The sequence below is a fragment of the Vibrio sp. 9-16B-A1 genome (assembly GCF_056726165.1).
The window spans coordinates 115,343-173,013 of sequence record NZ_JBSDZD010000004.1; the positions used below are offsets into that span (position 1 = coordinate 115,343).

Sequence of the window (57,671 nt, forward strand, 5' to 3'; positions counted from 1 at the left end):
AGAGATTTAAGTTCGATGTGACGGGCGACTGGAGCCAGAACTACGGCGATGATAACGCGGACGGCGTACTGGATGCCTCTGGCGATGATATCTACACCTCAGTCACCGGCAACTACCGGATCACAGTCAATGACCAGACCCTGGCCTACACGCTGGAAGCGCTGGACTCACCGTGTGAGACAGGCTGTACTGAGACGCTCGGCGCTGAGTATCAGAGTGACAAAACCACTTTCTCCATCTGGTCTCCGGACAGCAGTCAGGTCACTGTAACCGTAAATGGCCAGGAGTATCCGCTGAGCAAAGTCAGCGACTTTAACGGCTACACCGGTGTCTATCAGACCAGCGTCAGCGGTGACCTGCACCTTGCCGAGTACACCTTTAAAATCAACGGAGTTCAGGTCCGCGATCCTTACGGAAAAATGGCGAAGCCGGGCACCGGAGACCAGGAGGCGGTCAATATCGTCATGGATATGAGCCGTACAGCACCAGACGGTGGCTGGGCAGAGCGGCCACAGCTGTTAAACCGTGAAGACGCGGTGATCTACGAACTGCACGTGCGCGACTTCTCCATCCACCCGACATCAGGCGTGAGCAGCAACAAACAGGGTAAGTATATGGGGCTGGTCGAGCCTGGCACCCGTTACAACGGGGCTAAAACCGGCCTGGACCACCTGCTTGAGCTTGGCGTCACCCACGTACAGCTGCTGCCGGTCTATGACTATGCGACCTGCGACGGCCTGCCGGACAGCGATCCCTGTTACAACTGGGGTTACGACCCGCGTAACTACAATGTGCCGGAAGAGCGCTACTCTCAGGTGCCCACCGACTACCAGGCCCGCGCCAAAGAGTTTAAGACCATGGTGAACGAGTTCCACAAAGCGGGGATCCGGGTGATTATGGACGTGGTCTACAACCACACCTACTCAAAAGAGATGTTCGAAAACATCTCCCAGAGTTACTACACCCCAACCGACCTCTCCGGTACCGGCAACTCCATCGACGCAGACGTACCTATGGTCAGCAGGATGATCCAGGACTCGCTGGCCTACTGGGTGGATGAGTACGGCATCGACGGCTTCCGCTTTGACCTGATCGGCATCTTCTCTCACGCAGAGGTGGAGAAATGGGGCCGCCACCTGAACGAGCGCTTCCCGGGCCGTAACCTGCTGCTCTACGGCGAACCATGGAATGGCTACGCGTATGATGCCAAAGAGGGCGAGCGGGTGCGCTACGGCACTACACACAAGATGGTGGAAGAGCACGTAGGCGTGTTTAACGGTGCCTATCGTGAAGCGCTGAAAGGCTCTAACGACGATACCCGTACCGGATATATGTTTAATAACCTGTCCGGCGCAGATAACGGCTGGTCAATCTACGACGGCCTGCGCGGTTCGGCTTATGACCCGAACGATGGCCGCAACGGCACCTGGTTCCGCAACTACGCCGCCGATCCGGAGCAGAGCATCAACTACATCTCCGCTCACGATAACTTCGGCCTGTGGGACAAGGTTTACCTCAGCCTGTCCACCAACGTCAGCCAGAACGGTTCGCATCAGATCCTTTCCCTGACACCGCCAGCTGACCTGGGTTACGCCAAACGTATCGTTAACTTCGGTACCGGCATGATCCTGACCAGTCAGGGCATTCCGTTTATCCATGCCGGAGACGAATTCCTGCGCACCAAAACCCGCGATGAGCAGATGCATATCGCTGATGCCTGGAACTACGGTGAGCACGGTGGTACCCACAACACATACAACGCGCCGGACAGCTTCAACAGCATCAAATGGCAGCGTAAGGTGGATAATGCCGCCAGCTTTGGCTACTTCCGGGATCTGGTCGCGCTGCGCAAAGCCCACCCGGGCCTTCGTATGACCAGCAACCAGGACATCGCCAGCTATATGAGCGTGACACGCCCGGATGCCTTTGGCGGCCAGCTGGTTACCGGACACATCCGGTATCCGGCAGACAGCCACAACCTGTTTGTGGTCTACAACAGCGGCAACAACCAGACCATCAGCCTGCCGTCAGGCAGCTGGACCAAAATCGCCGATGCCAGTGGTACCACCAGCGTCAGCGGCCTCTCAGGTCAGACTCTGGTTGAAGGCACCGCTGTGACTGTGTTCAGCCAGCCCCGCTAAAAACAGTCTGTCACAAGCAGACCAACCAAAAACAGGCCGGGCAGCACTCGCTGTCCGGCCTGATTTCTTACTCCAGAGGCAGATACCCCGAATAGGCCACCCCGGAGAGCATCGCCATCTCCCGGTGCCAGGTCGCCAGATCATCGCGGTTGAACTTGCTCAGATGGTCGTGACCGCAGGCTCTGGCCATCACCTGCATCAGTGAGACTGACGCTTCAAAGAAATTAGCCAGTTGACGTGCTGACTTGTCCACATTAAGCCGCTGGCGAAGGTCCGCTTTCTGGGTCGCGATCCCCGCCGGGCAGTTGTTGGTATTACACATTCTCGCCGCAACGCAGCCAATGGACTGCATCGCACTGTTGGATACCGCCACGCCGTCGGCGCCGAGCGCCATGGCTTTAACAAAGTCCATCGGCACCCTCAGCCCACCGGTAATGATCAGGGTCACCCGCCCGCTGGCTCCCTGCCGGTCCAGGCAGCGCCTCGCCCGGGCCAGTGCCGGAATGGTCGGTACGCTGATATGGTCCCGGAACATCTCCGGGGCGGCTCCGGTGCCGCCGCCCCGTCCGTCAAGAATGATATAGTCCGCGCCCGCATCCAGAGCGAACTGAATATCACGCTCGATATGGTTGGCACTGAGCTTGAATCCGACCGGAATGCCACCGGAGACTTCCCGTACCCGGTCTGCAAAGCGGGCAAAGTCTTTGACCGTGTGGAGATCTTTAAACGTTGGAGGGGAGATGGCTGGCGTGCCCGCTTCAATCCCGCGCACCTGGGCTATCTTACCGATATTTTTCGCTCCGGGAAGGTGTCCGCCGGTACCGGTTTTGGCACCCTGCCCACCTTTGAAGTGAAACGCCTGTACCCTGCTGAGCAGTGACTCCTGGTAACCGAATCCGGCACTGGCGTATTCGTAGAAATAACGCGAGTTCGCAGCCTGTTCCTCAGGCAGCATGCCACCCTCGCCGGAACAAATCCCGGTTCCGGCCAGCTCAGCTCCTTTTGCGAGCGCCGTCTTGGCTTCTTCAGACAAGGCGCCAAAGCTCATATCCGACACAAACAGCGGGATAGTCAGCTTAAGCGGTTTTTTCGCCTCCGGGCCGATCACCAGCTCAGTGTCGACCGGCACGTCTTCCATCAGAGGCCTGGTCGCCATCTGGGCCACCATAATCTGAAGGTCATCCCAGTGCGGCAACTGGTGTCTCGGCACACCCATCGACGTCATGGGGCCATGATGGCCCATGCTGCTCAACCCTTCCCGGGCAAGCTGATGGATAAAAGTAACCGTCGGCTCCTCTTTGGTCGCGACGGCCTGAGGCGCGCCCTCACCGGTGCTGACGCCCGGGCCTTCTTTCCCCACCTGACCGGCATCGAACTGTTTATGGCTGCCGTCACAGTAGGGCAGATTGCGGCTGTGTTTACACTGACACAGATAAGCATCACCGCTTTCGTCTGCTGCAAAACGCTTTGGCTTAAACTCAGTTCCGGCGTGGGAGCCGTCGCAGAACGGCTGTTTCTGAGAACGTCCGCAAACACAGAAATAGTTCTCTTCTCCCGCTTTCAGGCTGACTTTAGCCGGCCGGACAGCGGCGATTATGGGTTTACTCATGTTGCCTTCCTTTTGCTTTGACTGACCGGAAGTTATGGTCTCCCGTAGTCAAAAGCATAGGTGCAATCAGCCAAACCGGCGCAGTTTTACTCCAGCCACATATTCGCCAGCGACATGATCCCCATATTGTCAGTCTCAGTACCATGCAGGTTTTCTGCGTGGGAATAGGCGATGCTGTCACGCCAAAGCGGCGCGTAATAATAGTTCTGAATAAGCCAGTCTTCCGCCCGGTAGAGCTTGCGCAAAAAGTCCTGACTGTTTTCACTCTCCTGCATCAGAATATCGATAAAACGCACCAGACTCTGCTGTGCACCCGTTGGCAAACAATCAGTAAATACCTCCCCGGCAAGCAGCCATTCGTAGTACTGAAAAGCGGTATCATCACTGAACACATAGCAGTCATAGATAACATCTGCTGCCTTGTCTGCCACTGCACCTTTTTTCCTGGTGGTCCACTTCAGTCCCAGCCGGCTCAGGGAGTGAAGTACCCAGTGAAGGGCGTCCTGCTGCTCACAATGACCATACTCAAAGACGACCTCCCGCCCGGGAAGCTGCATGCTGGTATTAAACAGATGAAATCCCTCATCCTGATGATGCTGGAGCAATGTGCTGGCGGGGCTCATTTCAGGTGGCAGGGCAGCCCGAAAATGATACACCAGCCAGGCCCTCTCTTCCGCAGACAAGGAGGATGAATGGTGTTTAAACTGCAATACACTACAGCCACTGCGCTCCACTCCCTCCTCTTCTGCCTCCTGACCAGTGACCTCCTGAAGGTGAGCATACGCAGGCCCCGATGAGCTCATGTTTGCCCAGAAATCAATCCGCTCTATCTGGCCACCAAAACCAAAGTAGTGTTTATTTCGTACCAGGCTCCAGTGATCAGGCTGGTGCAGATCAATTTGATAAGGGCCGGTACCAGCCGGTTTATCCTGCGCGGATAAGTCAAACACGGCGCTGTGCGCGTCTGCCAACAGATGAAGAAAAACCGGATCAGGCTGACCAAGAGTGAACACCACCCACTGACCGTCCACCTCCACGCTGTCAAGGTGCCGGAACAACAGCTGATACGGATGGGGGGTATCCCGCCGGTAAACGATATTGTCTTTAACCAGCTCAGGCGTCAGCGGTTTCCCGTTGTGCAGCTTCACATGCTCACGAATACGCAGCCGGAGCTGAGTTTCAGACCAGACAATGCGGTGCGCAAGGTGAGGAACGATACGCTGCTGATCGGCATCGAAACGAACCAGAGGATCAAACAAACTGTTAATCAGCATCACTGAACGGGCAGAGAGCGCCCGATATGGCCGCCACTCGGGGAAAGAGTAAGGAACCAGACAAACCAGAGTATTCAGCTCACGGAGCTGCTCCTGTGCTTTGTCCAGCCACAGCGGCAGCCTGTCCTGAAACAGCGACTGCTGATCAAACTGCTCCGCCAGGTGATACGCCTGATCGATACGGCCGCTTTTCGCCAGTTGCTCAAACTGGCCCAGCAGCACCTCACCAAAACTTTTGCGCAGCTCAAGCTTAGAACGCCTTCCCCGCCCCCGCCCGGCCGTCCAGTTCAAAAGCTCTTTGTCAGCCAGAGAGCGCATCAGCTTGCTGACGTTACGCTCGCTGCAGGCCAGCTTTTCAGCCAGGACCGGCAGCTCCACTTCCACCTCATCTCCGGGCGGATACCACTTACTCAGTTGTCTGAGCCGCTGCAGCAGTGCGGCGGAAATAAAAGACGAACTATCCATTTTCATCCAGTCGTTATTTATTCAGGTTATAGACTCAATAATACCTCCAACACCACTAAGGAGGTCAATATGTATCCGATCTATCATCCAAAATATACGCTGGGCGCAGAGCGTCATCGTGAAGAGAACATCACAACAGTAACAAAACCCGCACATCCGGTGATTCAGGTTTTGGCTGTTGTGGTTATGGTGGCTCTGTTTATCTGATATGAACTCAGATATGCGCAAACCAACTACAAGTTCATCTTTTACTGATGTACCCGTAAGCGAGGGATACGGGGAACTCCCCGTATCCCCCAGGACTTAAGCTGAACTACACTTTACGCGCAATCACAGCAATTTCGGTGGCCTCTTCAGAGTAAGGATCACCGGCGACATTGGCGTAGTGTTCCACCACTTCAAAACCGCTTTGTGCCAGTTCACGACGCAGTTCTTCCAGACTGAAGTGCTTCAGCCAGTTATAGATGGTCCGGGTGCGCTCCGGCTCTACGATGGTGTGCTTGTTAAGCACCACTTTCTGCTCTTCATACTTAAACGTATTCAGGAAACCGTAGTAGTCACCGCTTGCCCAGAAGTCACCCATCTGGCGAAACGCAAGTTCAGACATCTCTGCCACCTTGTTGTACTGAGCCATGGAGCAGACATCGAGCAGCAGTGAGCCACCCTCGCTCAGGGCATCATAGTACCGGGCCAGCAAGGTGCGTCTTTGCTCCGGGTTCAGGGCGCAGAAGTCGCAGTAGATCATGGTCACCAGGTCATACTTTCTGTCCGCTCTGAACTCAAGGTAGTCCTGGTTGCGGTAGTCAATCTCAAGCCCTTTTTCTGCCGCCTGCGCTCTGGCGTAGCAGATGGAGTTTTCAGAAAAATCGACCCCGGTGACGTTAATTCCGCGCTCAGCAAAGCGGCTGGCATAAAGGCCCGGGCCGCAGCCAAAGTCGGCCACTGCGCTGCCCTTACCCAGTTCAAATCGCCCAACAATCCACTCCACGCTGCGCTCAATAAACGCGCTGTTTCTGGATGCCAGCTCGGTTGAATCGCTCAGGTGAAACTCAAGCATCTGGGTTGAAATATACGGATCATTCCACATGTCTGCGGCGGTGTAGAACCCGTACAGCGCTGGTTTTGCATTGATTTTGTTTAGTTTTTCAAACATCTCGTTTGCCTTAATAAATTATCCCTTACGGGAGTCTTAAGTGAGTCTGCGTGAAAGCTAAATCTAATGAGGAGTGTCGTAATGCTGAAGTTCCGCCAACAGAAATAACCAAACACACAGACACGACACATTGCGCTAAGCAATATGGAAAGTTCACGAAGTTGCCAGACTCATGTGCAGCAGCCAGCCCGCAAAAAAGTTGCAAACGTAACGGCCAGGCACAGTTACCCGGGTTCGTGTTTTGTATCTAAAGTGCGTTTAAGTTTTTTCAGTTCCCAGGATTAAAACTCTTGTTAATCCCGGAGCGGCGTCTCCAGTTGAGGAATGTATTTACGATGACAAATGTATCAATCTCCCGCTGAGGATTCAACGCTTATACGCGTGAACCCCAACGGTTATCCCATTTATGCTTTCAAAGGCTGGCAGGCTACAGGCCGCTGTCCGGCGCGTACTTATCGATCACTTCCCGCTCGGTCATCTCTTCGGTCTGATTTCTGAAGCCGCCTGAATGTTCAGGTGACTTTGTCATCTGAGCCCCGGAATGAATAATAAATTGACATTAAACTAACGTAACCCCACACCCCTTATGTGACCATCGTCACCATTCTAAAAACAAATAACAGAAAGAAAGGAAGGAGTTTTTGAAAAGGGTTTTCTGCCTGCTCCCGGTACAGCTTGCCATCGTATTTGTGCTGCTTACACTGATACTGATCTGGGGTTATCTGAAGCTTTCCCGGCCTGAAGATCAGGACATGTATACAGAGACCTGGGGCGAAGTCACCGGACATATCGATAAGGAGAAGTATCAGTCTGACCACGGTCTGGGATATTGGGTTCCAACCTGCGAAGTACTGATAAGCTACACAGACCAGCATGGTGAGAAGCTTCAGTTATCAAGTTTATCCGACAACGACTGTTTTCATTTCCCTTTGGGTAAACAGATAAAGATAAGACACCAAAAACAGGATACGGCCATCGCTCATATCGCACCTGAGTTCGATAAATGGCTGGCTGGTTGGTTTATCCTCTCCTGGTACCTGCTGGCGGGAATTTGCTGTGAGTTACTGCAACGATGTCACCCACAGCCGGATACGTCGCCAGAGTGATTCTATAAAAAAAAGCCCGGACAACTAAACTGTCCGGGCTTTTCTGTTCAGGCTTATCAGCCTTCAATGCCTTTCGCTTTCAGGAACTCGGCGTAAGTACCGCGGAAGTCGTGGATCTTACCGTCACGGACTTCCAGGATACGGGTAGCCAGAGAGTCTACGAACACGCGGTCGTGCGATACGAAGAACAGAGTGCCTTTGTACTGCTCCAGCGCGGTGTTCAGTGATTCGATCGATTCCATATCCATGTGGTTGGTTGGTTCGTCCATCAGCAGAATGTTTGGCTTGTGCATCATGATCTTGCCAAGCAGCATACGGCCCTGCTCACCACCGGAAATCACTTTTACTGATTTCTTGATGTCGTCCTGGCCAAACAGCATGCGGCCCAGGAAGCTGCGCACTACCTGCTCATCTTCCCCTTCCTGACGCCACTGGCTCATCCAGTCAAACAGGTTCATGTCCTGTTCGAAATCTTCTGCATGGTCCTGCGCGTAGTAACCGATGTTTGAGTTTTCAGACCACTTGTACTCACCGGTACGCGGCGCCATTGCACCCGCCAGGGTGTTCAGCAGAGTGGTTTTACCCACGCCGTTCTCACCGATGATCGCAACGCGCTCACCCACTTCAAAGATAGCGTCAAAGCCTGAGAACAGGTCTTCTTCATAACCCTGAGACAGACCTTCCACGTTCAGTGCGTTACGGAACAGCTCTTTGCTCTGCTCGAAACGGATGAACGGGTTCTGGCGGCTCGATGCTTTCACTTCGTCCAGCTGGATCTTATCGATCTGCTTGGCACGGGAAGTCGCCTGCTTCGCTTTCGATGCGTTTGCCGAGAAACGCGCTACGAAGGTTTGCAGCTCAGCGATCTGTGCTTTCTTCTTGGCGTTGTCTGCCAGCAGACGGGCACGGGCCTGGCTTGCTGCCGTCATGTATTCATCGTAGTTACCCGGGTAAACACGCAGCTCACCGTAGTCCAGATCAGCCATGTGGGTACAGACACTGTTCAGGAAGTGACGGTCGTGCGAGATGATGATCATGGTGCAGTTACGCTGGTTCAGGGTCTCTTCCAGCCAGCGGATGGTGTCCATATCCAGGTTGTTGGTTGGTTCGTCGAGCAGCATGATGTGCGGGTCAGCAAACAGTACCTGCGCCAGAAGCACACGCAGTTTCCAGCCCGGTGCAACTTCGCTCATCAGGCCGAAGTGCTGCTCTTCAGGGATACCTACCGCCAGCAGCAGTTCACCGGCTTTGGCTTCTGCCATGTAGCCGTCCATCTCTGCGAACTGAACTTCCAGATCGGCGACTTTCATGCCGTCTTCTTCGCTCATCTCCGCAAGGGAGTAGATACGGTCACGTTCCTGCTTCACTTCCCACAGCTCTTTGTGACCCATGATAACGGTATCAACTACTGTGAACTCTTCGTAGGCGAACTGGTCCTGGTTCAGCTTAGCGACGCGCTCGTTCGGGTCGTAGCTTACGTTACCTGAGGTCGGCTCCAGCTCACCGGAAAGGATTTTCATAAACGTTGATTTGCCACAGCCGTTGGCGCCGATCAGGCCATAGCGATTGCCTTCGCCGAATTTAACCGAGATGTTCTCAAAGAGTGGCTTTGCGCCAAATTGTTGGGTGATGTTAGCTGTAGAAATCAACGTCTATACCTTAGGTGCTTATAAATTGGACGCCAACTTACTTGCTGGGGGGGCAAACTGCAAGTTATTTTGAAGTTTGTCACATTATGATTACTATCAGTTACGGATTTGCAGCATTCAGCAAGGCAGAATCTGACCTGCTTTACAGTGTAAATAGTGCTCACAGTCACTGCTCCTCTCACTTGTGCCCTCTCAGACAAAAACGGATGCCCGCTCAGACAAGTTCTCAGCTCAGCTGCGTGAAACAATACCAGCAGCCGTGAACGGATACGCAAGTAAAGAGGATCTATGAGCGAGAAAGAAACCGCAGGCGTGGATGAAAGCCGCCGCAACCTGCTAAAACTGAGCGCAGGAACCCTGGCCGGGGCCGGAGTCATCGCCGGAGCCGGAGGCTGGATTAAACACAAAGTAGAAGGCGTTGAGCAGGATGGTTTTCCGGTGGAGATCGCCCCGGACTTTCACCCCATGGATCAGCGTAACGTACTGCTGACCTACGCCACCAGCCGCGCGCTGGCCGCACAATACCCGGAACGTAACCAAAGCTTTGGTAATGAAAGTGGCGGTCCGCTGCAGGCAGGAGAAACGCCATTCAACTTCCAGCACCATTTCCTCAACTATTACACCGCGCATACCCGCGCCGACAACAGCCGCGTCGGTTATACCCAGCTCGATTACGCGCTGGAAGGGGCCTGCTGGGAAGTAATGAACCAGCTCTCACCGATGCAGGCAGCAGGCGTCCCCAACAGCGGCATTCTTGGGTGGGATCAGTCCGATGTGTCGCCTCACCCTTATCCGTTCAAAGACTCGGTTGAAAAAGTCAGCGCCATCAAAACCGCCGCCAAAACCTTTGGCGCGGCCCGCGTCGGGATCTGCCGCCGCGACAAACGCTGGGATTACGACCCGCTCTATGATGTCTCCAAAGAAAAAACACTGAGCTGGGAAGAGGATTTTCCGTTTGAGCCCAAAAGCGTCATCGTGATGCTGGTCGATATGGACTATGAAGCCATGGCTACGGCTCCGATGATCCCCGGCTCTGCAACCGCAGCGATGGGTTACAGCATGAACACCGTACTGGCCGGTTCCATGGCGAAGTTCCTGCGTAACCTTGGATTCCAGGCAGTAGGTTCAGGCAATGACCTTGGCAACTCCGTCGCTTACGCCATAGCCGCCGGGCTGGGTGAAGGTGCGCGCAACGGCTGCCTTATCGCTCCGACACTCGGCCCACGGGTGCGCATCTGCAAAGTGTATACCGATCTGGAGCTGGAAGAAGGCGCCTACGACAAACCCCGCGACTTCGGCATCATGGAGTTTTGTGAGAACTGTAAGCGCTGCGCTGAATCCTGCCCGTCCGGCGCCATCAGTATGGATGACAAGCCGTCCATGGGCCCAACTTACCCTGGCAGCGACGACCCAAACTACAACTGGCATGGCGTTCCCGGCATGCACAAGTTCTACAACGACGCGAAAAAGTGCTTCAAGTTCTGGTCCGATAATGGCGGGGACTGCGGTGCCTGTATCGCTGCCTGTCCGTGGAACAAGCCGGATTTCTGGCATCACAGACTGATCGATGCTTCCAACACGTTCACCACCGGTATTGTCCACCGGATGATGAAGGAAGCCGACGTACTGTTTGGTTACGGCAACATCAATGATGAAAAAGCCGTAATCAAATTCTGGCGAAGCGGTTTTGACGGCGATTTTATCTGAGGAGCACCAGCATGATTGGATTAATGTGGTATCTGATGGGCATGGCGACCACCGCCGCCCTGTGGGGTTATGCAGAGCTAAGAAAGCATCATGAACTCGGCATCCCGGCTCACCTTGGCCTGCTGGCCACCTTTGGACTGGGCTGGATCTGTATTGGCTGGTCGTGGGCGTCATTTGCCGAAGGCGAGCCGCAGTCCGGAGCGATGGGACTGCTCTGCTTCGGGCTTCCGGCACTCATCACCGCGGTTCTGACCTGGCGTCACTACATTCAGCCAGCCGCCAGAGCCTGACCTTTCCCGCGGCGCCCTGCGCCGCCCGTTCCCGGAGAGCAGTATGTCCAGACGGATATCCCCCTCAACTTCCGTCAGCCGCCGTACTTCACGCTGGCTGACGACCGCTGCGTGGCTGTCTCTGGCTGGCGCACTGGTGACCGGCCTTATCTGGCAACAGCCCGATTATTCCGTCCTGCTGCAAGAACACTACAGCGGATATACCATCACCCGTCTCGATGATGCACCCGGCCATCAGTACCTGCTGAGCAAAGACAGCGAAACCCGCCACATCAGCCTTGGCGAAAGCCCTGGATACGGTGGGCCACTTCTGCTGGCCACGGAGATCAGCAAAGGCCGCCTGGTCAGCACCACCCTGCTCAGCCACAAGGAAACCCCGGGGTATATTCGCCGCTTTCAGGGCAGCCATTTCTGGCGGCAGTTCCTGCATCAGCCGCTCAACAATGACTTTTTGCCCGGGGAGGATATCGATGCCCTGAGTGGGGCTACTCTCTCATCCCGCGCTATTACCGGTGCGGTGCGTACCGCCGCTCACCAGGCCGCAGCCCGTTACGATCTGCCTGCCAGCTGGAATGAACCACACTTCAGCGCCGGACATAAAGAAGCACTTGCTGTACTGCTGTTCATTGCCGCCCTGGTGATTAAGAAAGTGCCCCGTCAGTGGCAGAAACGTTACGGACAGCTGCTGGCCACCAGCTCAGTAATCCTGATTGGTTACTACCTTAATTCAGCCATGTCGGTCACCATGATAGGCTCACTGCTGCTGGGTTACTTCCCGTCGCCCCGGGAGCACCTGCTGTGGTACATCATGCTGACCGGCTCACTCGGTGCCATACTGGTGCTTGGGCGCAATGTCTACTGCAGCCAGCTTTGTCCGTTTCATCAAATCCAGCGCTGGCTGCACAAACTGAGCGGGCTCAACCTGCCCCTGTACCCGTGGCTGAGCCGGAACCTGAAAACCGTGACCAACACGCTGCTGTGGGCCTCACTGATGCTTATTTTCCTCTCCCGCACCCCGGCGGTTGGCTCTTACGAGCCGTTCTCTATGCTGTTTTCACTCGATGGTATCGGCATTCAGTGGTACATCCTGCCGCTGAGTCTTTTCGGGGCCGCGCTGGTCAGTGATTTCTGGTGCAAGCTGCTGTGCCCGCTGGGGCGCTTTCTCAACACCAGTGTGGAGCTTCGTGCCAGAAGCCTCAAACGCTGGAACCAGTACCGGCGCCACGCCATCACAATCAGGGAGACACACCATGAGCAGTCGTAACCGGTCGAAAAAATCCGCCGACGGCTACCTGATCACAGCAATACTGTATGGCCTGAGCATCCTCACCGTGCTGGGCTTCTTTATTCAGCAATGGTTTGGGCTGGCCTAGCCCTGAACGAAATACCGAATGTGAACTGTGCAATGTCCTTTTATCCGGTATCACTGTATGATTCTTAATCAGAGCAACTGATATTTTGAATAGTGCGGTGATATCTATGCGCCATACCCTGTCAACCAGCCACCTTCCTGAGCCAGAGCGGCTGGAATGCTGGCAACGCATAACCAAAGGGATTTTTTCCGACGTCAGTTTTCGCTGTGAAAACCTCCCGTCTGAACCTTTTGACGGCCAGGTCTCGCACTCCCGGCTGGGCCCGCTCGATCTTTTCGAGCTCAATACCGCCGCGCACCGCCTGCAACGGACTCATCACCATAACCCGGCCCCGGCTCTCATCCTGACCTTACAGCTGGAGGGAGAAGGCGCGTTCAGCCAGGGTGGACGGTGCGACGTCCTGCAGCCAGGTGATTTCGCCCTGCTCGACTCCTGCAGGCCCTTCGAAATGCAGTTCAGCGAACCAACCACCCTGTATGTTATGCGTCTTCCGTGGCCACTGGTCCGCCAGCAACTGCTCTCACCCGCCCTGCTGACCGGCCTGGGTATTGATGGCACTTCTGGTTCTGGTTTTGTCGCCTCAACCCTGATTCAGGCATTCGCCCGCGAGGCGCCTGCACTGCCCCATTACCAGAGCGAACGTCTTCTGAGCTCTCTGATTGATACCGTCAACACCGCCGCTATGGCGCACCTGAGTGAAAACAGCTGCAGCACATCGGATTATCGCGCTTATCAGCAGTCCCGGATCCGGGAATATATAGAGCAGAACCTGCACAACCCTGAACTGAATCCGGCTATGATTGCCAGCCAGAACCAGATGTCGCTGCGCTCGCTGAATAAACTGTTTGAAACGCAGGAACACTCGATTGCACGCCTGCTGATCGAACGACGGCTGGAAAAGTGCAGCAGTGCACTGACAGACCCCGTTCTGGCCGGAAAATCGATCACCGAAATCGCCTACAGCTGGGGATTTAAAAGCTCCTCCCATTTCAGCCGGACATTCCGTGACAAATACGGACTCAGCCCCCGGCAGTGGAGAGAGAAAGGACAAAGCCGTACACTGCCGGCAGGGAGCTGCCCCCAAAAAAAAGCCACTTCCAGAGAAGTGGCTTCACGCAGATTAATCAGCTCAACAGCGGATTATCAGAACTTGTAAGACGCGCCCAGGTAAACAGAACTCAGGGCAAATGTGTTTGACCTGCCGTCTTCTGCATCAACAAGGTTAAACCCATCAGCTTCGTATGCAATTCGAACACCCAGACCTTCAATCTGTGCAGGGGAGTATTCCAGGCCGATACCGTAGCGGAAAGCACTGCCAGAATCATCAGAGAAAGCCCGGCCGCCTTTTTCGTTCAGGCTCAGGTATGAAAGACCAAGCGTTGTAAACGGACGAAGGCCGTTGTCAAAGGTGTAGCCCAGGTTAGCCGCAATCGAAAGAGCACTTGGATCCCATGCGTAACCTTTGGCAGGAATAAGTTTAAACTCGCCGTATTTCGTGTAGCCACCTTCAACAGAAATGATGCGGTTGAACTGGTAGCCACCATAAACACGCAGAGCACGGTCACCATGCAGAGTGTTGGAATGTACGTAATCCAGATTGTTCAGTTTGCTTTTGGTCAGGCCAACACCACCACCGGCGTAAAAACCTGGATCAGTTGCACCCGCCAGTGCACCTGTTGCAAATAAAGTCGTAAGAGCGAACGCCACTGCTTTTTTCATTTTGTTACCTGTTAAGTATTCGTCTAGGTTATTGATTCGAAGGCAGTGTAATGAATACTTTTCCAGGGATCTGTGGCGGAATCGTCTGGCTGTATCGGGGAATGTTAGGAGATTGTCGCGGGGAAAGCAGGTACCGGAATATCTGGTCTTGCTACCGGGTAAACGGCTCCAGCTCATACTTACGCAAAATCCGCATGTACTCACTGTCACCGGTTTCCGGGTCCGGTACTTTAATCAGATCGAGCCCTTTTTGTAGCGCCTCTGGCAGGCGGGGATCGGTGTCACGGTGGAATGCATAGTAAAGATCAGCCTCGTTGAGCACATAAACGGCTTCGTACTCATCTTCGTTGATCCCAACATGAGCCATGCTCCAGTGCGCTGTTGTCTCCTGATAAGCCCAGAGGTCAATCCGGTCATACTCAAGCATTTTCGCAAGAGAGTCTGCTGTGTTTGTCCGTTCAAGATTCACCAGCGCGACCCCGGCTTCCAGAGCGAGCTGTTCACCAACATCATCAAGAATAACGCCTACCGAATACCTGGTCAGATCCTCCGGCCCGGATATCCGGATGTTACGGCTTTTCTTGGCCAGCATCACCACCCGGACTTTGTAGATAGGTCCTGCCCACTGGAACATCTCCTCCCGCATGCGGGTGCGGACCATGGTAAACAACACGGTATTTGGATCCTGCTTGACAGCCCGGTAAGCGCGCGGCCAGGGACGGAGTTTGACCATGTCCGGCGTAACCGGCTGACCGACTTTCCTGCTGGCGGCCTCCAGCATATCGACCGCGATCCCTTTTAGCTCACCATTTTCACTGTAGTTAAAAGGCGGATACTGTTCAGTGTAGAAAGTCAGTGATTCCAGGGTATTACTCTGCGCTGCCTGTGAAAAGCACAGCAGTGAGAAAGCGAGTGTGGAGAGGTGGCGGCGCAAGCTCAAAGCATCTTCGTCCGTGATAATGTTGTTACTTTAAAGATAGATGAAGATAAGCGCCGGATTCAAAAGCTGCCAGTATCAGTCTCTCATTTCCGGAATTTGCAGCCTAAAAAAGGCCGTACAATATGCAGGTAAACACCTACTCCATAAAAGAACAACGCCCCGTACTGTGCCAGGGTCATCATCAGGTCCTGCCGGGCCATCAGAATCCCATAGTCAGCATCGGAAAGGTAGGGATCATCAAACGGTACAATGGTCATCGCCCAGAGAATCACACAGACCGCGACAACGGAGACCAGTGCACAGTGGAGTGTAAGTTTTGCCAGGTGTTTAAAGACTTTGACTGCAGTGATTTTGGTGGTGGTCATTTGCGCTTTGGTACTGCCTGGTGGCTGGGATTTGGGGGTAAGGTAGCATTGAAAGCAGTTTTGTGAAAAGACTCCCGTATAGCAAACCTAGCTTTGAGTTAGCCAGCAAAGAACTGTACGATAACAAACTATATCTTGATGACAATCTTAACAAGCAATGGCAAGCCTATATGCACTTCTCTAAGCTAAACTATCCGAATAACGAGACGAGAGTTCAGAACGAACTCAATACACTTTTCAAGAAGTGGTATGAGTCCGCATCAGTGAAAAACTTTCCCTATAACCGCACTTCAGATCATATGGTCTTTGATGGCTTCTACCCACACTACTTCAAACAAAAGTGCAAAGTTTTGTTTATAGGCCGAGAGTCCCTGAATATTACTGGTGACAACTATATTGACTTGCTGCATTACCATTACACTGAAAAAAAAACTATAGGTGACAGGTCTCTGAATCAGCATAGATTTCACGCTTTGAAATTCTATATTGCATATGGATTGAATCATAACTGCTGTAAATGGGAGGAGATCCCAAATGCTTCTGAGATCGCGGAAACATTCGCAACAGATCAAGGCCTGAGCTTTGCCTTTATGAACCTGTCCAAACTAAGCAATGACTCAGGCAACTGGCAAGTAGATTGGAACCTTGTTGATGGATTTACGAAAGCATTTGAATCCTCAGCTATTAACTTTTTCTCAGAACAAATTGATATCGTTACCCCCGACATCATTCTAACGATGAACCTGGAGTCCCGGCTAAAAGTTCTTGGAAATGTTGAGGTGCTTGAATACGGGGAGTGTGCTAGCTACTACAAATTACATACTCCAGCTCGTACTTATCTGCTCATAGACTTGTTTCATTTTTCATCAACCAAATCGATGAAAGAATGTCTCTATAAACCTGTTGTTCGCGGAATTAAAGAGTTTAATCTAATCGATACTGGAATGTTATAACGTGGGGCAAAAGACAGATCTTGACCCTGTAATTAACCTAAAAAATGTGAGTACTGGCAGTACTCAAACCTTTACCTCCGCCCTTGCTGAAACCAGATCCTGAATCAGGTTCAGGATGGACCTGTATGCGTGGCAGGGCCAGTGTTTCTGTTGGACCTCAGATCGCTTTACCAGATCCCGGCTCAAAGGCCGGGATGACAAAGGTGGAATTAAAGAGGGTCAAATTAAAGAGGGTCAGAGCCGTTTTACTTATCAGTGCTCTTCCGCCATCCGATCTTCCTGCCTTACTTAGCTTCCCTCTACCTGCTCCCGGTAAGCCTTCAATTTCATCAATAACGCTCTGATTTAAAACGGCTCTGACCCTTTTATTCCAGGCCATTTAGAGGCATGGATTAACAACGAGGTGAGGGGTGGCTCTCCCCCCTGGCGAGGTGCCGCGCAAGTGGGGAGTTAGAAGGGTGCAGGTAGCATGTGGAAGGGCCTATAAGGTTTCGGCTGTTTCACTTCTCGCCTTATTCATTAAAACTATTAAAAAGACATTCTGAATGACCTATCAATGTGTCGAATCCAACCTATACTGAAAAGGCCTGGCGCTATTGATTGATTTGTCACTATATATTTTGCTTATTAATTAAGGATATAGGATGTCTGTGCTTTCAGTTTTGCACATATTCCGAAGTGGACATTTCAATTAGTAACCAGCGCCTGGTAAACCTTATTAGTCTAGGAGTGGAGTTATGAATCCTTGTATAAGAAAACTGGTTCTCACTGGGGCTCTCGTGCCTTCGTTAATGTTCAGTTCTAATGCATTGGCGTGCAGTGATACACCTCTTATTGGAACAATGTGTGCGTTTGCCGGAAACTTCGCACCCCGCGGATACGCATTGGCCCAGGGACAGCTATTAAGCATTTCTCAAAACACAGCACTGTTCTCTATCCTGGGAACAACATATGGCGGTGATGGCAGGACAACTTTTGCTTTGCCTGATACTCGTGGCCGGGCTCTGATTGGGGCGGGTAATGGCCCTGGCTTAAGCAACTACAGACTGGGTGCCCGGGGTGGTGTCGAGACAGTCGCTCTTACTCAGGCGCAAATGCCATCCCATGCCCATACGGCTTCTACTTATATGTCAGGTGATGTAGATATCGATGGTGTGATCAATCTTCATGCATTTAGCGGTAACGCAAGCGATACAGATCCGGCAGGTAATGTGTTGGCTAAGCCAAAAAATAAATCTGTGTACTCCTCCAGTGTGCCAGATGTTGAAATGAGTCCGGACTCAATCTCTTTTAGTTTAGTTGCCTCAAATAATTTTACAGCTTCAACTACAGTTAATAGTGCGGGTGGCAACCAGCCTCATGAGAACCGTATGCCTTATGTCGTGGTGAACTGGATTATTGCGCTGCAGGGTATTTACCCATCGAGAAACTAACTGAATGATAAATATTATAAATAAGTGCTTTGGGCTGATTGTGTTTAGTCTGCTTTTTACGTCGTTGAGCTATGCTGAAAGTCAAAAAGAGCAGCTAACGCGAGGTTATGACGCGCTTGCAATTGAAGATTATCCCCTGTCGCTCAGCATATTTAGGCAACTCAGCGAACAGGGGTCTTCTGAGGCGAACTTCGCGTTAGCGCTGTTTTATAAGATGGGTTGGGGGGAGGTTAAGCAAGACTCAGAGAAGGCGTGTAAGCTCTTTTCAGTCGCCGCTAAACAGGGAATACCTGCGGCACAGCAGGAGTACGGCTTTTGTTTGTTGCGTGGTGGAATGACCAATGCCACTGAAAGCCCCAGTGAATGGTTTGAGTTAGCCTACGAGAATGGGATTTACGAAGCAGCCTGCGATAAGGGGCGATTGTATCTGGGTTCAGAATGGCACGAAGCTAACGTGCACAGTGCAATTGATTGGTGTCGACGGGCGGCGCAGAAAAATGCAGTTAAAGCTCAGGAGACGCTTGGAGATATTTACATATCCAACCCGGAAGTGTTCAGCGCAGAGCGCGCAGAGTATTGGTACCAACAGGCTATCAATAATCGCTCAGGAGAAGCGGCATATAAACTGGCTCTGCTTTATTTAGAAGCCACCGCTGAAGAAGACGGTGACGACTACAGCTCAAACAAAGCGTTGTATTTGTTCGAAATAGCGTCATCTTTGAAATTAGAAAAAGCCTATCAGCCAACCGCTAAGCTGTATTGGAAAAAACTACAACAAACTGAACAACACAGCCCGCAGATAATGGCCAAAAGTTATCTGTGGGCTAAAGCGGCGCAGCAAGTGACGCCTGGTGAGGAAACTGCACTCCTGCTCGAGGAGATCGAACGCGAAATACCCCATCAGTGGAAAAGCAGATTAGATGCCCAGGTTGAAGAGTTTCTGAATAATAAAGGGCATTGATTAAGAGTCGTTGAGGGGGCTTGATTCCTGCCGCATGCTTACTGATTGACATCAGGTTCCACCAGACCGACAGAAATATTTGAGACTGCAGTACTCAAACCTTTACCTCCACCCCTGCTGGTACCAGATCCTGAATCAAGTTCAGGATGGACCGGTGTGCGTGGCAGGATCAGAGTCTCTGTTGGATCTCAGTTCGCTTTACCAGATCCCGGCTCGGAGGCCGGGATGACGAAGATGTTGGAAAACTTAAAAGCTATGCTACGGCAATCCACTCAAGTACCCTCTCCCGGTATTCACGGTGCTCTTTGGACGAAGCTCTTGGGTGAGCTATCCGAACACAATCCATTCCGCTACTGCAAAAACGCCAGTATCTTTTTTTCACCAGTTCAGTTGTCTCGTATCCATTGAAGTGGTCGTTCATCAGGCGTTTTATTGTACTGTCGACCGCTCGGTTGCAACCGGCGGCGAAAATGATGAGTTCCGGCTGGCAAAACTCAATGGCTTTGGCAAGCAGGGCTACTGAATGGCCCTGAATCACTTCAAATTCTGCTTTGTTGCGGTTGGCAGGCGTCCGGCCTGCGTAATCCCACGCAAACAGATTGGCGTACACCAGCGAGGCCGGATGCTGCGACAGTGTACTGGCGACTTTGCTGTAAAACCGCTTGAAGTGGGAAGCATGCTTGGTTTTCAGCTTACCGCCTTTTCCGTCCAGCAAATGCCAGGAATAACGCTCAAATGCTTCATTAACCAGCAACTCCGGGGAGCTTTGACGATTGTGTTCCACAATACGCCCGATGGTGTTTTTACCGTTTTTGGTGTTCCAGAAAGCCGTTTCCCTGCCGACAACCATGACCCGCTTTCCGGCCGTTTTATACTCTTCAAACGGATAAGGCAGGAACACCCCTGAGTATCTGTCTTTCCCGTCGGCAATAAAATCTGCTGAAGTAATGGCAGACAAAACTTCCGCGTATGTGCGCTTAAGCGGCTCTGTATCCATAATTTATGTGATATGTCTCTGTTTTATAAGATTCTTAATCTTAAGATGTTCAGAACGCGCATTGATTGCGTTGTCTCACAACACTGATGGAATACAGGACTGACTGAATGAAAGAAAAGCTGTGTCACGATCTTCTGGAAATCTGCCCGGGTTTAAAATCTGTTAACGGTTATCTGCTGTTTGGTTCACTTGAATCTGCCCCTCCTTACCACAACTCAAGCTACATCCACTGGCGAATCGGCAGTGGCGATTATCCGGAGATAGAAGCGAAATCCCGTGAAGTTACCAATTTTATCAACCACTTTCTTGAAAACCATGCACCTTCTTTCCTGACACCTCACGGCTATTTCAAATTTGTACAGGGAAATACCCAGCTGGTGATGACGACCCGGGACATTGTGGATACAATCCTGGACAAAGTAGAACACATGGCAGGCTGAGCCTGACGTTCATCCTGAGCGGCCGGCATTGTTCCGGCCCACCGAAAACAGCGATACACCGGCAGTCATTTTTCAGTTAAACAAAGGCTTCAGCATGCATGCCCTGAGTGAAGCCACGCCTCTCCCATTTTTGTTTTCGATTAACCCTCCTCCTGGTTTTACTAACCCAGCTAATGCAACTAGATTTATATGAGGCGTACAGCTTGTGTGGTTTTTGCTGTCTCAGCATTTGATCCGGGGGCCGGGATATGACGATAAGAAAAATGTTTGTGCTGACGATACTCGCGTTACTGGCGACCCTGATCATGGGTGGTGGCGTTGTGGTATCCAAAAATCTGGAAGTGGTGGCAGAATCACAACAGTTGGACCGGCAGGAGATCCCGATGCTCAACCGGGCGCATCAGTTGAAGCTTGCCGTCGTACAGGTTCAGCAATGGCTGACCGATATCAGCGCCACCCGCGCACAGGATGGACTGAATGATGGCTTTGATGAGGCAGAGAAAAACGCCGCCCTGTTCAGAAAGCTAATCGCAGAGCTGATCACATTAGACCCGGACCATGCAGATCGTTACAGAGCAATGCTGCCGACGTTTGACGCTTATTACCGGGATGGCAAGCGCATGGCGCAGGCCTATATTGAACATGGCCCCAGCGGAGGGAATCAAATCATGGCGGAATTTGATCAGTCCGCTGCGGCAATGAGTGAAACGGTCGATACATTTCTGCTTGATATTGAAGACGACACCAGAAGCAAACTATCGATTCTAAACCGATCCTCTGTGTCCGTTATATATGCGACGGTTACGGGGTGTGTACTGGTTTTGGCTGTGGTCATGTTTTTATATCACATTATGTCCCGGGTTATCCTCTCTCTTGAGCATGTATCGAAAGAGATTGCCCGAATCGCATCAAAGGATTTGCATACCGAAGTAGACAATAATCACCGTGGGGAGATTGGGGCTCTTCTTAACAGCGTTGAACGAATGAGAGGGGCGCTGCATGACATGGTTTCACAAATCAGCAATGCCTCTGCCGGGCTGAGAAAAGATGCAGAAGCCCTGACTGTAATTACCCATCAAACAAACAGCAACAATCAACATCAGCGCGCAGACATTGAGCAGGTAGTCAGCGCCATAAGTCAGATGTCGACCAGTACGACGGACGTTGCACACTTAACCCGGCAGGCTGCCGACGCCTCAGATGAAGCGTCTCAAAAAGGTACCGAAGGACTCACTATCCTCGACCAAAACCTGGCCGCAATTGAAGACCTGATATCGTCAGTTGATGAAACGACAGGGGACGTCCGGGTGTTGCGGGATAAAAGCAATGAGATTGACCGCGTACTGACGGTGATTTGGGAAATAACCGAACAAACCAATCTGCTGGCTCTCAATGCAGCCATTGAGGCGGCACGCGCAGGTGAATCAGGGCGCGGCTTTGCCGTTGTCGCTGATGAGGTCCGGGGCCTGGCTCAGAGAGCACAGGATTCTGCAGGCGAGATCCAGACAATGATCAGTGAAATCCAGAGCGCCGCTAACTCGGTGAATGAGCATATTGGCGTCAGTGCGAAGAAAGCAAAAGCAACCGGAGAACTATCTGAAAAAACCAAAGGCGCATTTGACGGTATTGCTGTAGCCATCGAGAAAATCGACCAAATGATGGCGCAAATTTTGGCTGCATCGCAACAGCAGGCGCAGGTAACCGAAGATGTGAACCAGAAGGTAAGAAGCATTGATGAAATGTCAGTGCAAACCTCATCCAGTTCTGAACTGCTGTCTGAGACAAGCCAGGATGTCGAGCAGTCGACCAGGGTACTGCGCGGGCTGGCGAAACAGTTTAAAGTCTAAACCGGGAACCCGGCCCACGGGCCGGGATAAGTCAGAAATCCGGAACCAGCTTAGTCATACATCCACTTTTCAACTATCAGGGTGTGGTAGCCGTAACAGTCCGGCATACTCCTTTCTTCGGATGTAGGAATGGAAATCTCAATATAGACCCGATCACTGTACTCAGGCTCAGATCTGTAAAGCTCTGAGGCCTCCACACCAGCCTCTGACAGCTTCCTCTTGTCGCGAAGATACAGTCTGCCGTCTTTAGTCAGTGGCAGCTCAGAGATATAGTCTACGCAGTCATCTACGATGTTTTGATCGCCTGGTGACAGATGCGGGTACACTTCTTCACTGTTTAGTGCCGAGTTGTATGGGTCAATGTATTGCGGGCCCTGAATGGCAGCCGCTTCGCTGAATGGGTAAATGCTCATGTTACTTCTCCTTAAACAAATTCAGGGCACTCTCAAACGCTCTCGCGTATCCGAAAGTGACCCCATCGAGAGTAAGTAAACAGGCTTAAGTTTATAATGGAAAAAAGTGGATAATGGACAATCAGCGTGAGTGAAAAAGAAGAGAAACAACAGGAACTAATCGCAAAACACCAGGGACAGTATATACCGGTCAGCACGATAGAACACCACTATTTGCCTTATGAGCTGCAGCTTTCCAGACTGTCACCGCAGGCGCTTTCCGGGTACAGCCCTTATGACTTTCTTTTCAAGGCTTCACCTGACGCTCCCCATGACACACTGGATTTACCCGGGTTAAAAAAAGCCTGCCAGGAGCTATCTGACAACGCAAACGGGGAGCTTGAATATGACACTGTCATCAAGACCGTAAACAAAAAAATCAAGACGATTACAGACCAGTCTTTGAGCTCATGGCAACAGGGAGCGCACGCAGAAGACGCTCTGAAAACGACCTTCCTTCTTTTTCAGTTACACAAGATCACTCCTATGGGATTGGATATCTTATCGAAAGAAGGAGACTCCAGGCTGACGGAAATCGAACTCTTCTCCTGCCACCATCAGCCCATAAACAAAAAAGAAGAGTTTGACCATATCATGCTGCTGAGTGCGTGGATAAAAGAGTTTTTCTGTAAGGCTTTATACCACCGGAGCGAAACAGAAAGAGGGGTGTTAAAAAATCTGGATCTGATCCACCGGGGCTACACCACTTTATATACCGAACACCTGAAAACAGGGAACCACCCGGGGCTGTTACGGGAGGAGGTTTTCAGCAGAGCTCCCGTTGATGAAGACCTCAGCACTACGCTGATGAGAAAGTACCGGTTGTTTACCAGGCAAAACAACCTGAAGATTCATTCCGGCATAAAGCTGGTTGATATCCTGAGCGATCCGAATACCCACGCAGACTCCAGCACCCTGAAACCGGTTGACTCAGAGCTGGCAGAAAAGTCCTCGGTCATTTTTGCCAAATACCTCCTGAAAGAGTGTTTCAAACTGAGCCGCCCGGAGGATTACACTGAAACTGCAGATAAATACTTACAGTCCTGTTCAGAGATTATTTGTGAAGTGTTTAAGGATGTCCTGTCCCTGAAAAAGCTCTCCATAAAAGCCAAAAAAGTAGGCAGCAGTGGTTCCCACCGGACATCAGTCAAAGAGACACTTAAGCGGCTTGTTGAAAACAACACTTCACTGATAAACAGCCCGTTCCGTATCGAAGAAAAGATAAACATGGATGAAAACTGTGACCTCCACTTCAGGAATCTGGAAGCAGCTGCTAAATGGGCTATCAGTAATAAAGCCGAAAACAGCGGTGAAGAGACAATATCGCTCGTTCAGTACCTGGATGCCGACAAGAAAGTATCGGCGTACATAGAGAGAATGACGCCTCAGGAAATCTTTGATGACATGGAGAGAATCCGGAACCTGACGATGGACAGCCAGGGGAGGTACCTGTCTGTACTCGGTGAGCCCACGGGCCTGCCTGGTTACCGTGATATCACCCAAATAAAGAAGTATGCCGCCACCTTTTTCTCCTACAGCTATGATGAGCTGACCGCATCACTGAACTACCACCTGAATGCACTCCGGAAACTAAAAGAACTGGAACTCCCCTGTGCACCAAATCCAGCCGTGGTTATTGGTCATATCACCCGTGTACCGATGAGAGAGGCCATCAGAGAAGCCGCCTGGATTATCTTTGACCGGGATAATCCGGCAAAAAGTGACTTACTTGACCTGTGGCCACCGTCTGAAAATCCGAACAGCAGAATAAACCTGGAGCATACCCGGAGAACCGGCGCAAACTACGTTGTAGCGGATATTCTGGATACAGAATGACAGAAGAGTACGGGGCTGCTCAGGCAATCAGCACTTCACCTTTCAGCCTGCCAAGCTGTTGAGAAAGCGCCTGAACGATCCCCAGCTGCTCATCTCTTTCCTGCCTGCGGGAGAGCATCTCCTGCAGCAGCTCAGCGTCTTCTTCAGAAGCCTGAAGTGATGCCACTTTTCCGTTACCGCCCATGTCCATGAAATCTTCATGGCTCATTTTTGCCAGGTTACCGTGGTACTGCATTTTGGACTCGACGGCCTGAATTTCAGCGGTTGCTTCCAGCTTTTTTGGATAAGTAACTTCGGGTGCCCGACGCTCCTGCTCCCTGCTCTTCAAATAGCTTTCTGCCAGCACTCTGTTCCTGGAACCATTGTTCTTTCCGCTGGCAACAGCCGTGCGCAGCGCGCTGAACAGACCCGACACCCTTGCTTTTCTGGCGTTCTCCTGAGCCCGCTGCTTTTGCCGTTCAAGACAATCAAGGGCTGGGTTAACCGGATTCGACCAGCCACGGATCATGTCATACGCCCGATCCCTGACTTCATCAGAGGCGTCAAACTGGCTGAGGATCTCACGTACCGCTTCTCTCACGTCATTCGTCACCCGGCTGGAAGTTGGCCTGCTGTACACCGTTCCAGCCACGTATCCGCCCCGATCGTTGTAATGGTTCAGAATTCTGGAGGTATACAGAAAGGCATGAATTAACGCTCTTTCAACCAGCGCGACCACTTCTTCTGGTCCCACAAACAGTTCACGCACATCAATTTTCAGCAGACCTTTACGGGCTTTAAGTACCAGACGGTTACGGACGGCCGTTTTAACCATGAAGCTTTTTCTGGTGCGCTTTGAACATTTGCCAAGCAGCTTATTATCATTGAAAAAACGGTAGTCTTTTCGTTCCCCATTATGAAAGAAGTACCCGGTCTTAAGGCCGGAGAGATGCTGTTCTTTACGAACATCAAAGTTAAGCGTCGTGCCGAAGCGAACGAACTCAATGCCCGCTTTATCTTTAAGAACAACAACGTAGAGACTTGAATTTTGCATAAACCCTTCCTTTCAGACTAATGACCATCACCCCGGTTCTTACCAGCAGTAGATACCCGGGATGCAGGTACTATACAAACCAAAAGCGACACATTTTGTCGCCTTATGGGTTAATCAAAAACAAACTGAGGGTTTTGACCGGCAGGAGCCACGACGGGCAGGTTCAGTGCTTTGTGTTTTAAGGCTCAAACAGCTTTAGGATTCCCGGCCTGACTGGCCGGGATGAAAGAGTTTCTTACTTCAGCGGCAAATAAACATTGGTCACCAAATCACACTCATCCACCTGATGGACAAAATTCAGGTAATGGCAGAAGCACGGATAGTCTCGCAGCTCCTCGCCGCTTTGTGGCAGCCACTGCTGATAGAGGTAACCGATAGTTTCACCAAGGCTGGCATGGCTTCCACGGTGAATCGCCAGGGCGCACCTGCCAGCCGGAATGGTGCCATTTTTAACACCATAGTCATTGTCCGGAATACACTCTGAAACCGTACCGCAGATGTCAAAACGGAACTCCTCAGGCTTGGTATCGTTCGGGTCACTGTATGGAATGCCGTAAGTTTCGCTGGTTTTGACCGGTGACAGGCCCGTCGCTTTACGCCATGCGATAAATCTGGCTGTGCTGTCATAAATCCGATCCGGGTGCCCTTTGTGTTCAGCGACAGCAACCTGTCTGCCTTCAAAATCGATAATTTCCACTTCCACGTTAATTTCTCCTGTTACCGGGGGCTGAAAATGATACCTGGAGTGCCATTTCTGCCACTCCGGCTGACTTCTGAACTCAGAAGGAGAAACACCGAACTCACGCCGAAATGCCCGGGTGAATGCTTCACTGCTGTCAAAACAGGCTTCAAACGCAATCTCAGTAATGCTTTTGTCCGGCTCAAACGCCAGCCGCATTGAAGCGCGCTTTAACCGGAGCAGCAGAAGATATTGCATGGCGCTCACTCCCACACTGGCTTTAAAGATCCGGTGGAAGTGATACTTAGAGCAAATCGCAACCCCGCTCAGTGTCTCCAGTGACAGATCCTGATCCAGGTTTTGCCCGATATAATCGCATACCCGTCTGACCCGCTTAGCCTGAAGGTGGCTGATGTTCATACTGTTTTCTCTTTCCTGTCAGAAGTTGTGGCCATCATATCCGGCGCGATTAAGGCACGCCTGACCGAGATTGCTCAGTTGCCCCGACAACCAGGAGACTGTTGCATGGTAACAGAGAAGAGAACCATTCTCTTCAGGGTTGCCGGCATACCAGTTGATATATCCACCTCCTTGATTACCTGGACTATCAGCCTGGTGAGAACGTTATCCCGATTGGGGGGAACAGAAACAACAAAAGGCAGGGATCAGGTTCTGATCCACTGCCTTGGCTGTCTGTAAGGAATGGGCTCTTTACAGACGACAGTGACTTATCTCCAGGCGGTAGGTAAAGCCATATTTATCAGGTACATCAACCGTTTTCTGATTCCTGTCAAGCGGCATCATCATGCTGTCATACTCAACACCATATCCATCATAGTTCATAGGGATCTGGATATTAACGGAGGGCGCTTCCCCTGCCTGATAAAGAACATCTGACGTATGGGTCATATGGTATGTGTTTCCCCGGAGATCATACACGTTAACCCGTGCTTTACCGTCCGTGCGAACCAACACTTCAAAGAAGCCATTATATTCAGGCTCATACCAGGGACGCTCCCCATCCGATGGCATGACATACTTAACAACGTACTTCTCGGCAGCGACAGGCTTCTCAAACTGATTCAGATAAAAATCACCTTTCAGAGCCGTCGGCACATCTTTCCATTTACCTTCAATTCGCTGGTAATCGGTAAACTCACCGATAAAGGTTGACTCACTATCGAGCTGCCCCCATTGCAGAGCGCGGTTTCCGCTGGCCAGTACCATAGGCTCTGAGTCGAGCATCCGGATCTCTCCGGTCGGGTAAACAAGCACAGCGGCAGAGCGAAGGGAGTCCGGGTCCACAACAGCAGCTATTTCACCATACACACTGCCGTCTGCACTGAAGAAATCCCCTGCATACAGGCCGGAATACGCACAAGCGAGCGTTTCATGAAAATGCTGATGCGCGGCATCTGCCGCTGGCAGCTCAATAGGGTCACCGAGCATATCTGCCAGGGAAGTGAGATCGCTTTCAAATGAGTCTGACGAAAAGCTCAGACCAGACAGGTCAATCCCTGAAGAAAGGTAATCGTGAAGCTCCGGGGTGATTTCAATCCCGTTTTCCGCGTTTTTATCGGCATCAAGCGCCATAAGAAGCCGGACCATATTCGCCGGAGCCTGACTGGTATAGTCTGTGGTGTTAGTCAGCTCAAGGGGCGTAACAAGTTTTGCGCCCCGGGTTTTTCCTATCAGTGTATTCCCAAGATAGAACTTAACCTCTTCACCCAATGAGTACTCAAAGCGGCCATCTTTATCGGTAACTCCACTATGATCGCCGGCCTGATAGTGAAGCCCTTTGATCGCCGCATCACGAATGAATCCCTCGAAACGACCGTTTTCATTAGGCTGAGCGGGTGAACTCCCGCTCTCCGTGTTTTCTGTGGAGCCGGTACCGCCGCCATTGCATCCCACAAGTACGGCGGAAGTAAGACAAATTAATAGTGGATATTTCATCTGCTTTCTCTGTTTGTCATTTTAAATATTCAGAGAAAGCCCGGGTGACCTATCGCATTCGGCAGATCTCCTGCAGGATGTCTCTGAGTGTTTCTACACGTTCCTCGCCCAGCACTTCACACAGTTGCTGCTCCTGTTGCTTCAGGTGCTGTGCGACCTCTTTACGAAACCTCTGCCCTTTGTCAGTAATCGCAATCAGCTTACCTTTCCGGCCTGAGGCACCTTCCTCGAGAGACACCATATCTTCTGCCTGCAAACGCTGAATGGCCTGATGAGCACCCTGTCTTGTCGTGCCCATTTCTCTGGCCAAATCGGAAATCGTCATAGTCCGGCCACGGAGCTGAGCGAAATAACGCATATCACCATCATTCAATGAGTTGTACTCAGTGCCTGAACGCCACTGAACCTGAGCTTCATTAAACGAAGTGATGCAGGACATCATGAGTCCTTTGATGTTACTGCTGAGGAAGTTGTTAATATTTTTGTCAATCATAATTGACGTTCCATTAAGGTGACAATATAAATGTCAATCTCTGTAGACATTATGTGATTACCGTTCCGCATACATACAGCTGATACTCTGATGTATGCCCAAGTTTTATGCAGACTAATGAATATAGCCTTAAATTTCATAGCCTTATCAGCAACTGATCTTTTAACTTGCTGATATTTAATGATACAGCTTACTACCAGTTGGTATTGTTGGCCAAAAGAACTGACTGCCTGGTTGTTCACAGCCCGGCCACTCAGAGCCGCTTTACAGTGTAAATGTCCGCTCTGCTTGCGGCTCTTTGAGCCACCTCCCATTTCCCCCACCTTTCCACCAAGTTGTGGCTCATCTGCAACTAATCCCTTCCGGGTTGATATACACTAACTTAAACAAACAGTTATAAGTGAGGGAAACACTATGTCGAAGACCGCCAAGATCATCAACGAGGACAAACTGTTTAAGAAAGCCCTGGAAGTCGGCTGCAAGATGGCAAAGATGCAGGGATTTGAGCTCGCCAACCAGGGTACCGCCGCGCCAATAAAGGCGAAAGCGGTGTATCTGTTTCTGGTAGAGGTAAAGCAGATCACACCTCTTCCTGCCGATAAGTTAGATGGCAAAAACATCAAGAAACGACTGGCGCTGTGGCTGCATAACGCGCTGCCGGATAACGATCCTCTGAAGTAACATTTTCCGGGCCTTGATCATAAGGCCCAGCTTACCTGATTTTCATATCAAGCCAGCCTAATTGGTTGGCCAATATCAAATCCCCCTGTCATTTTCTGTGACCAAAACAAACTTTCCAGCTTAATAAATCATCAGCACTCCATAATGTGACCAGTATGACAGCCACTTCAAAACTGGTTGATCTTTGTCCGATTTCCATATCATTTTGGTTAACCAATTATTCGCCATAGCATACCGTTTGCACATTCCATCACACCTGTCCATTGAGGTTAACTATGAGTCCTGCAGTCAAAAGAGCCTTTGCTCTTACCCCCATTGCGCTGGCTGTCGCCCTTTCCGGCTGCGTCAGCAAACCCGAATACACCCAGGCAAACCTGGAAGCCCGTGCCGTCAGCCTGATAAGCCAGGATGGCTATCAGTTTAAAGATCTGAATAAGAACGGGAAGCTGGACAAGTACGAGGACTGGCGGGCCTCTGTGGATGAGCGCATCAGCGATCTGATTGCTCAGATGACGCTGGAAGAGAAAGTCGGCATGATGCTGATCGATACCATGAATGCGGCGGCTTACGGAAAGATCAATGAAACCCACGCCGACTACATTCAGAAAGAGAAGATGAAGCGCTTTATCTTCCGGAACGGCATTCTGCCCCAGAACGAAGTGGATGCCCTGCCTGCAGATAAACGCGATCCTGCCCGTGCAACGGTAACCGGCCGTGCCAGCGCGCCAATCAGCCCCAAAGAAGCGGCGCAGTACATGAACACCATGCAGGAGCTTAATGAGGCGACCAGGCTGGGGATTCCGGCGCTGTTTAAGTCCAATGCGCGTAACCATAATGATCCGAATGCCCGCCCGGGGATCAACGTTTCTGCCGGCGCGTTTTCTGAATGGCCAAAAGAGGCCGGCCTGGCCGCAACCCGCGATATGGAGCTTATCAAAGAGTTCGCCGGAGTAATGAAAACCGAGTGGAACGCGATTGGCCTGAGAGGTATGTACGGCTATATGGCAGACCTTTCAACCGAGCCACGCTGGTACCGGGTACACGAGACCTTTACCGAAGACGCGGATCTGGCCGCAGACATCATGACTAACCTGGTCGGTACCCTGCAGGGCAAAGAGGTCAAATCGGACAGTACTGTCCTGACCATGAAACACTTCCCGGGCGGTGGCCCACAGTTCCTGGGGCTTGACCCGCACTATCTTGCCGGCCAGCATCAGACCTACCCGACCGGCAACTTTGATTACCATGTAAAACCGTTCAAGGCGGCGATTGACTCCGGTGTGGCGGCACTGATGCCTTACTACGGCATCGTAGGTGGCGGTGAGTGGTCGCTGGCTAATCCGGACGAAACCAATCTGGATGCCGGTGGCAAACCACTTAAGTCGCTGGTTAAAGATAACGTACACAACACGGTGCGCGTACCTTATAACGGCTACAGCACCAATGTGGGTACGCCTCCAGGCAACGTGGGTATCGCCTTCTCGAAAGGGATCCTGTCTGATCTGCTGCGCAGGGATCTTGGTTTTACCGGGGTGATCAACTCAGATACCGGAATCATTGGTGAGAAGAACGTCGCCAAAACCGACTTTGAAAACATCAGCAACAACAACGCCTGGGGCCTGCAGGACAAGAACAAAGAAGAGCAGCTGGTTATCGCTATCGAAGCAGGCACCGATGTACTGTCCGGCTTCCACGAAAATGCAGAGATCCGCAAACTGGTTGAGAAAGGCAAAATCTCTGAAGAGCGCGTAAATGAATCGGTGGCGCGCCTGCTGAGAGTTCAGTTTGAACTGGGCCTGTTTGAAGACCCATACGTGGATCCGGTACGTGCCAACGCGATTGTTGGTAATGCGGCGTTCACCCAGAAAGCCAAACTGGCCCAGCGCAAGGCTATCGTACTGCTGGAGAACAGGACTCAGCCGGAACAAACCACTGCCACTCTGCCGTTAGCGGCACCGTCTGCCGAAGCGCCGGTTAAGCTCTACACCCTGGGCATGGATAAAGAAACCGTTGAATCTTATGGTTACACTGTAACGGCAGGTGATGAGACCAAAGCCCGCCCAAGTGCCAAAGGCAACGACTACGCCCTGATCCGGGTGCGGGTCACCAACAAAGATACCGGTATGCTGGTGTTTGGTGGTGCGCGCTTTAATGAAGTGGACGTACTGGACTTCACCAGCATGGCCAAAGCCAAATCCTGGCAAATCAGCCCGTCGCTGGACGAGATCCAGGCGGTAATGGATGAAGTGGGCGCAGAAAACACCGTACTGTCGATCTACTTCCGCCAGCCGTTTGTGATGGATGAAGCAAGCAGAATGCAGGACGCAGGTGCGATTCTGGCGACCTTTGGTTCAAGGGATGATGCGGTGATGGATGTGGTGACCGGTAAGTTCAACCCGACCGGTAAGCTGCCGTTTGCCCTGGCCAACAGCGCCCAGGCGATCCTTGATCAGGCTTCCGACGCGCCGGGTTACCCTGAAGTGATTGCCGGCCGCAAAGATGAGCTCTATCCGTTTGGGTGGGGGCTGAAATACTGATAGCCTGATACAGGTTCAAAGCACTAAATAACAAAGGGTCAGCACCGACAGGGCTGACCCTCTTTGCATCCCGCTAAAATAACCCTGTTATCCTGCCTCATCGGCTCTCCCCGCCCTCCGGATAACGTTTTGTGGCCTCAGCCATCACTTCATCACGCGAACTGCCAATCTCATCCCAAAGGCGTTCTGCCAGCTGCGGATGTTTGCGGACAAACTGGCCACTGAACACCAGGTAATAGGCTTTACTGGAAATCGCTGGCTCAATGCGCTCGACCTGAGCCCAGCTCTTATCCCGCAGATACTGGCTGGCCAGGGTTTCCTGCAGGGCGATCACTTCAAGGCGGCCGGACAGCAGCATAGAAAACAGCTGCTCTGTGGTTTTTACTTCGTGAACCTGATAGCCGCGCTTTTCAAGCTCCCGGACCACAGAGTAGCCCATGTGTGCTCCCACCCGCTCACTGACAAACGGCAGGCCGGACTCCAGCCTCTCCGGAAGATGATCTTTAAGGGTATAGAAGTAATATCCCATGGTCGCGACACGCCTGTCTGTATCCGGCTGACCATCTTTCATCGGATAACGGGCATAACCAGCCCGCTCCTCATTATATGAGAAGATAAACCCGCCATCGGCCCTGCCGGTTTTCACCTCATGCAGCACTCTCTTACCCGGACGACGGACATAATCAATCTCAACATCCAGCTGCCCGGCAACGTGATTAAGCAGCTCCAGCGCCAGCCCTGGTGGCTCCGCTATTTTGGGGCCATTGCCCGCCTGATAAGGGTATGACTCCACATCAGAATAAGCGAGACGCAGCGTCACCGCAGCTGACAGCAGATTCGGAAATAAAGCTAAAGCAAACAATGCGCACAACCGGCGTCTGGTATTAGTCATATCTCCCTCCATTACCAGTTCAGCATAGGAGAGTCTGCCTCATTTTTCCCGCACCTGGCTCACTTTATTTATAAATTTTAAGGAGTTGGAGGCAATTTGCCCCCAGGCTCAGCAGCCGCCTCCGCACGGTTCAGTTTTCCTTAGCCCTGTTTTCAACACAGGGTACTGAGGTATATGTTTCCTTTCGTTAGATCACTATATTCAGGAAAATGAAAAGGTTGGCTCAATAATCAAAAGATATGGCCGTCCTTTTCCCACTGACGGCTCATCCATCCCTCATTGAACATCAAAACTGCTCTATAGTTAAAACAACGTCCTGATACTCTCCAGGAATAATGGATATCGCACAGGCAGTTCAATGGAAGAAGTACACCTAATGATATGGCTGGTTATTTGCGCCTGCATCAGCTTTATGATGCAGGCGGGCTTTACCCTACTCGAAACAGGCTCGGTCCGGGCAAAAAACTCCGTCAATGTCGCAATGAAAAACCTGGCTGACTTTATTGTCGTCAGCGTACTGTTCATACTTGTCGGTTATCACATCACCCGGGGAGAAAGCCTGTTTAACTTTGCTGAATGGGAAATCACCACGGCGAATGCCCCCTATATCCTGTTTAATACTATGTTTGTCGCTACTGCCGCAACCATAGTTTCTGGCTGCGTGGCGGAGAGAATGAGCTTTCGTGGCTACCTTCTGATCTCCATAATAATGGTACTGATTATTTACCCGCTGGTCGCATTCTGGATCTGGAACCCACATGCCTGGCTCAACCGGCTGGGCTTTCACGATTTTGCCGGAGCGGGTGTAGTGCACCTTGCAGGCGGCAGTGTCGGCCTGATTGGCACCCTGATGATAGGCCCCCGGGAAGGCAGATTCAGCAAGAATTCTGTGTGGGAACTGTCCTCCAATAACCATACCCTGGCGACAGTCGGCGTGTTCTTTATGCTGTTTGCCTGGATGGGCTTTAACGGCGGCAGCCTGTATGAGCTCTCTGACAGGGTACCGCTGATTATTCTTAAAACCATTCTGGCTGGTTCAGTCGCTGGTTGCGTCGCTCTGCTCCTGGTTTTCCGGCGTAAGCACCTGGAAATATTCTACATACTCAACAGTATTCTTGGCGGCCTGGTTGCCATCACCGCATGCGCTGATATTGCCACTATTTACGATGCAGCAGTGCTCGGCCTGCTGGCCGCAGTCACCGTTTACTGGGGAGAAAAACTGCTGCTTTCCGCCAGAATTGATGATCCCATTAACGCTGTATCCATCCATATGATGTGTGGACTGGTAGGGCTCCTGTATACAGGGCTGCTGATTGAACAAACAGGCAGCATTCACCCGTTTCTGATCCAGGCAATGGGTGCCCTGGCTGTGCTGACCTGGTGTACATTCACCGCATGGGGCACTTTTCAGCTCCTCAGATATCTGAAGCTTGACCGGGTCACGTCAGAAGATGAGGCCATTGGCCTTAATATCAGCGAGCACGGCGTAAAAATGACCTGGCTGGAAACGGTTAAAACCATAGAACAGATCAGCAACAGCGGTGACTACACCCTGAGGGTGCCCGTGGAGCATGGTACTGAAGCGGGAGATGTGGCTCTCTCTTTTAATCAGCTGATGGATAAACTCGAGGCCAATATCACCGTTCTGCACCAGATATCCCGGGGCCAGCTGCAGGATATAGATCTACCGGAAGCCAGTGATGATGACATTCTGGCAAAATCGATCCATACCATGCTCGCCAGTCTGCGCGGATTACTCAATAATGTAGAGCACCAGTTAAGCCAGAAAGAAGGCGAACTGGCAGAAAATGAACAGTCACTTCAGGATCTGCTGGAACGCTTTAAAGAAACCCAGAACCAGATCCTCAGAGCGGAAAAGATGGCCGCTCTGACCGGGCTGATCGTCGGTGTATCCCATGAGCTCAATACCCCTTTGGGCAACTCTTTCACCAGTCTGTCGATGCTTAAAGAGCGTATAGCCACTCTCTCAGAGGCATTTGAAGACCGCAGTATCAAAACGCAGGATCTGGAGAACTTTCTCAGCTTCTCTCACGAATGTATGGAACTGGTGCTTAACAACATCCTGCGCTCGATCGGATTAATGGAGAAAATGAAAACTCTGGATCAACAGCTTCTGATTGAATCTACCCGCGACATCAACCTTAAGAGTTTTATCGGGGAGCTTCTTGGCACCATGAACTCCCGACTGGAACAGGCCGGGGTGAGTGTTTCTGTCGATTGCCCGGATGATATCTGCCTCAGTTTGGCACCGACCGCACTTCAAAATGTTATTGAAGAGCTGCTGGAAAACAGCCTGGTACACGGATTTAGTGAAGAGCAGACCAGCAAAGAGATCTCCGTTCTGGCACTGGAAAAGCCGGACAGGCTTGAGCTGATCATCCATGATAACGGCCAGGGGGTGAACTCCCAGACACTGAAGAAAATGTTCCAGCCATTTTTCACCACCCGGCGTTCAAAAGGCGGAACCGGCCTTGGACTGCATATGGTTTACAACGTATGCACCCATAAGTTTGGTGGTAACATCCGCGTCGAAGACGATGATGGCTGCCGGTTTACGATTACTATTCCCACTTAACGGCTCTCTCCGGCTTCCTGCCTCAGGTTTACAGTGTAAACAGCGAGCCATTTCCCCTGCCTGCCAAATTCACTATACTTCCCCCACCTTTTCTGACCCAGACGAACGCTATGATCACCCTGACCACCAACTACGGCGATATTGAAATCAGCCTGGATTTTGACAAGGCCCCTGCAAGCTCTGAGAACTTTGTCCGGTACTGCAAAGAAGGCTTTTACGACGGCACCCTGTTTCACCGCATTATTGACGGCTTTATGATTCAGGGGGGCGGCTATGCCCTGCACAGTGATGGCTTTGCGGTCAATATGGTGGAGAAAGAGACTCATGCGCCCATCACCAACGAGGCCAACCGTGGGCTGAAAAATCTGACCGGTACCATCGCCATGGCGCGCACCGATGCGCCTCATTCTGCGACAGCGCAATTCTTTGTTAATCTGGCCGATAACGATTTTCTGGATCACACCGCGCCAACCAACAAAGGCTGGGGCTACGCGGTATTTGGCAAAGTGACCATGGGGATGGATGTGGTCACGGCGATTGGCAAAGTCCCGACCTGTACCCGTTTTGGCCATGAAGATATGCCGGTGGAGGATGTGGTGATTGAGAAGGTCACAGTAAAGTAAGCCACAGCAATGCAGCCGGGAAAAACGGGCTCCGCCAGTGTGCGGAGCGGTTATCTTACTTCCCGAACCACCTCAGCTTATCGCTGAGCTGAGTCACGCTGCCGACCACAATCAGTGCCGGGCTGGCCGCAGAGCGGGCCATTTCTGAGAGCTGACTCAGCGGGCCATTTAACACCCGCTGCTCTGGCCGGGTACCATTTTCGATAATGGCGCACGGCATATCCGCAGCCAGACCATGAGACAGCAGATTCTCCTCAATCCGGCCGGCCTGCTTCAGGCCCATATAGAACACCAGAGTATTGTTCGACTGAGCCAGTGAGCCCCACTCAATATCCTGACCATCTTTTTGCAAATGACCGGTAATAAACTGCACGCTCTGGGCGTGACTGCGGTGGGTCAGCGGGATCCCGGCATAGGCAGTGGCACCCGCTGCGGCGGTGATCCCCGGCACCACTTCAAACGCGATTCCGGCTTCGGCCAGGGTTTCCAGCTCCTCACCGCCACGACCAAAGATAAATGAATCGCCACCTTTCAGGCGCACCACTTTTTTTCCAAGCCGGGCCTGCTCAACCAGAATCTGATTGATCTGCTCCTGAGGCACACAGTGAAAGTCGAGCTGCTTACCGACATAGATACGCTCAGCCGTGTCGCCCGCCAGTGCGAGGATCTCTTCTGACACCAGGCGGTCATACACCAGAACGTCCGCTTCACGGATCACCCGGTAGCCTTTCATGGTGAGGAGATCCGGGTCACCGGGACCGGCTCCGACAAGTGAAACCAGGCCGGTATTTACGCCGGAATTTGCTGCTTTGTGAACTGAGGTCATAACTGCGCCTGTGGAGTCAATTTGGGTATAAGGGATGAGGTTCGGGGTCCTGGGTCCTGGGTCCTGGGTCCTGGGTCCTGGGTCCTGGGTCCTGGGAAAACCCTATCTCTTATAGCCAAACTGCAAGCCCTGCCGGGTAAGGCAGGGCTTGCGTGAGTGCTTACTTGGTGCTCAACGCTGGTTCCGCGTACAGCTGCTCTTCTGTGTCCAGAGCAGGAGCGGTTTTTGCGTGAGTCAGGTAAAGCGGGATACAGGTGAACACCAGGCCACCAACCAGGTTACCCAGAATGGTCGGGATAAGGTTGAAGTTCAGCCAGGTAGCAATGCCGAAATCAGCACCCAGCATCATGCCCAGCGGGAACAGGAACATGTTTACCACCGCGTGTTCGAATACCAGAGCGAAGAAGATAAAGATAGGCAACCACATTGCAGCGATCTTGCCGGCAACGGAGCGGGAGGTCATGTTGCCGATAACGCCCAGACAAACCATCAGGTTACACAGGATGCCTTTGACAAATACGGTGATCCAGCCGTTGATACCGTGGGCTTCAAAGCCGGCAGTACGCGCAGTCGCGGCGGCGATAAACTTCTGACCAACCGCACCCGGTTCAATGCTGAAATTCATGGTAAAGGTCAGTGCTACCAGGAAAGCCACCAGCAGAGAGCCAATCAGGTTACCCAGCGCAACACAGCCCCAGCAGCGGAATACCCGGTTCCAGGTAATGCCTTTGCGGTTTTCAAATTTGGCCAGCGGTGCCAGACCGAATACGCCAGTCACCAGGTCATAACCCATCAGGCTCAGAACACAAAAGCCAACCGGGAACACAAGTGCACCCACAATACCAATGCCGGTCTGAACGATAGTGGTGATCGCCACAACCACCGCCAGTGACAGAATCACGCCGGCCATCATGCCACGCAGGATAAGGTCGCGGGTTGAGGTGCGAACTTTCGCTTCGCCCGTATCAATCATTGTCTGGACGAACTCAGCCGGTTTTAAATAAGACATCATGTCTCTCCCAAAAAGTTGAAATGAAAAAGTAAGATTGAACAGGCAAAGGCTCCCTGCCCTGACCGTAAACTCCTCCCTACAAGAAGCACCGGACAGGAAGCCTTTTAACTGTTAAATCTCAGTCGGGATCGGATAAATCCCGAACGGGAACAGGAAAGCTAAGCGCTGACCTCGACCACACCTGACACGACCCGTGCCTGGTAGGCTTTGATACTGAACTGCTCATCTTCCATGCACTGGCCGGTGGCCAGGTTAAAGCGCTGCTTTTTGAGGGGACTTGCCACCCACAGCTCTCCCTGATGCTCACAGATCAGGCCGCGTGACAGCACGTTGGCCTGAAAGAAAGGGTCGGTATTGCTGATCGCCAGCACCTGCTCGGCTTCGGTAGGCCGAAACAGTGCGACCTGCTCACCATTCACCAGGGCACAAACACCGGTGCCCGGTACGATATCGTTGATGTCACAAACGGTTTGAAATGCCATGATCAGTTCTCCAGCGCCACATGCAGGATGTCGCCTTTGGTTTCAGGATGTTTTTCGGTGAAAGTCGCCGGACGGTGTTGATCCCGCTCAGCCACAAACATCACGTTGTCGTCACGCTTGTCTGAGTTAATGAAGTGCGCAAAGCGTTTAAGCTGCGACTCGTCGTTGATGGTGTCGGTCCACTCACAGCGGAACGCTTCCACCAGTTGGGCAACGTCCGCTTCCAGCTGGTCATTGATGCCCAGCTTGTTATCGACGATCACCTCACGCAGATAGTCCACTCCCCCTTCCAGGTTCTCCAGCCAGACTGAAGTACGCTGCAGCGGTGCCGCTGTGCGGATGTAGAACATCATGAAGCGGTCGATGTATTTGATCAGGGTTTCGCGATCCAGGTCAGTGGCCAGCAGATCGGCGTGACGTGGCTTCATCCCGCCGTTACCACACACGTACATGTTCCAGCCCGCATCGGTGGCGATAATACCCAAATCCTTGCCCTGTGCTTCGGCACACTCACGGGTACAGCCCGATACGCCAAACTTCATCTTGTGCGGGGTACGAATGCCTTTGTAGCGGTTCTCAATAAACGAGCCCAGGCCTACCGAGTCCTGCACGCCGTAGCGGCACCAGGTCGAGCCAACACAGGTTTTCGCCATACGCAGCGCTTTGGCGTACGCCTGACCGGTTTCAAAACCGGCTTCGATCAGCTTGCGCCAGATCTCCGGCAGGTCGTCTTTCTGCGCGCCAAACAGGCCGATACGCTGGGCGCCGGTGACCTTGGTATACAGGTCGTATTCCGCCGCTACGTTTGCCAGCGCAGCCAGAGCCTGAGGCGTCACTTCACCGCCCGCCATACGCGGAATAACCGAATAGGTACCGTCTTTCTGAATGTTGCCAAGGAAGTTGTCGTTGGTGTCATGCAGCTTAACCAGCTGCGGCTTAAGAATGTGCTCACCCCAGCAGGACGCCAGAATCGAACCGACCGCAGGTTTACACACTTCACAGCCGTAGCCCCTGCCGTATTTTTCCAGCAGTTCGTCGAAGGTTTTGATCTCTTCAATGCGGATCAGGTGGAACAGCTCCTGACGTGAGTAAGCGAAGTGCTCACACAGATCGTTTTTCACTTCGATGCCCGATTTCGCCAGCTCAGCATTGAGTACCGACGTCACCAGCGGAATACAGCCGCCACAGCCGGTGCCCGCACCGGTGGCCGCTTTGATGTCTGCCATAGTGTGGTTACCGTCTGCCACCGCCAGGGCAATTTTGCCTTTGGTCACATCAAAACAGGAACAGATCACCGCACTCTCCGGCAGTGAATCGGCTCCCAGCGCCGGCTTTTCAGCGCCTGCGTGCGCCGGCAGGATCAGGGTATCCGGGTGCTCCGGCAGGTCGATTTCATTGAGCATCAGCTGCAGCAGATCACCGTAATCAGAGGTATCCCCGACCATCACCGCGCCGAGCAGCTTCTTACCGTCTTCCGATACGATCAGGCGCTTGTAGACTTCCTGCTCTTCGTTCTGGTAAACGTAGCTCTTGCAGCCTGGCGTGCGGCCGTTGGCATCGCCAATAGAACCCACTTTCACGCCCAGCAGTTTAAGCTTGGCGCTCATATCGGCACCTTCGAATCTGCTTTCGTTACCCAGCAGGTGGTCAACGGCAACGGTCGCCATTTTGTAACCCGGTGCCACCAGGCCGAAGAAAGTCTCGTTCCAGGAAGCACACTCACCAACGGCGTAGATATCCTGATCGGAAGTCTGACAACGGTCATTAATCGCGATACCACCGCGTGGCGCAATGTCCAGTCCCATCTGGCGGGCCAGCTTATCCTGTGGACGGATACCGGCAGAGAAGACGATAAAGTCCGTCTCCAGTTCAGTGCCATCAGCAAAACGCATCACATTACGGGCATGTTCGCCTTCAGGGGCAATCTCCAGGGTATTTTTACTGGTGTGCACCTGTACGCCCATGCGCTCAATCTTCTGGCGAAGCTGATTGCCTCCGGCCAGGTCCAGCTGCTCAGCCATCAGCTTGGGAGCGAACTCAACCACGTGAGTTTCCACACCCAGTGCCTTAAGCGCACCCGCAGCTTCCAGACCCAGCAGGCCGCCACCAATCACTACGCCGACCCTGCTGTTCCTGGCACAGGCTTCAATCGCTTTCAGGTCTTCAATGGTGCGGTAAACAAAACAGTCTTTGCTCTCGTTACCCTTAACAGGCGGAACAAACGGGTAAGAGCCGGTAGCCAGTACCAGCTTGTCGTAACTCACTTCACGGCCGCTGCCCGAATAAACAACCCGGTTTTCGCGGTTAATGTTGATCGCCCGCTCACCCACCAGAACCTGAATGCCGTGCTTTTCATAAAAGCCCTGCTTCACCAGCGAGAGTTCGTCAGCGGTATGGTGAGAAAAGTAAGAAGAGAGGTGAACACGGTCATACGCAACGCGGGGCTCTTCACAGAATACGGTGATCTCCATGCCGGAAACGTCCGTTTTTTCCACGAGGTCTTCAAGGTAGCGATGGCCCACCATGCCATTACCGATAACGACCAACTTTAACTTGCTCATAAAGATTCCTGATATTGATATCTTTTAACTGAGCGCATTGTTAATTGTGAAAGAAAATGAAAACATGATGTAAATCAATTACGAAATAAAACTACCCTAAAGGGGTAGATGAAATATCACCCAATACGCAACCGTGCGTTTAACCCATTATTTTGTAAGGTTATATCTCAAAAGCCAGTAAACGGCGTAACTAATTCGCTATTGCACAATTACCGTAATGTAACAAAAATACATACTTGTTAAGACCGTTTGCTTCGCAGACGCGAAATAACAGTAAGAGAACAGATAATTGCGGCGGAGTTGTCTTTTTGCACGCTGAAATGTTACTGAAAAGTTAACCGAAGACAGGAGGATGACGAGGGGAAATGAACAAACATCCCCCGCAGGGGATGTTATAAATCAAGGGTTTCTCAGAAAGTAATGGCAAGGTTTGCTGACGCACCAAACTGGTTGCTGCCGGCATAGGTACCGGCCAAATCAACACTGACCACATCGCCCGGGCTGATACCAATACCCAGGGTAAAGGCGTTATCCACCGTATCTTTCATGTCCATCTCGTACCCGGCACGCAGTTGCGCCCAGTTCCAGGCATTGCCTTCCACGCCGATGCGGAAGAACTGGGTATCGTCATCCACGCCTTTAAAGCGTTTTTGCGCGGTCAGATCCAGATCTGCGCTGACCGTAAACAGCTCTGTCACGTATCCGCCACCAACGGTGAACTGCGGGCCCAGTTCATAGGTATACCCGCCAACTTCCGTGTCTATTTCCTGCGCCAGCACGTCTTTAATAGTCAGGCCCGCCCTGAAAGGCCCCTGAACCCAGGCTGCACCCAGATCCATGTTGAAGGCACTTTTCGATACTTCGCTGTCTTTGTAATTGTCGATATTGAAATCATCAACCTTATCCACCGCAGAGTAGGTAAACAGACGCTGGATCTTAGGCGTGACACCAAACGCAATATCCTGCCCCTGAATACTCAGTACTTTAGACAGTGCCAGGCCGTACTCATAGGTACCAAACGCCACCATGCCGACCGTGGAGTCGTTATAGCGGTCCTGTACATGCGTCGGGTCATTGGGGTTATGGCCGGACTGTTTGGCTGCCACGTTGGCAAGGGCGATCACTTCTGTAAAACCGGCGACAAAAAAGTTCAGTGATACCGTATCCATCGGAACTGCCACCGCAAAGCCGGCCCCACCGGTTACGTTGATCGGCTTGTTGCCTTCCAGCTCATCCATCATGGCATCGAGTTTGGCAGCATCTGACGGAGAACCCGCGCCACCACTCTGGTCATAGAAGTTCTGCAGGTCTTCAATGGTTTTTACCGACTCATCGCTGTCACGCACGTTAATGCCAATCGCCGGGATCAGCAGACCCACGTCATCCCCGTCACGATAAAGGGCACCGAGCGCCGGGTTATGGAATGCAGAAGTCAAAAAGTCTGCCGATACGACGCCGGTATTCCCCATACCATTACTTCTGGCGTCTGCAATATAGGGCGCCGCGACTGCGGCCTGTGCAAATGCTGATGCGGCCACTGCTGCCGCCAACAACGTTTTTTTATAGTTCATTGGTTTACTCCGGTTGATATTCAACGTTTCGTAGTTGTTGTTTTATTTTTGCTCTGAGCTGATTTGACTAACTTCAGTACGCCTGAACAGTCAGGTAAATAATGGCAACAGCATAAGTAAACAACAAGAAATAAGCGGAGCGAATCAGTAAAGTGTGAACCAGATAAGACTGACAGAAATTAAAACGGACACCCGTTCAAAACTATGCTGAGCCAGATAATAAAGAAACCGGCATTCCTGTAAGGCATGCCGGCGGAAGGAAAGGTGGTTTGCTCAACCGATCTCGAGCGCGAGATCAGACTGCACAGTGGAAGAACAGGCCAGCACATAGCCGTCGGCAATCTGCTTCTCGGTCAGGGTTTCAGTACTGGAAGATTCAACCTCACCCTGAGTCACTTTACACCTGCAGGAGCCGCAAATACCACTGCGACAGGCGACAATAAGCGGAAGACCCGCCTGCTCGATTGAATCGGCCAACAACGCTCCTTTTGTCACCTCAAACACAGTGCCAAACTGGGTGGCGGTGACACTCAGGGCGGTCTCTTCATCTTGTTCCACGGCGGCCTGCTCCACAGCGGCACGTTCCACGGCGGCATGCGACGGGGTAAAGCTCTCCTGGCAGAAATGCTCCGGATTGCCACCAAGGGCACTGAACCAGGTTTTCACATCTTGCATGAAGGCTTCTGGGCCACACAGATAAACGCTGCGTTCTGCAATATCAGGGACCAGCTTTGCCAGCCAGTTCTGATCAAGCCTCCCCTGCGAAAAGTCAGTCCCGCTGGCGTCTTTGAGCAGCAGGCTGAGTGTAAACCGAGGGTGCGCGGCAGCCAGGGTTTGCAGCTGATCAAAATAGATGGTTCTGGCGCTGTCTTTGGCTACGTGCAAAAACTGGATATCCGGCCCCTTCTGCTGCGCCAGCCAGTAACAGGCCATGGAATAAACCGGGGTTATCCCGCAACCCGCGCTGACCAGCAGGACTTTTTGCCGGGGAGGATGGTCGAGCGCATTGAACTCACCCACCGGAGCCATCACTTCCAGTAACTCACCCACGGCCAGACGCTCCACCAGATAAGCCGATACCAGCCCCCCATCAACCCGCTTCACGGTTAACTGCAGGCTGGACTCACCCGGCAAAGAGCTGAGCGAATAGGAGCGATAATGGCGCTTCCCGTCGATCTCTACACCCAGATTCACAAACTGACCCGGCTTAAACTCAAACCGGTTTTCCGGCTCTGTACTCAACCGGAAGCTGACGGTATCCGGCGTCTCATGCCACTTATCAATACAGCGCATGGTCACCGGCTGGCCTTGTTGCCATTTCTCTGACATATCTCTCTCCTGAAAGAAAAACGCGATTCCGGACGGCTCTCTCCATATGAAGAGAGCCGGTCAGGATCAGGCGGCAAGAATGGTCTTCAGGTCCTGCTCAACCGTTGAGATTGAACGCATATCGAATTTTTCCTGGATAATGGCAAGCAGGTTGTCAGTCAGGAAGGCCGGTGCCGTCGGACCGGTATAGATGCCTTTAACGCCCAGCGCAAACAGGGTCAGCAGAATCACAATCGCTTTCTGCTCAAACCACGACAGAACCAGGGTCAGAGGCAGCTCGTTAATGTCACAGTCAAACTCTTTGGCCAGTGCCAGTGCCAGCTGAATGGCCGAGTAAGCATCGTTACACTGACCAACATCGAGCAGGCGCGGAATGCCATTGATGTCACCGAACTCGTTGCTGTTAAAGCGGTACTTGCCACACGCCAGGGTCAGGATCAGGCTGTTATCCGGTGCCTGGGCAGTGAAGTCGCTGTAGTAGCTGCGTTCTGCTTTGTCACCGTCACAGCCGCCGACCAGGAAGAAGTGGCCGATATTGCCCTGTTTCACCTGGTCGATCACCGCCGGTGCCGCGCTCATCAGAGCGTTGCGGCCAAAGCCCACCGTGATCATGTGTTCAATTTCATCGTACTGGAAACCAGGCAGCTCCTGAGCGCAGCGGATCACTTCGCCAAAGTCATCCCCTTCCAGGTGTGCCACACCCGGCCAGCCAACGATGCTGCGGGTAAACAGGCGGTCTGCGTACTGGCCAACATCCGGATTCAGCAGGCAGTTAGAGGTCATCACGATAGCGCCCGGGAAGTTGGCAAACTCTTTCTGCTGGTTCTGCCACGCGCTGCCGTAGTTACCCGCCAGGTGCGGGTATTTGTTCAGTTCAGGGTAGCCGTGTGCAGGAAGCATCTCACCGTTGGTGTAGACGTTAATCCCAAGGCCTTCGGTCTGCTGCAGAATTTTCTCAAGGTCGTGCAGGTCGTGGCCGGAAACCAGAATACATTTGCCTTTAACCGGTTTGATATTGACCTGGGTCGGCTCTGGATGACCAAAAGTAGCGGTCTCACCCAGATCGAGCATCTCCATCACTTTGTAGTTCATCAGGCCGATCTGCATCGAGCAATCCAGCAGCGCGCCCAGATCTTCAGGGTCTGTACCCAGCCAGGACATGATCTGATGGAACTCGGCGTAAATCGCTTCACTGGTTTGCTCCAGTACGCGGGCATGCTCCATATAGGCTGCAGCCCCCTTCAGGCCATACAGGCAGAGCAGACGCAGACCGATCACGTCTTCATGGACGCTCTCTTTGCCGCGGTTCACCGCGACCTGAGGCGCAAACGCCAGCACCTCTTCAGCGCTTTGCGGCAGTTCAAAAAGGGCAACTTCCGGCAGCTCAGGCAGGGCGTTACCGGCCAGCTGATACGCTGCGGTTACCTGCTGTTTTAGACGGGCGCTGAATACCGTCGCCTGACGGGTCAGTTCAAGGATACGCTCCGGGTCAAAGTTCACGTTGGTAAGGGTGGCAAAGAATGCTTTTGGCGCCCACTGGTTCACTTCTTCATCAACAATGCCCTGCTCATTTGCCAGCACCGCCCAGTAAGATACGCCCTGAATGGCGTAAACCAGCACGTCCTGAAGGTCAGATACTTCAGCCGTTTTGCCACACATACCCTGAGCGAAAGAGCAGCCTTTTACTGCCGGGGTTTGAATCGTCTGCTCACATTGAATACAGAACATAACAGTCTCCAGTGTTGTTTTATTATTACCCGGGCGCGCCGGGATTGAATTAACACAGGAATAGCAGCGAACGTGCCAATTGTTATCTGTTTGATATTTAAGGAATTAATATAGCCGAGTGGCGGGATTTGTTGTAAAAAACACATCGAAGGTGATGTGTTTTTTACATCCTTTATTCAGGTTTCACCGCGAGCTTCTTACCCATCCGGTAGAGATTACCCCGGTCGGTTTGAAGAAAATCTGCCGCTTTTGACCAGATTCCATCCGATTTATCAAGTGCATGGCGGATCAGGTCAGCCTGATAACGCTCGACCAGAGCGCGCATCGGGGCCCCCTCTGTCGGGAAATAGTCAGATGTGTTTTTGACATCACCAGCGTCCGGAACCAGGCCAAGCTGATGGGCATAAATGGTGTGAGACTCTTCCCCCATGGCGCGCAGCGCACCACGGGTCAGGGTATGTTCCAGCTCGCGCACGTTACCCGGCCAGGACTGGCTCTCAAGAAAAGCGAGCGCCTTAGGGTGAATATGCAGGTTGGGCACGTTGAACTGGTGGCGAACTTTTTCCAGCAGATGCCCGGCCAGTACCGCGATATCGCCTTCGCGGCTGCGAAGCGGCGGCACAGCGATAGGAAACACATTCAGCCGGTGATAGAGATCTGCCCGGAACTGCCCCTGCTCCACCTCACTGGCCAGGTCCCGGTTGGTCGCCGCGACGATACGTACATTGACCGTCAGGTGCTTATCGGAGCCAACCCTCTGCACTTCTCCCTGCTGGATAACCCGCAGCAGCTTGGCCTGAAGCAGCAACGGCAGCTCACCGACTTCATCGAGAAACAGGGTACCGCCATCAGCCAGTTCAAACTTACCCGCCCGGTGGCTGCTGGCGCCGGTAAACGCGCCTTTGACGTGGCCAAACAGCTCGCTTTCCGCCAGCCCTTCGGGCAGCGCGGCACAGTTAATGTAGATCATCGGCCGGTCAGCGCGGTGTGACTGAGCGTGAAGCTGGTGCGCGACCAGCTCCTTACCGGTGCCGGTTTCGCCGGTGATCAGCACCGCGTAATCGGAGCGGGCCACGGTAGAAATATTGGTCCTCAGCTGCTGCATCTGGGCGCTGAGACCAACCATCTCCCCCTGCTGGCTGCGCGCCTGCTGTATCAGGGTCTGGGTGACGTACTTCTGCTTTTTGTTCTGTGCTTTAAGCGCTTTCAGTTGGCCGATATTGCGCAGCGTCGCCGCCGCCAGCGCGGCAAAGGTCTCAATCGCTACCGGCTCAATATCGTCAAATGCGCCCACGGTAAGCGAGTCCATGGTCAACACCCCGACCAGTTCCCCCTGCACGTACAGGCTGCACCCCAGGCAGTCGTGCACGTCTATGGTTGCCGCTTCGGTCAGCAGTACACCGTCAAACGGGTCAGGAAGATCACAATCGGCTTTAAACCGCACCGGTTCTCTGCTCTGCATAATGGCTTCCAGACGGGGGTGGGCGCCGGGAAAAAAGCGCCGCCCCAGCACCGCAGGTGACAGCCCTTTAACCGCGACCGGTTTAAGGAAGCCATCCTGATCGAGGATAAACAGGGCACTGGCATCACAGGGAAAGACCTCGCCGATCCCGTCGATAAGGTGCTGATACTGTTTCTCTCCGGCGAGATTGGAGCTTAAGTTAAGTGCCAGCCTGAGCAGCACCTGGTCGATATTCACGGGCGATCCTGAAAAAGAGTTAAGAAGCGGTGATAATAGCAAGGGGTGATGTCACGTGAACATCACCCCTTATGGTTAACCGTTGTAATTATGACAACGATCAAGCAGGCTGGACTCATCGTCCCTTACAGCGGCTGATTAACCTGAACCACCAGCTTGCCGAAGTTCTCACCTTCCAGCAGCCCGATAAAGGCCTGAGGCGCTTCTTCCAGCCCCTGAACCAGGTGTTCACGGTACTGAATTTTCCCTTCCGCCAGCCATTTGCCCATATCCGCGGCAAACTCACCATAGCGGTGGCCGTAATCGTCAAAGATGATAAAGCCCTGCATCTTAATCCGTTTGATAAGCAGCTGACCCATCAGCATCGACATACGATCCGGCCCCTGTGGCAGTTCGGTCGCATTGTACTGGGAGATAAGGCCACACAGCGGAATACGCGCGCTGGTATTGAGCAGCGGCATCACCGCGTCAAACACTTTGCCGCCGACGTTTTCAAAATAGACATCGATCCCTTTGTCGCACGCCACCGCAAGCTTGTCTGCCATATCCGCATCTTTGTGGTTGATACAGGCATCAAAGCCAAGCTTTTCGACCGCGTAGCGGCATTTATCGATGCCGCCTGCGATACCCACCACCCTGCAACCTTTCAGTTTGGCGATCTGGCCGACCATAGAACCCACCGCGCCGGTTGCCGCGGCTACGACCACGGTTTCACCCGCTTTTGGCTGGCCGATATCGAGCAGCCCCATGTAAGCGGTAAAGCCCGGCATCCCCATTACGCCCAGCGCGTAAGATGGCGCGGCAGGCTCCATACCCAGCTTAAGTAAACCCTCACCATCTGAGAGCGCGTAATCCTGCCAGCCACTGAACGCGAGCACCCACTCACCCACCTGGTAGTCCGGATGATTCGAAACTTCCACCTGACACACGGTGCCGCCAACCATCACTTCATTGAGTGCAACCGGGTCAGCGTAAGATTTGGCGTCATTCATCCGCCCGCGCATATAGGGGTCCAGCGAGAGGTAAACGGTGCGCAGCAGTACCTGACCTTCCCCGGGCTGTGGTTTAGCGATGCTCTCCAGACGGAAATTGTCATCGGTCGGTGCGCCTGCCGGGCGTGAAGCCAGCACAATGCGGCGGTTAAGTTCTGTCATGGTCGGTTTCCTTTTTTATGGCTGACGATCTGTTTCGGTCAATTAGACCAGTCGTCTAGTCTTGTTGTGTAAAAATCCCGCTTATCAAAAGCGGGTTAATCAGTAAGCGTTTACTTTTGTTTAAGCATTGATTGAGTAAAGCTCAGCGCGTGCTCAAGATTACTCATGTCCTGGCTCAGCTTGTTGAGCAGACTGGCACCCAGCCAGGTCTGATACAGGGTCCGGGCACTGCACTCAGCATCCTGGTCGGTTACCGAGCCTTCTTCGATTCCCTGCCCGATCGCCCGGGCGATGGCAGAGACAATCTGCTCTGCACCGCGGTTAAGCGCCTCACGCATCGGCTCAGACAGGTCAGAGACTTCAGCGCTCAGTTTCACCACCAGGCATTTGTTGGCGTTACACACCCCGTCTTCTGTCGCCAGCCAGCGGGAGAAATAATCGTTCAGGCGCTGATATGCATTTCCTTCAGCGTGCTCCAGCACACCGGCCAGCCGGGTCAGGTAGTTGTCGATATAGTCGCTGATCAGCACCTCACCAAACTGCTCTTTCGACTTAAAGTAGTGATAGAAAGAGCCTTTCGGCACCCCGGCGGTTTTCAGCAGTTCTGACAGGCCAACGGCGGTGAAGCCTTTGCTGACGACCAGCTGGTAGCCGGTCTCCAGGATATGCTGGCGTGTTTCATTGGTTTTACTCTTCATGGGTAATATTCTTGATCGAAATTAGACCAGTCGTCTAGTTTTTTTCTTACGGCACAAAAAAGCCGCTTACCGGTGAAGGTAAGCGGCTGCTGTTTATACTCCCGCGTTACGCTTTGGCGTTCACTGGCTGAACTTCAAGCAACTGCCGCTTCATCAGCTTAAGCATCACTTTGGTTGTCAGTAACTGCACCGCCATCAGTGGCACCAGCAGAGCCCAGTGCGCCAGGCTGTACTTATCGATCACGCCGTTCATGATCAGCGCATAATTAATGAAGAAGAAGCCAAACACCACCAGCGCAACACCCGGGCAGACCAGGCCAAACGAAGCCGGGCTGTTTTTCTCACCGTGCACAAACTCCTGGTAGTAACCCATTCTGTTCATCACCTTGTGACCAAATACGCCAATCACAATCTGCAGGCCGAGGAACAGGCTCATCAGCTGCAGGAAGTTGCTGTTTTGCAAATCGGCAGCGAAGTTATGGTGCACACCCATGGTCTGGCGGACAAAAGTAATGCCCAGCAGAGTCAGCACCGGAATAAGGATCCACAGGGTTGGTGCCGCGGCTTTATCAAAGCCTTTCACCGAGATTTGCTTCAGCGCGGCAAACAGCCATACCACCGTCAGAATCGCTGTCAGTCCGGCAAACAGAGAGGAAAGGGACAGCGCGATACCGCTGACAACCGGGCTGTGACTCATAGCACCCGGGGCCGCCAGGCCAACGGCCACCATGGAGAAGGTAAATGGCCCAAGCAGCTGGGCAAAACTATTGTTCGCCTCGTGATTAAAGTTGCCCTGTTCGAACAGGCGCATCATGTAACGGCCATAAACAGCCAGTGCCCACATACCTACCAGGGTAAAACCAAGCGCTGCAACCGGGAAAAGCGGCTGTACAAAGCTCCACAGGCCAGGCACAAACAGGCTGCCGGCAACAAACATCAGGTTAATGCTCATGGCCACGGTCAGCGGCAGCGCCATCAGGGTGACTTCTGCGTTACTCTGTCTGAGCGCATCGTATGCCGCTGTCTGTTTAAACTCACCAAAGCGCTTAAAGTTCCACACCAGCAGGACAAAATGGGTGATCGCCAGCGCGATAAAAATGGCCAGTACGGCAAGGATCAATACCGCTTTGACTCCGCCAGCTGTCACCAGGGGTAACCAGTGCTGCAGCGCCGCCATAGGCACGCCTTTATGAGGAACCAGAAACATCAGGTACATAAAGAACGAAATAGCCAGACCGCCTGGCCCCAGAGCCGCTAAAAAGTAGAGCGGAGAGTAGTTCTCTCCCAGGTTTCGTCTTAACATGTGTCGCTCCTTGTTTAGGTGTTACTATATTAGTTAAATCTAATCTAGGCACGAAAAAGCGGTTTGGCAAGTATTATTTTAGCTTTTTCTAATATTGATTTTTCCCGTCACTCCATTTAGATTAGAAATCACTAATTTAAATCAAGGCGGAGTAATGATGATGCTGAGCGGACTGTTTTCCCTGTTCACCGGAGCGGGTGGCAATGATGATGAGATCAAACAAAAACTGGCAGATAAACCACTGATCCTGGATGTACGCAGCCCGGCAGAGTACCGCGCGGGAGCACTGCCGGAAACGAAAAATGTTCCGCTGGATCAGTTGGAGCACTTTGCCGGCAGGCATAAAGATAAGCAGCAGTGCATTCTGGTGTGCTGCCAGTCAGGGATGCGCTCAAAGCACGCAGTGAACTGGCTGAAACAAAATGGTTTTTCTGATGTGACCAACGCAGGAAGTCTGAATAATCTGGCCAGGTTGAGCCAGTAACAGCGTGCAGACCAAAAACAAAGCCCGGGACTGTCTGCCCGGGCTTTTGTCTTTTCTGTGATTCGCAATTATCTGTCGCGAAACGCCTCTTCAATTTTCCGGTCAGTCTTGTACTGGCTCAGCGCATACACAGACCAAATCGCAGCCGGAAGCCAGCCAATAAGGGTCAGCTGCAGGATCAGGCAGAAAATTCCCGCAAACGGCCGGCCAATGGTAAAGAACTGCAACCACGGCAGCAGCAGGGCAAGAATGAGTCGCATAACTCTGTCTCCGGTGATGAATGTATCAACAGGAATGATAACCAAAGAGAGCGGCGGGTCAAGCCAGGTTATTGTTTGCTGTATCCCATCAGCCAGACTGAATGGTCATCAAAAAACACTTTGTACGAGCGCCTCCCTTCTATACTCAAATTATCACCGGACTGACTGCACAAATAACTATGCTTACCCTGACTCTGCTGCGCCACGCCAAATCCAGCTGGGACTACGCCGGGCTGGATGATTTCCTCCGCCCGCTTAACGCCCGCGGCTACCGGCAGGCAGCGCGGATTTGGGAAGGCTTTCCGGATGATGTGGATGAAATCTGGTGCTCTCCGGCGGTGCGCGCCTACACCACCGCCAGCGCCCTGCTGCAGGGACGCCCGGAACTCAGCGGCAGGCTGATACTGAAACCTGACATCTACGACGCCAGCTCCGGCGGACTGTGGCATCTGATAAGCCACGCTGGCCACCTCCACCACCTTACCCTGATTGGCCATAACCCGTCACTGGAGATCCTGGCAGAGCGCTTACTTGGGGAAGGTGTGGTGCTTAAAACCAGCCATCTTTTGCAGTTGTCACTCCATAGTGACAACTGGAGCACCCTGACCCCCGGGTGTGCCAGCATCATCAAACTCTGGCGGCCATCGGGTACGTGAAACTGCGCCGGATACCGGTAATTTCTGTAGGTCTTTTTGTTCATAAGCTGTACAATCAGCCGCCAAACTGAAATCGTTTAACACACTGCCCCACAAGCAATTTACCGGGCTGTTTTAGTGCAGGTCTGTTCCATGTCCAACCCTCAGAATATCAACAAACGTATGTCGATCACCGCGCTTGCGTGGCCGATATTAGTGGAAATTCTGCTAAGAACAGCGCTCGGTACCAGTGACGTTTTCATGCTCTCGGGCTATTCCGATAAAGCCGTGTCGGCTGTCGGGGTGATCACCCAGCTGACTTTCTTTTTGATCATCGTTTCCACCTTTGTCAGCAGTGGCACCGGAATTTTGATCGCCCAGTATAACGGCGCAGACCGCGGACGCGATTCCACCCATGTCGGGGTAGCCAGTATCGCCCTGTCGGTGGTGATTGGACTGCTGCTCAGCGTACTGGCAGTACTGGGAGCGAAACACCTGCTGCCCTGGTATGGCCTGGAAGCACAGGTCGAACAGTATGCCCGTGATTATCTGCTGATCAGCGGCGCCATGACGTTTAACGTCACCATCGGCATCGTGTTTACCACCATTTTACGCAGCCATGGTTATTCCCGATCACCGATGATCGTTAATCTGGTCAGCGGCGTACTTAACGTTATCGGTAACTATATCGCGCTCTATCAGCCATTCGGTCTGCCGGTATATGGCGTTCAGGGTGTGGCGGTCGCTACAGTGATAAGCCAGGTCATTGGTACCCTGGCGCTGGGAGGCATTTTGCTGCGCAGCTCCATATCCCTTCCAATGCGCTCGCTGGCGCAGGTGCCGGGTGAGGTGTATAAAAAGATCCTGCGCATCGGCGGGATGAACGCCGGAGAGGTACTGTCTTACAATATGGCGCAAATCACCATTGTCTACTTTGTGGTACAGATGGGCACCGCGTCCCTGGCAGCATTCACTTACGCGCAGAATATTGCCCGCTTCTCGTTCGCCATTGCGCTGGCGATAGGCCAGGCCACCCAGATCCAGACCGGGTATTACATTGGTAAAGGCTGGATTGAGAGCATTCTGAAGAGGGTGCAGATCTATTTTCTGGTCGGCTTCGCCGCATCGGTAACCATCGCCGGTACCATTTACCTGCTGCGCGAACCGATCCTGACCCTGTTTACGGATAAGGAAGAAATACTGCTGCTGGCGGGCTCTCTTGTGATGGGCTCCGTCATCCTGGAAGCGGGCCGGGTGTTTAACCTTATCTTTATCTCGGCACTGAAAGGCGCCGGTGATATCCGGTTCCCGGTACAGATGGGGATCTTAAGCATGTGGGGACTGGGCGTAGCCTTTTCCTGGCTGCTGGGAATCCACTGGGGCTACGGCGTGTTCGGCGCATGGATGGCCATCGCGCTGGATGAATGGTTTCGCGGGCTTATCATGGCCCACCGGTGGCGTTCAAAAATCTGGGTTAAGTTTAAAATCAGCTGATTTTTTTCACCGTACGCTAAGCATGCTTTTCGGTGAAAAGCAGCGAGCGGCAATGCGATGAAACGCTGTTTTTGCCTTTATGCTTGGAGAGGTACATAGCCTGATCGGCACGGGTGATCACCGCTTCCGTGCCCTTGTCCTCTTTCTCAAATCCACTGACACCAATACTCACCGACAGTGGCAGGCGCTCTCCCTTAAAACTCACCCGGCTCTGCACCACGCGCTTTCGGATAAGCTCCGCATAGTAAATCGCCTCGCTGCAACAGGTGCCCGGCAAAACCATACCAAACTCATCCCCGCCGAGGCGACCAAAAGCATCGCCCTCCCGGCACACCTTATTACAAATCCCGGCAAAATGACGGATGATCTTGTCACCAGCCTGGTGGCCGTAGCGGTCATTGATCTCTTTAAAATTATCCAGGTCAAACATCATAAAACTGGCGGGCGTCTGCTGCCGGGCGTATTCCCCAAAAGCGAGCGTAAGCTGTTCCATCAGTTTATTTCGGTTATACACGCTGGTAAGCGGGTCCCGTTCAGAAAGGGTAAGCAGCTCCTGCTGATGACGGCGAATATCGGTAATATCACGGCACATGCATACCGCAATCCGCTCACCATCAAGACGCAGGGAAAGCGGGTTGATCTTGAGCTCAAAGGTACGCGGCTCATTGTTTTCCAACGGTATTTTCAGCTCAGGAGATGGAACCAGTTCATACTCTATGGTTTTCATTTCGCCACTGCTATCAGCAAAAGCTTCCGCCAGCGCAGCCTGAAACATCTGATACGTTTCCTCCGGAAACAGCTCCGCCAGTGAACGACCCACTATTTCACCGGGGTCATGCTCCGAAACCCCACCGACTTCCAGGTAGACGCCCTTTTCCGACACCACCAGTACCAGCTCCGGAATGCCACGAATGATCTCTTTTAGTAATCTGAATTCCTGGCTATCCATACCCGCCACAATATATTTAATTACACCTGTATAATTACAAAGAATACACCAGGCTCTGCCCCAGTCCAGCCCAATTAGCATGGCAACCTTATGCATATTTTCAGATAAGTGATGCAGGCAGCATTATATTTCGGGGAGTTAAGTTACCGCCCGGTGAATAATTAACCAGGAAAAGCCAGTTCAAAAGATGTAAGTGTTTGTAAGGTACGCCATTCTGACAAGGGCGGAACTCATACCCTGAGCCAGATAAAAAAGCCCGGTTATCAGCAAAGTCAGCAGAACACCGCCAGCCAGACAGTGGTCTCATCCGGCGCAGTAGAGGCTACTTTATGCTTCTGATGGGCGGGAATATTGATATAGTCTCCCTCCCCCAGGGTCACGACCCTGCCGTCTTCAAACTCAAGCACGCCTTTGCCCCGAAGCACCATCACCCATTCGTTTTCCTCCTGACAGTACCAGCCGGTTTCCGGCGAGCTGTGACCATGAGAAAGAATGCGTTCGATACGCACACCATTGTGGCTGACGAGATCTTCAAACAGCTCTTCCGGCAGACTGGCGGGGATATTGTCAAAAATATTACTCATTTTTAATCTCTTTGATGGATACGGTGAACAGTAGTTATGGTTAAAATAGCGCAACTCTTTTCAGCCAGGAACCGTTATGTCTGTCACTCCCATCGCCATTCGTTTAACCCGCGGCAGCGACCTGAAGTCCGCGCTTGCGGAGCTGGTCAGCAAACACCAGATCAAAGCAGGCAGTATTGCCTCCTGTGCAGGCTGTCTTTCTGTGATCAATATCCGGCTGGCCAATGCCGGGCACACGCTTAAGCGGGAAGAACCTTTTGAGATAGTGTCGCTGATGGGTACCCTGACACCTGACCACCAGCATGTCCATATTTCTGCGGCAGACAGCACTGGCAGGGTATGGGGCGGGCATCTGCTGGAAGGCTGCACAGTGGCAACCACCGCAGAGCTGATTGTGCACCGCTATGATGCGATGCACTTTGAACGGGAGTTTGACGCGGACACCGGTTATACCGAGCTGGTGATACGCTGACTTCAGCCTGATTTAATGACCTTCAAAGTGGCCAAGGCGGGCCTCTCTTTTTGAGCGATCCCAGTCCGATTTAAGCAGCCGCTGGGCACAGCGCTCGATGCGCACGAGCTCGCGGTTAAGGTTGTCGTACTGGCGGGTTTCAAACTGGAGGATCACCCGGCGCATGGCGCGGATTAACTTGGTATCATAGCTGTCGATCAGCTCATTGGGATTGAGCCGAAGCCGCACTCTCACCCGGACTTCATTAAGGGCTTTAACGTGCTCTGCAAACAGCGCGTCAGACTCAGCAGGTGGCTTGTTGTGTACGCTGTAATAATGCTCAGAGGCCAGCGCGCAGAACAGCGCCACCTCCTCGCGAAATGCCTGCCGCCAGCGCCCACGCTCGTGGATCAGGTTAGCCAGCATCAGGCGCTGACGCACCAGGCGACTGACAATAAAACCGGTCACCACAATGACCACCAGCACGCCGGCCATAATCCACAGCTCCTGGGCCAACATAAACCATTCGCTCATAACTCCCCCCAACAGCATTAAGCTCATGGTTTAAGTATATGACATATCAGGGAGTTAACCTGGTTTGATTGGCTCCGGGCTGACTGCCCAAGGCTGACTGCCCAAGGCTGGTGACCCCGGGCAGGTTGCCCGGGACTGGTTAGTTAATGTGGATTACCACATCAGATCATCAGGTACCACGAACTCTGCATACGGGTCGTCTTCTGCCAGTGCTTCTTCAGAAGAAGAGTTGTTCTCGATGATGGTCTCTTCGTCGCGCGCGGCAATCTTGTACGCCACAGATGACGGGATCACAGCGTAGCCGTCCTCTATGCGGGCGACAGACAGCACGCCTTTACTCAGCTGGTCACGCACCTCAGAAGTCACATAGATGCCCTTAACAAGGGTGCCGTCGGTAAAGTTGTACTTGATGTCACCGTTCTTAAGATCGATGCGGTTCATCTCAATCAGCTGCTTCACCTGAGCTTTGAGCTCTTTGCTCAGCTTTTCTGCTTCACGCTGTTTGTTCAGCTCAATATCGCGCTGGCGCTGCGCTTCTTTGTTCTCTTCAACGGCCTGTTTGGCTTCACGGGCCTGAACACGTGATTTCTTGGAGCCTTTTTTGGCTTTCTTCAGTTTCTTTTCATTCACCAGGCCAGCTTTCAGCAGCTGTTCCTGCAGGCTTAGTTTTGACATTTTCTATCCGGTTGTAATTGGGTTAGCGTTTGCGGGATGGCGCTAAGTCTACCATAAAGCAGATAAATTACGCCCGGGCCGAATCCCGTAAAAACGGACAAAACCGTATCCCGGCACACTCCCTGACGGTGGTCTGTCTGGTTTGTTTTGACGCACAAGAGCAAAAACTCCCCGCCTCTGTCGCAGCAATAATAATCTGCTGCTATTTCTTTTTATCATCTCATTACATTCTGCAGACTTTGCGGTAGGCTATGCAATTAGCTCACATTGCAACCAATTGAACAGTTGATGCGCTGAACAGTGGACGTGAGCTGACAGTCCGGCTTATCACCTTTTCCTCACTCTTTCGCACCCACCGTCACCCGATAAGCCGGGCAAAATAATGATAAGAAAACGAAAGGATTTATATGTTTAAGAAGTTTGAAAGCTTTACCCGGGCCTTCCCCGGGGAAGAGCCTCAGCAACCCCCCAAAGGGATACTGGCGTTCTGTCGTCACTATACCCGCGGCTTTGAAAAGCCGCTGCTGGTGATGGCACTGCTGAGTACTACGGTGGCGATCATCGAAGTGTCCCTGTTCGGATTTATGGGCCAGCTGGTGGACTGGCTGGCACAGAGCAATCCGGACACCTTCTGGCAGGACAACCGCAGCACGCTTATCGGTGTGGGTATTTTGCTGCTGGTCGTGATGCCCATACTCGTCACGGTTTACTCACTGGTGGTGCATCAGTCGCTGCTGGGTAACTACCCGATGTCTATCCGCTGGCTGGCGCACCGTTACCTGCTCAAGCAGAGCGTTTCCTTCTATCAGGACGACTTCGCCGGACGCGTGGCGACCAAGGTGATGCAGACCTCGCTGGCGGTACGGGAAACCGTAATGAAGACCTTTGACGTTTTTGTTTACGTTTCGGTGTACTTTACCTCCATGCTGGTGATCCTGGCTCAGGCGGATATCCGGCTGATGATCCCTATGGTCGCCTGGCTGGCCGCCTACGTGGGCATTCAGGTCTACTTTGTGCCTAAGCTGAAAAAGGTCGCCTCTGA

53 protein-coding genes (2 of these 53 running past the window's edge) are annotated in these 57,671 nt (G+C 52.5%); 23 read left to right on the forward strand and 30 right to left on the reverse strand.

All coding sequences use genetic code 11. The annotated features are described in order from the left end of the window. A protein-coding gene (locus ACVB80_RS08465) for an alpha-amylase family glycosyl hydrolase (protein WP_481080851.1) crosses the window boundary here: on the forward strand, positions 1-2,141 show its 3' portion. 445 nt of this gene lie to the left of the window's left edge; the window shows 2,141 of its 2,586 coding nt (coding positions 446-2,586); its start codon lies off the left edge, out of view; the stop codon is at positions 2,139-2,141. A 67-nt stretch (positions 2,142-2,208) separates the two neighbouring features. Here the strand turns inward: ACVB80_RS08465 and ACVB80_RS08470 are convergent, their stop codons facing one another. Beyond that, the gene (locus ACVB80_RS08470) at positions 2,209-3,750 is read right to left on the reverse strand and encodes a glutamate synthase-related protein (RefSeq protein WP_481080852.1); all 1,542 of its coding nucleotides are present in this window, start codon (positions 3,748-3,750) and stop codon (positions 2,209-2,211) included. Between the two features lie 86 nt (positions 3,751-3,836). Then, the gene (locus tag ACVB80_RS08475) at positions 3,837-5,489 is read right to left on the reverse strand and encodes an SgrR family transcriptional regulator (protein ID WP_481080853.1); all 1,653 of its coding nucleotides are present in this window, start codon (positions 5,487-5,489) and stop codon (positions 3,837-3,839) included. Between the two features lie 69 nt (positions 5,490-5,558). On the opposite strand from ACVB80_RS08475, the gene ACVB80_RS08480 reads away from it, so the two are divergent. Next, the gene (locus tag ACVB80_RS08480) at positions 5,559-5,696 is read left to right on the forward strand and encodes a hypothetical protein (protein ID WP_481080854.1); all 138 of its coding nucleotides are present in this window, start codon (positions 5,559-5,561) and stop codon (positions 5,694-5,696) included. 106 nt (positions 5,697-5,802) lie between these two features. On the opposite strand, the gene ACVB80_RS08485 is transcribed toward ACVB80_RS08480, so the two are convergent. Then, the gene (locus ACVB80_RS08485) at positions 5,803-6,642 is read right to left on the reverse strand and encodes an SAM-dependent methyltransferase (protein ID WP_481080855.1); all 840 of its coding nucleotides are present in this window, start codon (positions 6,640-6,642) and stop codon (positions 5,803-5,805) included. Between the two features lie 641 nt (positions 6,643-7,283). Between ACVB80_RS08485 and ACVB80_RS08490 the strand changes: the two genes are divergently transcribed. Continuing rightward, complete coding sequence (locus ACVB80_RS08490; RefSeq protein WP_481080856.1) at positions 7,284-7,748, forward strand: DUF3592 domain-containing protein; 465 nt, start codon at positions 7,284-7,286, stop codon at positions 7,746-7,748. Between the two features lie 56 nt (positions 7,749-7,804). Here ACVB80_RS08490 and ACVB80_RS08495 read toward each other — a convergent pair whose 3' ends face one another. Further along, positions 7,805-9,397 (reverse strand): ABC-F family ATPase, encoded by a 1,593-nt coding sequence (locus ACVB80_RS08495; RefSeq protein WP_481080857.1) that lies wholly within the window; start codon positions 9,395-9,397, stop codon positions 7,805-7,807. 288 nt (positions 9,398-9,685) lie between these two features. On the opposite strand from ACVB80_RS08495, the gene ACVB80_RS08500 reads away from it, so the two are divergent. The 5 genes from ACVB80_RS08500 to ACVB80_RS08520 all read left to right on the forward strand — a co-directional run bounded on the left by ACVB80_RS08500 (position 9,686) and on the right by ACVB80_RS08520 (position 13,923). Further along, on the forward strand, positions 9,686-11,104 hold the full coding sequence (locus tag ACVB80_RS08500; protein ID WP_481080858.1) for a reductive dehalogenase: 1,419 nt from the start codon (positions 9,686-9,688) through the stop codon (positions 11,102-11,104). An 11-nt stretch (positions 11,105-11,115) separates the two neighbouring features. After that, entirely contained in the window at positions 11,116-11,394 is a 279-nt protein-coding gene (locus ACVB80_RS08505; RefSeq protein ID WP_481080859.1) for a tetrachloroethene dehalogenase, read from the forward strand. Between the two features lie 43 nt (positions 11,395-11,437). Next, positions 11,438-12,658 carry an FMN-binding protein gene (locus ACVB80_RS08510; RefSeq protein WP_481080860.1) on the forward strand — a complete coding sequence of 407 codons (1,221 nt, stop codon included), beginning with the start codon at positions 11,438-11,440 and terminating at the stop codon, positions 12,656-12,658. Continuing rightward, entirely contained in the window at positions 12,645-12,767 is a 123-nt protein-coding gene (locus tag ACVB80_RS08515) for a hypothetical protein (RefSeq protein ID WP_481080861.1), read from the forward strand. The genes ACVB80_RS08510 and ACVB80_RS08515 overlap by 14 nt, the downstream gene beginning before the upstream one ends. A gap of 106 nt (positions 12,768-12,873) precedes the next feature. Then, positions 12,874-13,923 carry an AraC-like ligand-binding domain-containing protein gene (locus ACVB80_RS08520; protein ID WP_481080862.1) on the forward strand — a complete coding sequence of 350 codons (1,050 nt, stop codon included), beginning with the start codon at positions 12,874-12,876 and terminating at the stop codon, positions 13,921-13,923. On the opposite strand, the gene ACVB80_RS08525 is transcribed toward ACVB80_RS08520, so the two are convergent. The 3 genes from ACVB80_RS08525 to ACVB80_RS08535 form a co-directional block, all read right to left on the reverse strand. Further along, the gene (locus tag ACVB80_RS08525; protein ID WP_481080863.1) at positions 13,911-14,486 is read right to left on the reverse strand and encodes a porin family protein; all 576 of its coding nucleotides are present in this window, start codon (positions 14,484-14,486) and stop codon (positions 13,911-13,913) included. The genes ACVB80_RS08520 and ACVB80_RS08525 overlap by 13 nt on opposite strands. A gap of 151 nt (positions 14,487-14,637) precedes the next feature. Continuing rightward, positions 14,638-15,426, reverse strand: coding sequence for a substrate-binding periplasmic protein (locus tag ACVB80_RS08530; RefSeq protein WP_481080864.1), 789 nt, complete (start codon positions 15,424-15,426; stop codon positions 14,638-14,640). Positions 15,427-15,509: 83 nt separating this feature from the next. Further along, positions 15,510-15,791 (reverse strand): hypothetical protein, encoded by a 282-nt coding sequence (locus ACVB80_RS08535; protein WP_481080865.1) that lies wholly within the window; start codon positions 15,789-15,791, stop codon positions 15,510-15,512. A 62-nt stretch (positions 15,792-15,853) separates the two neighbouring features. On the opposite strand from ACVB80_RS08535, the gene ACVB80_RS08540 reads away from it, so the two are divergent. The 3 genes from ACVB80_RS08540 (at position 15,854) to ACVB80_RS08550 (ending at position 19,138) form a co-directional block, all read left to right on the forward strand. Continuing rightward, entirely contained in the window at positions 15,854-16,744 is an 891-nt protein-coding gene (locus ACVB80_RS08540) for a hypothetical protein (RefSeq protein ID WP_481080866.1), read from the forward strand. A 737-nt stretch (positions 16,745-17,481) separates the two neighbouring features. After that, a complete protein-coding gene (locus tag ACVB80_RS08545) occupies positions 17,482-18,177 on the forward strand; it encodes a phage tail protein (RefSeq protein ID WP_481080867.1) in 696 nt (231 codons plus the stop codon). Between the two features lie 4 nt (positions 18,178-18,181). After that, a complete protein-coding gene (locus ACVB80_RS08550) occupies positions 18,182-19,138 on the forward strand; it encodes a tetratricopeptide repeat protein (protein WP_481080868.1) in 957 nt (318 codons plus the stop codon). Between the two features lie 253 nt (positions 19,139-19,391). On the opposite strand, the gene ACVB80_RS08555 is transcribed toward ACVB80_RS08550, so the two are convergent. Continuing rightward, positions 19,392-20,135, reverse strand: coding sequence for a hypothetical protein (locus tag ACVB80_RS08555; RefSeq protein WP_481080869.1), 744 nt, complete (start codon positions 20,133-20,135; stop codon positions 19,392-19,394). 107 nt (positions 20,136-20,242) lie between these two features. Here ACVB80_RS08555 and ACVB80_RS08560 point away from each other — a divergent pair, with 107 nt between their 5' ends. Both ACVB80_RS08560 and ACVB80_RS08565 read left to right on the forward strand, forming a co-directional pair. Then, complete coding sequence (locus tag ACVB80_RS08560; protein WP_481080870.1) at positions 20,243-20,575, forward strand: hypothetical protein; 333 nt, start codon at positions 20,243-20,245, stop codon at positions 20,573-20,575. A gap of 248 nt (positions 20,576-20,823) precedes the next feature. Further along, on the forward strand, positions 20,824-22,422 hold the full coding sequence (locus ACVB80_RS08565) for a methyl-accepting chemotaxis protein (protein ID WP_481080871.1): 1,599 nt from the start codon (positions 20,824-20,826) through the stop codon (positions 22,420-22,422). Between the two features lie 50 nt (positions 22,423-22,472). Here ACVB80_RS08565 and ACVB80_RS08570 read toward each other — a convergent pair whose 3' ends face one another. Beyond that, the gene (locus ACVB80_RS08570) at positions 22,473-22,835 is read right to left on the reverse strand and encodes a hypothetical protein (protein ID WP_481080872.1); all 363 of its coding nucleotides are present in this window, start codon (positions 22,833-22,835) and stop codon (positions 22,473-22,475) included. A 126-nt stretch (positions 22,836-22,961) separates the two neighbouring features. On the opposite strand from ACVB80_RS08570, the gene ACVB80_RS08575 reads away from it, so the two are divergent. Beyond that, positions 22,962-24,710, forward strand: coding sequence for a hypothetical protein (locus ACVB80_RS08575; RefSeq protein WP_481080873.1), 1,749 nt, complete (start codon positions 22,962-22,964; stop codon positions 24,708-24,710). 19 nt (positions 24,711-24,729) lie between these two features. Here ACVB80_RS08575 and ACVB80_RS08580 read toward each other — a convergent pair whose 3' ends face one another. From ACVB80_RS08580 to ACVB80_RS08595, 4 genes are all read right to left on the reverse strand, one after another. Continuing rightward, positions 24,730-25,743 carry a hypothetical protein gene (locus ACVB80_RS08580; RefSeq protein WP_481080874.1) on the reverse strand — a complete coding sequence of 338 codons (1,014 nt, stop codon included), beginning with the start codon at positions 25,741-25,743 and terminating at the stop codon, positions 24,730-24,732. Between the two features lie 235 nt (positions 25,744-25,978). Continuing rightward, entirely contained in the window at positions 25,979-26,842 is an 864-nt protein-coding gene (locus ACVB80_RS08585) for an AraC family transcriptional regulator (protein ID WP_481080875.1), read from the reverse strand. A gap of 291 nt (positions 26,843-27,133) precedes the next feature. Next, complete coding sequence (locus ACVB80_RS08590) at positions 27,134-28,378, reverse strand: hypothetical protein (RefSeq protein ID WP_481080876.1); 1,245 nt, start codon at positions 28,376-28,378, stop codon at positions 27,134-27,136. A 49-nt stretch (positions 28,379-28,427) separates the two neighbouring features. Then, positions 28,428-28,871, reverse strand: coding sequence for a MarR family winged helix-turn-helix transcriptional regulator (locus ACVB80_RS08595; protein ID WP_481080877.1), 444 nt, complete (start codon positions 28,869-28,871; stop codon positions 28,428-28,430). 414 nt (positions 28,872-29,285) lie between these two features. On the opposite strand from ACVB80_RS08595, the gene ACVB80_RS08600 reads away from it, so the two are divergent. Together ACVB80_RS08600 and ACVB80_RS08605 are read left to right on the forward strand one after the other, a co-directional pair. Continuing rightward, positions 29,286-29,552 (forward strand): DUF5062 family protein, encoded by a 267-nt coding sequence (locus ACVB80_RS08600; protein ID WP_481080878.1) that lies wholly within the window; start codon positions 29,286-29,288, stop codon positions 29,550-29,552. A 275-nt stretch (positions 29,553-29,827) separates the two neighbouring features. Further along, complete coding sequence (locus ACVB80_RS08605) at positions 29,828-32,089, forward strand: glycoside hydrolase family 3 N-terminal domain-containing protein (RefSeq protein ID WP_481080879.1); 2,262 nt, start codon at positions 29,828-29,830, stop codon at positions 32,087-32,089. Between the two features lie 97 nt (positions 32,090-32,186). Here ACVB80_RS08605 and ACVB80_RS08610 read toward each other — a convergent pair whose 3' ends face one another. After that, on the reverse strand, positions 32,187-32,981 hold the full coding sequence (locus ACVB80_RS08610) for a substrate-binding periplasmic protein (RefSeq protein ID WP_481080880.1): 795 nt from the start codon (positions 32,979-32,981) through the stop codon (positions 32,187-32,189). Positions 32,982-33,339: 358 nt separating this feature from the next. Between ACVB80_RS08610 and ACVB80_RS08615 the strand changes: the two genes are divergently transcribed. Further along, entirely contained in the window at positions 33,340-35,577 is a 2,238-nt protein-coding gene (locus ACVB80_RS08615; RefSeq protein ID WP_481080881.1) for an ATP-binding protein, read from the forward strand. A 110-nt stretch (positions 35,578-35,687) separates the two neighbouring features. Next, the gene (locus tag ACVB80_RS08620; protein ID WP_481080882.1) at positions 35,688-36,200 is read left to right on the forward strand and encodes a peptidylprolyl isomerase; all 513 of its coding nucleotides are present in this window, start codon (positions 35,688-35,690) and stop codon (positions 36,198-36,200) included. Between the two features lie 55 nt (positions 36,201-36,255). Here ACVB80_RS08620 and cobA read toward each other — a convergent pair whose 3' ends face one another. From cobA to ACVB80_RS08675, 11 genes are all read right to left on the reverse strand, one after another. Next, the gene (cobA, locus tag ACVB80_RS08625) at positions 36,256-37,026 is read right to left on the reverse strand and encodes a uroporphyrinogen-III C-methyltransferase (protein ID WP_481080883.1); all 771 of its coding nucleotides are present in this window, start codon (positions 37,024-37,026) and stop codon (positions 36,256-36,258) included. A 160-nt stretch (positions 37,027-37,186) separates the two neighbouring features. Then, positions 37,187-38,035, reverse strand: a complete 849-nt coding sequence (locus ACVB80_RS08630; RefSeq protein ID WP_481081076.1) for a formate/nitrite transporter family protein — start codon at positions 38,033-38,035, stop codon at positions 37,187-37,189. A 161-nt stretch (positions 38,036-38,196) separates the two neighbouring features. Further along, the gene (nirD, locus tag ACVB80_RS08635; RefSeq protein WP_481080884.1) at positions 38,197-38,520 is read right to left on the reverse strand and encodes a nitrite reductase small subunit NirD; all 324 of its coding nucleotides are present in this window, start codon (positions 38,518-38,520) and stop codon (positions 38,197-38,199) included. 2 nt (positions 38,521-38,522) lie between these two features. Further along, the gene (gene nirB, locus ACVB80_RS08640; RefSeq protein ID WP_481080885.1) at positions 38,523-41,081 is read right to left on the reverse strand and encodes a nitrite reductase large subunit NirB; all 2,559 of its coding nucleotides are present in this window, start codon (positions 41,079-41,081) and stop codon (positions 38,523-38,525) included. Positions 41,082-41,491: 410 nt separating this feature from the next. Next, positions 41,492-42,652, reverse strand: a complete 1,161-nt coding sequence (locus ACVB80_RS08645) for a conjugal transfer protein TraF (RefSeq protein WP_481080886.1) — start codon at positions 42,650-42,652, stop codon at positions 41,492-41,494. 273 nt (positions 42,653-42,925) lie between these two features. Further along, entirely contained in the window at positions 42,926-43,981 is a 1,056-nt protein-coding gene (locus ACVB80_RS08650; protein WP_481080887.1) for an FAD-binding oxidoreductase, read from the reverse strand. Between the two features lie 66 nt (positions 43,982-44,047). Next, positions 44,048-45,709 carry a hydroxylamine reductase gene (gene hcp, locus ACVB80_RS08655; RefSeq protein ID WP_481080888.1) on the reverse strand — a complete coding sequence of 554 codons (1,662 nt, stop codon included), beginning with the start codon at positions 45,707-45,709 and terminating at the stop codon, positions 44,048-44,050. A gap of 172 nt (positions 45,710-45,881) precedes the next feature. Beyond that, positions 45,882-47,402 (reverse strand): nitric oxide reductase transcriptional regulator NorR, encoded by a 1,521-nt coding sequence (gene norR / locus ACVB80_RS08660; RefSeq protein ID WP_481081077.1) that lies wholly within the window; start codon positions 47,400-47,402, stop codon positions 45,882-45,884. Positions 47,403-47,533: 131 nt separating this feature from the next. Continuing rightward, positions 47,534-48,562 (reverse strand): NADP-dependent oxidoreductase, encoded by a 1,029-nt coding sequence (locus tag ACVB80_RS08665; protein WP_481080889.1) that lies wholly within the window; start codon positions 48,560-48,562, stop codon positions 47,534-47,536. Between the two features lie 110 nt (positions 48,563-48,672). Further along, positions 48,673-49,260, reverse strand: coding sequence for a TetR/AcrR family transcriptional regulator (locus ACVB80_RS08670; protein WP_481080890.1), 588 nt, complete (start codon positions 49,258-49,260; stop codon positions 48,673-48,675). Between the two features lie 106 nt (positions 49,261-49,366). After that, positions 49,367-50,563, reverse strand: coding sequence for a TsoY family (seleno)protein (locus ACVB80_RS08675; RefSeq protein WP_481080891.1), 1,197 nt, complete (start codon positions 50,561-50,563; stop codon positions 49,367-49,369). 154 nt (positions 50,564-50,717) lie between these two features. On the opposite strand from ACVB80_RS08675, the gene ACVB80_RS08680 reads away from it, so the two are divergent. Further along, positions 50,718-51,047: a rhodanese-like domain-containing protein gene (locus tag ACVB80_RS08680; RefSeq protein WP_481080892.1), complete on the forward strand. Its 330-nt coding sequence runs from the start codon at positions 50,718-50,720 to the stop codon at positions 51,045-51,047. 68 nt (positions 51,048-51,115) lie between these two features. On the opposite strand, the gene ACVB80_RS08685 is transcribed toward ACVB80_RS08680, so the two are convergent. Next, entirely contained in the window at positions 51,116-51,307 is a 192-nt protein-coding gene (locus ACVB80_RS08685) for a YqaE/Pmp3 family membrane protein (protein WP_481080893.1), read from the reverse strand. A gap of 179 nt (positions 51,308-51,486) precedes the next feature. Between ACVB80_RS08685 and ACVB80_RS08690 the strand changes: the two genes are divergently transcribed. Next, entirely contained in the window at positions 51,487-51,963 is a 477-nt protein-coding gene (locus ACVB80_RS08690) for a SixA phosphatase family protein (protein ID WP_481080894.1), read from the forward strand. Between the two features lie 132 nt (positions 51,964-52,095). Then, complete coding sequence (locus ACVB80_RS08695; RefSeq protein ID WP_481080895.1) at positions 52,096-53,436, forward strand: MATE family efflux transporter; 1,341 nt, start codon at positions 52,096-52,098, stop codon at positions 53,434-53,436. Between the two features lie 16 nt (positions 53,437-53,452). Here the strand turns inward: ACVB80_RS08695 and ACVB80_RS08700 are convergent, their stop codons facing one another. Together ACVB80_RS08700 and ACVB80_RS08705 are read right to left on the reverse strand one after the other, a co-directional pair. Beyond that, entirely contained in the window at positions 53,453-54,385 is a 933-nt protein-coding gene (locus ACVB80_RS08700) for a GGDEF domain-containing protein (RefSeq protein ID WP_481080896.1), read from the reverse strand. Between the two features lie 272 nt (positions 54,386-54,657). Next, positions 54,658-54,969, reverse strand: a complete 312-nt coding sequence (locus ACVB80_RS08705; RefSeq protein ID WP_481080897.1) for a cupin domain-containing protein — start codon at positions 54,967-54,969, stop codon at positions 54,658-54,660. A 76-nt stretch (positions 54,970-55,045) separates the two neighbouring features. Here ACVB80_RS08705 and ACVB80_RS08710 point away from each other — a divergent pair, with 76 nt between their 5' ends. Beyond that, positions 55,046-55,441: a PPC domain-containing DNA-binding protein gene (locus tag ACVB80_RS08710; RefSeq protein WP_481080898.1), complete on the forward strand. Its 396-nt coding sequence runs from the start codon at positions 55,046-55,048 to the stop codon at positions 55,439-55,441. 12 nt (positions 55,442-55,453) lie between these two features. Here the strand turns inward: ACVB80_RS08710 and ACVB80_RS08715 are convergent, their stop codons facing one another. Beyond that, positions 55,454-55,954, reverse strand: a complete 501-nt coding sequence (locus tag ACVB80_RS08715; RefSeq protein ID WP_481080899.1) for a hypothetical protein — start codon at positions 55,952-55,954, stop codon at positions 55,454-55,456. Between the two features lie 153 nt (positions 55,955-56,107). Continuing rightward, the gene (locus ACVB80_RS08720; protein WP_481080900.1) at positions 56,108-56,629 is read right to left on the reverse strand and encodes a DUF2058 domain-containing protein; all 522 of its coding nucleotides are present in this window, start codon (positions 56,627-56,629) and stop codon (positions 56,108-56,110) included. A gap of 407 nt (positions 56,630-57,036) precedes the next feature. Here ACVB80_RS08720 and ACVB80_RS08725 point away from each other — a divergent pair, with 407 nt between their 5' ends. Next, positions 57,037-57,671: the 5' end (the start) of an ABC transporter ATP-binding protein gene (locus tag ACVB80_RS08725; protein ID WP_481080901.1), read on the forward strand. Its footprint extends 1,216 nt past the window's final position; the window shows 635 of its 1,851 coding nt (coding positions 1-635); it begins with the start codon at positions 57,037-57,039; the stop codon falls past the right edge of the window.

Excerpts from the sequence above, each read along its gene's own strand:
- ACVB80_RS08475 (WP_481080853.1), bottom strand. The coding sequence starts at position 5,489 with ATGGATAGTTCGTCTTTTATTTCCGCCGCACTGCTGCAGCGGCTCAGA.
- ACVB80_RS08560 (WP_481080870.1), top strand. The coding sequence starts at position 20,243 with ATGAAAGAAAAGCTGTGTCACGATCTTCTGGAAATCTGCCCGGGTTTA.
- ACVB80_RS08680 (WP_481080892.1), top strand. The coding sequence starts at position 50,718 with ATGATGATGCTGAGCGGACTGTTTTCCCTGTTCACCGGAGCGGGTGGC.
- ACVB80_RS08695 (WP_481080895.1), top strand. The coding sequence starts at position 52,096 with ATGTCCAACCCTCAGAATATCAACAAACGTATGTCGATCACCGCGCTT.
- ACVB80_RS08665 (WP_481080889.1), bottom strand. The coding sequence starts at position 48,562 with ATGACAGAACTTAACCGCCGCATTGTGCTGGCTTCACGCCCGGCAGGC.
- ACVB80_RS08685 (WP_481080893.1), bottom strand. The coding sequence starts at position 51,307 with ATGCGACTCATTCTTGCCCTGCTGCTGCCGTGGTTGCAGTTCTTTACC.
- ACVB80_RS08485 (WP_481080855.1), bottom strand. The coding sequence starts at position 6,642 with ATGTTTGAAAAACTAAACAAAATCAATGCAAAACCAGCGCTGTACGGG.
- ACVB80_RS08570 (WP_481080872.1), bottom strand. The coding sequence starts at position 22,835 with ATGAGCATTTACCCATTCAGCGAAGCGGCTGCCATTCAGGGCCCGCAA.
- ACVB80_RS08595 (WP_481080877.1), bottom strand. The coding sequence starts at position 28,871 with ATGATTGACAAAAATATTAACAACTTCCTCAGCAGTAACATCAAAGGA.
- ACVB80_RS08720 (WP_481080900.1), bottom strand. The coding sequence starts at position 56,629 with ATGTCAAAACTAAGCCTGCAGGAACAGCTGCTGAAAGCTGGCCTGGTG.
- ACVB80_RS08700 (WP_481080896.1), bottom strand. The coding sequence starts at position 54,385 with ATGGATAGCCAGGAATTCAGATTACTAAAAGAGATCATTCGTGGCATT.
- ACVB80_RS08555 (WP_481080869.1), bottom strand. The coding sequence starts at position 20,135 with ATGGATACAGAGCCGCTTAAGCGCACATACGCGGAAGTTTTGTCTGCC.
- ACVB80_RS08615 (WP_481080881.1), top strand. The coding sequence starts at position 33,340 with ATGGAAGAAGTACACCTAATGATATGGCTGGTTATTTGCGCCTGCATC.
- ACVB80_RS08630 (WP_481081076.1), bottom strand. The coding sequence starts at position 38,035 with ATGTCTTATTTAAAACCGGCTGAGTTCGTCCAGACAATGATTGATACG.
- ACVB80_RS08670 (WP_481080890.1), bottom strand. The coding sequence starts at position 49,260 with ATGAAGAGTAAAACCAATGAAACACGCCAGCATATCCTGGAGACCGGC.
- ACVB80_RS08585 (WP_481080875.1), bottom strand. The coding sequence starts at position 26,842 with ATGAACATCAGCCACCTTCAGGCTAAGCGGGTCAGACGGGTATGCGAT.
- hcp (WP_481080888.1), bottom strand. The coding sequence starts at position 45,709 with ATGTTCTGTATTCAATGTGAGCAGACGATTCAAACCCCGGCAGTAAAA.
- ACVB80_RS08520 (WP_481080862.1), top strand. The coding sequence starts at position 12,874 with ATGCGCCATACCCTGTCAACCAGCCACCTTCCTGAGCCAGAGCGGCTG.
- ACVB80_RS08525 (WP_481080863.1), bottom strand. The coding sequence starts at position 14,486 with ATGAAAAAAGCAGTGGCGTTCGCTCTTACGACTTTATTTGCAACAGGT.
- ACVB80_RS08690 (WP_481080894.1), top strand. The coding sequence starts at position 51,487 with ATGCTTACCCTGACTCTGCTGCGCCACGCCAAATCCAGCTGGGACTAC.
- nirB (WP_481080885.1), bottom strand. The coding sequence starts at position 41,081 with ATGAGCAAGTTAAAGTTGGTCGTTATCGGTAATGGCATGGTGGGCCAT.
- ACVB80_RS08470 (WP_481080852.1), bottom strand. The coding sequence starts at position 3,750 with ATGAGTAAACCCATAATCGCCGCTGTCCGGCCGGCTAAAGTCAGCCTG.
- ACVB80_RS08645 (WP_481080886.1), bottom strand. The coding sequence starts at position 42,652 with ATGAACTATAAAAAAACGTTGTTGGCGGCAGCAGTGGCCGCATCAGCA.
- ACVB80_RS08515 (WP_481080861.1), top strand. The coding sequence starts at position 12,645 with ATGAGCAGTCGTAACCGGTCGAAAAAATCCGCCGACGGCTACCTGATC.
- ACVB80_RS08500 (WP_481080858.1), top strand. The coding sequence starts at position 9,686 with ATGAGCGAGAAAGAAACCGCAGGCGTGGATGAAAGCCGCCGCAACCTG.
- ACVB80_RS08480 (WP_481080854.1), top strand. The coding sequence starts at position 5,559 with ATGTATCCGATCTATCATCCAAAATATACGCTGGGCGCAGAGCGTCAT.
- ACVB80_RS08510 (WP_481080860.1), top strand. The coding sequence starts at position 11,438 with ATGTCCAGACGGATATCCCCCTCAACTTCCGTCAGCCGCCGTACTTCA.
- ACVB80_RS08605 (WP_481080879.1), top strand. The coding sequence starts at position 29,828 with ATGAGTCCTGCAGTCAAAAGAGCCTTTGCTCTTACCCCCATTGCGCTG.
- ACVB80_RS08705 (WP_481080897.1), bottom strand. The coding sequence starts at position 54,969 with ATGAGTAATATTTTTGACAATATCCCCGCCAGTCTGCCGGAAGAGCTG.
- ACVB80_RS08590 (WP_481080876.1), bottom strand. The coding sequence starts at position 28,378 with ATGAAATATCCACTATTAATTTGTCTTACTTCCGCCGTACTTGTGGGA.
- ACVB80_RS08675 (WP_481080891.1), bottom strand. The coding sequence starts at position 50,563 with ATGTTAAGACGAAACCTGGGAGAGAACTACTCTCCGCTCTACTTTTTA.
- ACVB80_RS08620 (WP_481080882.1), top strand. The coding sequence starts at position 35,688 with ATGATCACCCTGACCACCAACTACGGCGATATTGAAATCAGCCTGGAT.
- ACVB80_RS08535 (WP_481080865.1), bottom strand. The coding sequence starts at position 15,791 with ATGACCACCACCAAAATCACTGCAGTCAAAGTCTTTAAACACCTGGCA.
- ACVB80_RS08715 (WP_481080899.1), bottom strand. The coding sequence starts at position 55,954 with ATGAGCGAATGGTTTATGTTGGCCCAGGAGCTGTGGATTATGGCCGGC.
- ACVB80_RS08610 (WP_481080880.1), bottom strand. The coding sequence starts at position 32,981 with ATGACTAATACCAGACGCCGGTTGTGCGCATTGTTTGCTTTAGCTTTA.
- nirD (WP_481080884.1), bottom strand. The coding sequence starts at position 38,520 with ATGGCATTTCAAACCGTTTGTGACATCAACGATATCGTACCGGGCACC.
- ACVB80_RS08545 (WP_481080867.1), top strand. The coding sequence starts at position 17,482 with ATGAATCCTTGTATAAGAAAACTGGTTCTCACTGGGGCTCTCGTGCCT.
- cobA (WP_481080883.1), bottom strand. The coding sequence starts at position 37,026 with ATGACCTCAGTTCACAAAGCAGCAAATTCCGGCGTAAATACCGGCCTG.
- ACVB80_RS08710 (WP_481080898.1), top strand. The coding sequence starts at position 55,046 with ATGTCTGTCACTCCCATCGCCATTCGTTTAACCCGCGGCAGCGACCTG.
- ACVB80_RS08580 (WP_481080874.1), bottom strand. The coding sequence starts at position 25,743 with ATGCAAAATTCAAGTCTCTACGTTGTTGTTCTTAAAGATAAAGCGGGC.
- ACVB80_RS08505 (WP_481080859.1), top strand. The coding sequence starts at position 11,116 with ATGATTGGATTAATGTGGTATCTGATGGGCATGGCGACCACCGCCGCC.
- ACVB80_RS08600 (WP_481080878.1), top strand. The coding sequence starts at position 29,286 with ATGTCGAAGACCGCCAAGATCATCAACGAGGACAAACTGTTTAAGAAA.
- ACVB80_RS08550 (WP_481080868.1), top strand. The coding sequence starts at position 18,182 with ATGATAAATATTATAAATAAGTGCTTTGGGCTGATTGTGTTTAGTCTG.
- ACVB80_RS08565 (WP_481080871.1), top strand. The coding sequence starts at position 20,824 with ATGACGATAAGAAAAATGTTTGTGCTGACGATACTCGCGTTACTGGCG.
- ACVB80_RS08650 (WP_481080887.1), bottom strand. The coding sequence starts at position 43,981 with ATGTCAGAGAAATGGCAACAAGGCCAGCCGGTGACCATGCGCTGTATT.